General features: G+C 41.3%; 41 protein-coding genes, 1 rRNA gene and 3 pseudogenes (1 of these 45 only partly in view). 43 read left to right on the top strand and 2 right to left on the bottom strand.

Annotated features, from left to right (window positions below):
* The 33 genes and pseudogenes from DXA18_RS04340 to DXA18_RS04180 form a co-directional block, all read left to right on the top strand.
* A 23S ribosomal RNA gene (locus DXA18_RS04340) occupies positions 1 to 91 on the top strand; the annotation flags it as partial.
* Positions 92 to 341: 250 nt separating this feature from the next.
* Positions 342 to 1,208, top strand: coding sequence for a YitT family protein (locus DXA18_RS04335; protein WP_330424399.1), 867 nt, complete (start codon positions 342 to 344; stop codon positions 1,206 to 1,208).
* Between the two features lie 63 nt (positions 1,209 to 1,271).
* A complete protein-coding gene (locus DXA18_RS04330) occupies positions 1,272 to 2,483 on the top strand; it encodes a carboxylate--amine ligase (RefSeq protein WP_118382829.1) in 1,212 nt (403 codons plus the stop codon).
* Between the two features lie 18 nt (positions 2,484 to 2,501).
* A complete protein-coding gene (locus tag DXA18_RS04325) occupies positions 2,502 to 3,221 on the top strand; it encodes an aspartate/glutamate racemase family protein (RefSeq protein WP_118382828.1) in 720 nt (239 codons plus the stop codon).
* A gap of 42 nt (positions 3,222 to 3,263) precedes the next feature.
* A complete protein-coding gene (locus tag DXA18_RS04320) occupies positions 3,264 to 4,787 on the top strand; it encodes a Mur ligase family protein (RefSeq protein ID WP_243007025.1) in 1,524 nt (507 codons plus the stop codon).
* Between the two features lie 78 nt (positions 4,788 to 4,865).
* Positions 4,866 to 5,492: a hypothetical protein gene (locus DXA18_RS04315; protein ID WP_118382827.1), complete on the top strand. Its 627-nt coding sequence runs from the start codon at positions 4,866 to 4,868 to the stop codon at positions 5,490 to 5,492.
* 106 nt (positions 5,493 to 5,598) lie between these two features.
* A complete protein-coding gene (locus DXA18_RS04310; protein WP_118382826.1) occupies positions 5,599 to 5,853 on the top strand; it encodes a Mur ligase domain-containing protein in 255 nt (84 codons plus the stop codon).
* Positions 5,817 to 7,124, top strand: a complete 1,308-nt coding sequence (locus DXA18_RS04305; RefSeq protein WP_118382825.1) for a UDP-N-acetylmuramoyl-L-alanyl-D-glutamate--2,6-diaminopimelate ligase — start codon at positions 5,817 to 5,819, stop codon at positions 7,122 to 7,124. The genes DXA18_RS04310 and DXA18_RS04305 overlap by 37 nt, the downstream gene beginning before the upstream one ends.
* Positions 7,103 to 9,328 (top strand): replication restart helicase PriA, encoded by a 2,226-nt coding sequence (priA, locus tag DXA18_RS04300; RefSeq protein WP_118382824.1) that lies wholly within the window; start codon positions 7,103 to 7,105, stop codon positions 9,326 to 9,328. The genes DXA18_RS04305 and priA overlap by 22 nt, the downstream gene beginning before the upstream one ends.
* A 44-nt stretch (positions 9,329 to 9,372) precedes the next feature.
* Positions 9,373 to 9,843 carry a peptide deformylase gene (gene def / locus DXA18_RS04295; protein WP_118382823.1) on the top strand — a complete coding sequence of 157 codons (471 nt, stop codon included), beginning with the start codon at positions 9,373 to 9,375 and terminating at the stop codon, positions 9,841 to 9,843.
* Between the two features lie 2 nt (positions 9,844 to 9,845).
* Positions 9,846 to 10,772 (top strand): methionyl-tRNA formyltransferase, encoded by a 927-nt coding sequence (gene fmt / locus DXA18_RS04290; protein WP_118382822.1) that lies wholly within the window; start codon positions 9,846 to 9,848, stop codon positions 10,770 to 10,772.
* 75 nt (positions 10,773 to 10,847) lie between these two features.
* Positions 10,848 to 11,549, top strand: a complete 702-nt coding sequence (locus DXA18_RS04285; protein ID WP_118382821.1) for a zinc metallopeptidase — start codon at positions 10,848 to 10,850, stop codon at positions 11,547 to 11,549.
* A gap of 29 nt (positions 11,550 to 11,578) precedes the next feature.
* Positions 11,579 to 12,880, top strand: a complete 1,302-nt coding sequence (gene rsmB, locus DXA18_RS04280; RefSeq protein WP_118382820.1) for a 16S rRNA (cytosine(967)-C(5))-methyltransferase RsmB — start codon at positions 11,579 to 11,581, stop codon at positions 12,878 to 12,880.
* A gap of 34 nt (positions 12,881 to 12,914) precedes the next feature.
* On the top strand, positions 12,915 to 13,973 hold the full coding sequence (gene rlmN / locus DXA18_RS04275) for a 23S rRNA (adenine(2503)-C(2))-methyltransferase RlmN (protein WP_118382819.1): 1,059 nt from the start codon (positions 12,915 to 12,917) through the stop codon (positions 13,971 to 13,973).
* Entirely contained in the window at positions 13,974 to 14,717 is a 744-nt protein-coding gene (locus tag DXA18_RS04270) for a Stp1/IreP family PP2C-type Ser/Thr phosphatase (protein WP_118382818.1), read from the top strand. It abuts the gene before it with no gap.
* Positions 14,711 to 16,716: pseudogene (gene pknB, locus DXA18_RS17595) on the top strand (Stk1 family PASTA domain-containing Ser/Thr kinase). Before DXA18_RS04270 ends, pknB begins: the two are co-directional and overlap by 7 nt.
* A gap of 2 nt (positions 16,717 to 16,718) precedes the next feature.
* Positions 16,719 to 17,595: pseudogene (gene rsgA / locus DXA18_RS04260) on the top strand (ribosome small subunit-dependent GTPase A).
* A 2-nt stretch (positions 17,596 to 17,597) separates the two neighbouring features.
* On the top strand, positions 17,598 to 18,260 hold the full coding sequence (gene rpe, locus DXA18_RS04255; RefSeq protein WP_118382817.1) for a ribulose-phosphate 3-epimerase: 663 nt from the start codon (positions 17,598 to 17,600) through the stop codon (positions 18,258 to 18,260).
* Positions 18,253 to 18,915 (top strand): thiamine diphosphokinase, encoded by a 663-nt coding sequence (locus DXA18_RS04250; protein ID WP_118382816.1) that lies wholly within the window; start codon positions 18,253 to 18,255, stop codon positions 18,913 to 18,915. The genes rpe and DXA18_RS04250 overlap by 8 nt, the downstream gene beginning before the upstream one ends.
* A gap of 245 nt (positions 18,916 to 19,160) precedes the next feature.
* Positions 19,161 to 20,453 (top strand): substrate-binding domain-containing protein, encoded by a 1,293-nt coding sequence (locus tag DXA18_RS04245; protein ID WP_118382815.1) that lies wholly within the window; start codon positions 19,161 to 19,163, stop codon positions 20,451 to 20,453.
* A gap of 85 nt (positions 20,454 to 20,538) precedes the next feature.
* Positions 20,539 to 22,047, top strand: a complete 1,509-nt coding sequence (locus DXA18_RS04240; RefSeq protein ID WP_118382814.1) for a sugar ABC transporter ATP-binding protein — start codon at positions 20,539 to 20,541, stop codon at positions 22,045 to 22,047.
* 18 nt (positions 22,048 to 22,065) lie between these two features.
* Positions 22,066 to 23,718 (top strand): ABC transporter permease subunit, encoded by a 1,653-nt coding sequence (locus tag DXA18_RS04235; RefSeq protein WP_118382813.1) that lies wholly within the window; start codon positions 22,066 to 22,068, stop codon positions 23,716 to 23,718.
* Between the two features lie 143 nt (positions 23,719 to 23,861).
* Complete coding sequence (locus DXA18_RS04230) at positions 23,862 to 25,466, top strand: response regulator (RefSeq protein WP_118382812.1); 1,605 nt, start codon at positions 23,862 to 23,864, stop codon at positions 25,464 to 25,466.
* Positions 25,467 to 25,489: 23 nt separating this feature from the next.
* Positions 25,490 to 27,337 (top strand): cache domain-containing sensor histidine kinase, encoded by a 1,848-nt coding sequence (locus tag DXA18_RS04225; protein ID WP_118382811.1) that lies wholly within the window; start codon positions 25,490 to 25,492, stop codon positions 27,335 to 27,337.
* The gene (locus DXA18_RS04220; protein ID WP_118382810.1) at positions 27,324 to 28,280 is read left to right on the top strand and encodes a substrate-binding domain-containing protein; all 957 of its coding nucleotides are present in this window, start codon (positions 27,324 to 27,326) and stop codon (positions 28,278 to 28,280) included. The genes DXA18_RS04225 and DXA18_RS04220 overlap by 14 nt, the downstream gene beginning before the upstream one ends.
* Positions 28,243 to 29,319, top strand: a complete 1,077-nt coding sequence (locus DXA18_RS04215) for a galactose ABC transporter substrate-binding protein (protein WP_330424398.1) — start codon at positions 28,243 to 28,245, stop codon at positions 29,317 to 29,319. The genes DXA18_RS04220 and DXA18_RS04215 overlap by 38 nt, the downstream gene beginning before the upstream one ends.
* A complete protein-coding gene (locus tag DXA18_RS04210; protein WP_243007022.1) occupies positions 29,316 to 29,903 on the top strand; it encodes a DUF6553 family protein in 588 nt (195 codons plus the stop codon). Before DXA18_RS04215 ends, DXA18_RS04210 begins: the two co-directional genes overlap by 4 nt.
* A 22-nt stretch (positions 29,904 to 29,925) precedes the next feature.
* Positions 29,926 to 31,206 carry a galactokinase gene (locus DXA18_RS04205; protein WP_118382809.1) on the top strand — a complete coding sequence of 427 codons (1,281 nt, stop codon included), beginning with the start codon at positions 29,926 to 29,928 and terminating at the stop codon, positions 31,204 to 31,206.
* 30 nt (positions 31,207 to 31,236) lie between these two features.
* On the top strand, positions 31,237 to 32,733 hold the full coding sequence (galT, locus tag DXA18_RS04200) for a UDP-glucose--hexose-1-phosphate uridylyltransferase (protein WP_118382808.1): 1,497 nt from the start codon (positions 31,237 to 31,239) through the stop codon (positions 32,731 to 32,733).
* Positions 32,734 to 32,957: 224 nt separating this feature from the next.
* A complete protein-coding gene (locus DXA18_RS04195) occupies positions 32,958 to 33,890 on the top strand; it encodes an AEC family transporter (protein WP_118382807.1) in 933 nt (310 codons plus the stop codon).
* Between the two features lie 152 nt (positions 33,891 to 34,042).
* Entirely contained in the window at positions 34,043 to 34,687 is a 645-nt protein-coding gene (locus DXA18_RS04190; protein ID WP_118382806.1) for a vWA domain-containing protein, read from the top strand.
* Positions 34,684 to 35,499 (top strand): ADP-ribosylglycohydrolase family protein, encoded by an 816-nt coding sequence (locus DXA18_RS04185; protein ID WP_118382805.1) that lies wholly within the window; start codon positions 34,684 to 34,686, stop codon positions 35,497 to 35,499. Before DXA18_RS04190 ends, DXA18_RS04185 begins: the two co-directional genes overlap by 4 nt.
* A gap of 232 nt (positions 35,500 to 35,731) precedes the next feature.
* A complete protein-coding gene (locus DXA18_RS04180; protein WP_278337059.1) occupies positions 35,732 to 35,869 on the top strand; it encodes a helix-turn-helix domain-containing protein in 138 nt (45 codons plus the stop codon).
* A 529-nt stretch (positions 35,870 to 36,398) separates the two neighbouring features.
* On the opposite strand, the gene DXA18_RS04170 is transcribed toward DXA18_RS04180, so the two are convergent.
* Positions 36,399 to 36,953, bottom strand: coding sequence for a transposase (locus DXA18_RS04170; protein ID WP_118382803.1), 555 nt, complete (start codon positions 36,951 to 36,953; stop codon positions 36,399 to 36,401).
* Positions 36,954 to 36,963: 10 nt separating this feature from the next.
* The gene (locus tag DXA18_RS04165) at positions 36,964 to 37,398 is read right to left on the bottom strand and encodes an IS1 family transposase (protein WP_118382802.1); all 435 of its coding nucleotides are present in this window, start codon (positions 37,396 to 37,398) and stop codon (positions 36,964 to 36,966) included.
* A gap of 600 nt (positions 37,399 to 37,998) precedes the next feature.
* On the opposite strand from DXA18_RS04165, the gene DXA18_RS04160 reads away from it, so the two are divergent.
* The 10 genes and pseudogenes from DXA18_RS04160 to DXA18_RS04105 form a co-directional block, all read left to right on the top strand.
* The gene (locus DXA18_RS04160; protein WP_040015611.1) at positions 37,999 to 38,754 is read left to right on the top strand and encodes a hypothetical protein; all 756 of its coding nucleotides are present in this window, start codon (positions 37,999 to 38,001) and stop codon (positions 38,752 to 38,754) included.
* Positions 38,755 to 39,167: 413 nt separating this feature from the next.
* The gene (locus DXA18_RS04155; protein ID WP_118377845.1) at positions 39,168 to 40,382 is read left to right on the top strand and encodes an XRE family transcriptional regulator; all 1,215 of its coding nucleotides are present in this window, start codon (positions 39,168 to 39,170) and stop codon (positions 40,380 to 40,382) included.
* A 993-nt stretch (positions 40,383 to 41,375) separates the two neighbouring features.
* On the top strand, positions 41,376 to 41,648 hold the full coding sequence (locus DXA18_RS04145; RefSeq protein ID WP_006441074.1) for a hypothetical protein: 273 nt from the start codon (positions 41,376 to 41,378) through the stop codon (positions 41,646 to 41,648).
* Between the two features lie 111 nt (positions 41,649 to 41,759).
* Positions 41,760 to 43,373: a recombinase family protein gene (locus DXA18_RS04140; protein WP_118377846.1), complete on the top strand. Its 1,614-nt coding sequence runs from the start codon at positions 41,760 to 41,762 to the stop codon at positions 43,371 to 43,373.
* Between the two features lie 106 nt (positions 43,374 to 43,479).
* A complete protein-coding gene (locus DXA18_RS04135) occupies positions 43,480 to 43,920 on the top strand; it encodes a zinc ribbon domain-containing protein (protein WP_278337058.1) in 441 nt (146 codons plus the stop codon).
* A gap of 112 nt (positions 43,921 to 44,032) precedes the next feature.
* Positions 44,033 to 44,626 carry a TetR/AcrR family transcriptional regulator gene (locus DXA18_RS04130; protein ID WP_118382801.1) on the top strand — a complete coding sequence of 198 codons (594 nt, stop codon included), beginning with the start codon at positions 44,033 to 44,035 and terminating at the stop codon, positions 44,624 to 44,626.
* Between the two features lie 95 nt (positions 44,627 to 44,721).
* Positions 44,722 to 44,961: a hypothetical protein gene (locus tag DXA18_RS04125; RefSeq protein WP_330424397.1), complete on the top strand. Its 240-nt coding sequence runs from the start codon at positions 44,722 to 44,724 to the stop codon at positions 44,959 to 44,961.
* Between the two features lie 439 nt (positions 44,962 to 45,400).
* A pseudogene (locus DXA18_RS04115) lies at positions 45,401 to 45,544 on the top strand (TfoX/Sxy family protein); the annotation flags it as partial.
* A 302-nt stretch (positions 45,545 to 45,846) separates the two neighbouring features.
* Positions 45,847 to 46,434 (top strand): type IV toxin-antitoxin system AbiEi family antitoxin domain-containing protein, encoded by a 588-nt coding sequence (locus tag DXA18_RS04110; RefSeq protein ID WP_118382800.1) that lies wholly within the window; start codon positions 45,847 to 45,849, stop codon positions 46,432 to 46,434.
* Positions 46,431 to 46,678: the start of a nucleotidyl transferase AbiEii/AbiGii toxin family protein gene (locus DXA18_RS04105; RefSeq protein WP_118382799.1), read on the top strand. Its footprint extends 649 nt past the window's final position; only the first 248 of its 897 coding nucleotides appear in the window; the start codon lies at positions 46,431 to 46,433; its stop codon lies beyond the right edge, outside the window. Before DXA18_RS04110 ends, DXA18_RS04105 begins: the two co-directional genes overlap by 4 nt.

The following is a 46,678-nucleotide window of genomic DNA, read 5'->3' as shown; positions in this document are numbered from 1 at the left end:
CCCCTTGAAGACGACGAGGTAGATAGGTCAGAGGTGGAAGTGTGGTAACACATGTAGCTGACTGATACTAATCGGTCGAGGGCATAACCAAGACGGAGATAGGTAAGAAGATGTAGAGTTTCTTGTATACGGTTTTGAAGGTATATATGATGAGGCTGTAGACCATAAGGTTTGCAGCTTTTTTTGTTCAGTTCAGAACCAGGCAGAAGTGCCACATCCTTGACAATATGTGAAATTAAGCCTAAAATGAATAACGGAAAGAGCAGTTGCGGATTATAGATTTATGAGTTAGATTTATAGTTTGTGGCTGTTTTTTGTTATTATAGAACAGGAGGTACATGATGGAGAATACAAAGGTAAAAGACTGGGTACTTGATATAGGAGCTGATTTGATCGGCGGTATTCTGATAGCGCTGGGAATTTATAATTTTGCCCTGTATGCGAATTTCCCGGTTGCAGGATTTTCGGGTATTGCGATTATTTTGTATCATATATTTGGACTTCCGATTGGTATAGGGACAATTCTGCTGAATGTTCCGGTATCCATATTCTGTTATAAGTTTTTAGGAAAGGGATTTTTCTTCCGTTCGGTCAAGTCTATGGTGATTTCATCATTGCTGATGGACTATGTGGCACCATTGTTTCCAGTATACGATGGAGAAAGACTGCTCGCTGCAGTGTGTATGGGAGTACTCTGTGGTCTCGGATATGCATTGATCTTTATGCGGGATTCTTCAACAGGAGGTCAGGATTTCATCACAGTGTCCATTCGTAAAATTTGTCCGCATCTGACACTTGGTATACTTACGATGATCTTTGACAGTGCGACAATTTTGTTGGGCACATTGATTGTGTTCCATGAGATTGATGGTTTATTATACGGTATTATTGTAACGTTTTTGATCTCGACGGTTATGGATCATTTCATGTATGGTATTTATAAAGGAAAACTTACTTTTGTAGTGACGGAACATGGTAAGGCAGTTGTAGATGCGATTGATAAAATCAGTGGCAGAGGTGCGACAATCGTCAAGGGAGTAGGTGGATATTCGTTGAAAGAAAAGGATATCGTTTTGTGTGCATCTAATAATAAAGAAATGTATCAGATCAAGCGTCGTGTGCATGAAATCGATCCGGATGCATTTACGATGATTGTAGAGTCTAATGAGGTCGTGGGAGAAGGATTCCAGGAAGGTTCATTCGATTGACACCAGATAGGGTACGGAGTATAATAAACTGACAGTATTTCGACAAAGGGGAATATATAAATTATGGAATTTAAAGAAAGAGAATTTATCCCGGTGTTGCTGGGTGGGGATATTAACACTTACAGTGTTGCACGGGCATTTTATGAACAATATCAGGTGAAATCCTATGTATTCGGTAAGTATCAGACCGGACCGAGTTTCCGAAGTAAGATCACGATTTATGAAGGGAATCAGGCAATCGATACGGACGATTATTTTATGAAGCGGATTAATCGTTTCGCGAATGAACATAAGGATAAGAAGATTCTTCTGATTGGCTGTGGTGATAGCTATGTGGCACTTGCAAGCCGCCATAAGAATGAGCTTCCGGCTAATGTAATCGCACCATATATCGATTTTGACCTGATGGATAGTTTACAGCAGAAGGAACGTTTCTATGAATTGTGTGAGAAACATGGCGTAGCATATCCTAAGACGATTGTATACAAGCGTGAGATGGGATTGGATTTTGCATGTGATTATCCATATCCGGTGATTTTGAAGCCATCGAACAGTATCGCATATTGGGAGCACCCATTTGAGACACAGAAGAAGATATATAAGATCAAAGATCGTGCAGAGCTTGAAAGAGTAATTGAAGAGATTTACGGCGCAGGTTATGATGATGATCTTATTATTCAGGATATGATTCCAGGTAATGATGAATATATGCGTGTGCTGACTTCTTATTCAGACCGTGATGGCAAGGTGAAGATGATGTGTCTGGGTCATGTACTGCTGGAAGAACATACACCACATGGTCTGGGCAATCATGCGGTTATCATTACAGAGCCGAATAAGGAACTGATGGGACGTGTGAAAAATCTGTTGGAAGATCTGCATTATGTGGGATTTTCTAATTTTGATATCAAATATGATCAGAGAGATAACACATATCGTTTCTTTGAAATTAATACTAGACAGGGAAGAAGTAATTACTATGTAACCGGATCTGGCTTTAATGTAGCGAAGTATTTTGTGGAAGATTATATTTATCACAATGAACTTCCGTATGAAGAAGCAACAGAAGAACACCTCTGGATGACTGTTCCTAAGGGAGTCGCTTATAAGCATGTGAAGAATCCGGAATATGTAGCGAAGATGAAGAAGCTGGTATCAGAAGGCAAGATGGTGAATCCTGTATTTAAGAAGGGAGATCTTGGACTGAACCGTTTTCTCAGAATGGTAAAAACACATCTGAAACAGTATAAGTACTTTGACACGTATTATAACTAGAGGTATCTAAAGAATAAAATGGAAGAATTAAAGAACAGAAAGATGCTGGGAATCATAGGCGGCATGGGACCGGAGGCCAGCTGTTATTTCTATGAAAATGTAATTGCACATACGAAAGCGGAAAAGGATCAGGAGCACATCGATATGGTGCTGTTGAGTCATGCGTCCATGCCGGATCGTACAGAAGCGATCCGTACAGGAGATGACACACATTTGATCAATCTGTTGTGTAATGATGCCAGAACACTGGAGACGTTGGGAGCATCGAATATTGCAATCACCTGCAATACATCGCATTATTTTTACAAACATATACAGAATGCAGTTAAGATTCCGGTGATCAATATGATCCAGGAGAGTGTGAACTATGCGGTACATAAGTATGACAATGTGAAGCGTGTGGGAATCATGGCGACAGATGGAACGATCGGATCTAAGATTTATCACAAAGCCTGTAGGAAAGCAGGGGTGACGCCTGTACAGCCGTCAGCAGAACGGCAGGCGGATGTGATGTCACTGATCTACGATGATATCAAGGCAGGGAAGAGCGGAGACCGTGCAAAATTTGATCGTGTGGTCAGTGAATTTATGCGCAAAGGATGCGATGTGATCATCCTGGCATGTACAGAATTATCCGTGTTTAAGGGGAAGCATGAGGTGGCATCTATTTGTCTGGATGCAATGGATGTACTGGTGGAAGAATCCATTCGCAGATCCGGAGCGGAATATGTAGAATAACGTAATAAAACAGAATGATCTGTTTTAATAGGAGGAAAAATAATGGCAGAAATGAAGCATTATACACTTGGGGAATATGTGAAGCTGCTGGAGGAGAAAGGCATGCTTGCAGAATATAATCTGCAGGGAAAAGACGGAGAAGAAATTAAACTTCTTACTTATGATTCCAGAGAAGTTACACAGGGAACGCTCTTTATCTGTAAGGGTGCTGCATTTAAGGCAGAATACCTGAAGAACTCAATGAATCAGGGAGCGGTATGTTACGTCAGTGAAAAGAAATATGAATTAGAAAAAGAAGTACCGTATATTCTGGTGAAGGGTATCCGAGATGCAATGGCGGTACTTGCTAATTTCTTCTATAATAAGCCGTGGGAAGATCTTGCAGTGATCGGATTTGGCGGAACAAAGGGAAAATCTACTTCAACATATTATATGAAAGCGGTTGTGGATGACTATCTGGCGGCACAGGACAAGCCGGAAAGCGCGGTGATCTCAACAATCGATATTTACGATGGTAAATCAAAAGTAGAATCACACATTACTACACCAGAGGCAGTAGAGTTACAGATGCATCTGCGCAATGCGCTGGACTGTAACATTGAATATGCGGAGATGGAGATCTCTTCACAGGCATTGAAGTATGGCCGTGTAGATGAGATGCAGTTTGATGTATCTGTATTTTTGAATATTTCGGAAGATCATATTAGTCCGATTGAGCATCCAGATTTTGAAGATTATTTCCAGTCTAAGATGAAGATGTTTGAGAAGTCCAAGATTGCAGTTGTGAATCTGGACGCAGATTATATTGATCAGATTCTGGAAGCATCAAAAGCAGCCGGAGAGGTTGTGACATTCAGCACAAAGAATCCGGAAGCAGATTATTATGCTTATAATATTCATAAAGAGGGAAAAGATATTCATTTTTCGGTAAAATGTGAAGCATTTGATGAGGAATTTGTACTTACCATGCCAGGCTTCTTTAATGTGGAGAATGCGCTTGGCGTAGTTGCAGCATCTGTGAAACTTGGCATTCCGACAGAATATATTCATTCTGGACTTCGACGTGCAAGATCCAGTGGACGTATGGAGTTTTATCACAGCAAGGACCATGAGGTCATGGCAATTGTAGATTATGCACATAACAAGCTAAGCTTTGAAAAGTTATTTTCGGCTATGAAAGAGGAATTTCCGGATTATGGACTGGTAGCTATCTTTGGATGTCCTGGCAAGAAGTCACTTCTTCGTAGAAAGTATCTGGGAACGATTGCCGGTCAGTATTCTAATATGGTATACTTAGTGGCAGAGGATCCGGGATATGAACCGGTGGAAGATATTTCCAAAGAGATCGCGCAGTATGTAGAAGCCCAGCATTGTCCGTATAAGATGATTGAGGATCGCGGTGAGGCGATCAAGGATGCGATCGAGACGGCAGAAGGTAAGACACTTCTTCTGGTTACAGGTAAAGGAGCTGAGACCAGGCAGAAGTATGGCTGTGAATATCTGGACTGTCCTTCAGACGTAGAGTATGTACAGCGTTATCTGGCCGAGTATGACAGCAGACATTAGAAAGTTACAAAAGAATAAGGATTTAATGCCGATGGCGTAAATCATAAATGCGGAATGAGCGAAAGGAGAACATGTATCATGAAGAAACTGGTAGCAGCGTTATTAGCTGGAGTGATGGTATTTTCACTTGCAGCCTGCGGAGAAGAAGAGGATTTTGACGCAAAAGGTTATGTGGAGGGTGTGCTGGACGCAACCTATCATGGAGAATATGCGGCACATGCGGAGGATGTAGGCGAGAGCGAAGAGGATATTAAGAAAGAGCTGGAAGATAATAATATTCAGGTTGCCAAAGATGCTCTGGCTCAGTCCGGACTGACTGCAACAGACGATGAGATTGCGGCATATGTTGCTATGATTGAAGATGGATATAAGAAGATTACCTGGACAGTAAAAGACGCAGTCAAAGATGACAATGATAATTTTACTGTAGATGTAGAGATTACTCCGGTAGGTCTTCTGGATAATCTGCAGACAATCTTCACGAACAAGCTTCAGGAAGCAGTGGCAAATGGCGTAGATGAAAGTGGTTATATGGCAGTCTTTAATGAGTCTGTACAGGAAAGTATCAATCAGGCACAGACTTATGATCCACAGACAGTGACACTCAATGTTACTTATGAAGAGAATTCAGATGGTGATCATGTATACTCTATCAATGAGAGTGATATGGAGAAATTAGATTCTATCGCAACACATATGAACTAATGTAGATGTGAATACGGACAAAAGAGGCAGAGTAATCTGCCTCTTTTGTTACCATACAAGGCTTTCGGCATAAGATGATAGCAAGGAAGTTGTGGGATGTACGGAAATGAGTATTCGCATAAAGGAATTGATTTCAGGAGTTGAATATCGAGTTATACAGGGAACAACAGAGACGGTTGTGATGGAAATTGCATATGATTCCAGAAAAACAAAGTCCGGCAGTATGTTTGTATGTATCAAAGGATATCGGACAGATGGGCATGATTATATTGAAGAAGCTGTAAGGCGAGGAGCAGTTGCGATAGTTGTACAGCAATCATATGATTGGAAAAAGACCGGCTGCCAGAGCAGATTGCAGTGATAGCAGTCCTGGATACGCGTATTGCACTGGCAGAGATAGCAGCAGCATTTTATCGTTATCCTGCAAAAGAAATGCAGATCATAGGTGTGACCGGGACGAAAGGAAAGACGACCACTACCTATATGATACGGGAAGGTCTTAGACAGGCAGGACATAAAACAGGATTGATAGGGACGATCGAAGTTGATGCTGATGGCGCAGAGACAGGGAGAGTTCAGGCAGAGACTCATACCACGCCGGAATCACCTGAGCTTCATCAGTATCTCCGGATTATGGCAGATGTTGGATGTGATTCAGTGGTGATGGAAGTGTCTTCTCAGGCATTAAAGATGCATCGGGTAGAAGGAATTCATTTTACGGCAACGGTATTTACCAATCTGGGAGAGGACCATATTGGACCGGGAGAACATGCGGATATGCAGGAGTATCTGGAATGTAAGCGTAAATTGTTTTTGCAGACAGAGTTCGCAGCCGGTAACCAGAATGATGTGCTTCTGGAGGAAGTGTGGGCGCAGACCATTTGTAGAAAGGTCCGTTATATGGTAAGAGATGGGGAATGTGATGGACAGAATACACAGACGGCAGATTACGTTGCAGAGCAGATTGAGCATATTAATTTGCAGGAAGAACTTGGAATAACCTGTAATGTGAGTGGGAATGTGTCGGGAAGCCTTACATTATCCATGCCGGGACAGTATAATATATCCAATGGGCTTGCTGCAATGGCAGTGTTGAAAGAAATGGGAGTGTCGGATGCAGTGATCTTTGAGGCCTTGCGGACAGTGCAGGTTCCGGGACGGATGGAGCAGATAAAACTTCCGATATTGACAGGATATAGAATTCTGGTGGATTATGCTCATAATGCTATGAGTCTGAAGAATAGTCTGAAGACATTACGGAATTATCAGCCGAAGAGAATTGTTGTCATCTTTGGATGTGGCGGCAACCGGTCAAAATCCAGAAGGATGGCGATGGGAGAGACAGCTGGGAGATATGCGGATCAGGTGATCGTGACGACAGATAATCCAAGATACGAAGATCCGGAAGCTATTATGAAAGAGATAGAAATAGGTTTGTTAAAAACAAATGTTTATTATACAATGATTGCAGACAGGAAAGAAGCAGTTTATTATGCAATCGAACATGCGCAGTCAGGAGATATGATCCTGATCGCGGGGAAAGGACATGAGAATTATCAGGAGATACGGGGCATCCGTTATCCGATGGATGATAAAGAGCTGGTGAGAGAATGTATGCAGATGTTATTGTAGATATTACACATGAAAAACTAGATAAAGTATTTCAGTATCGGATACCAGATACGCTGAAGGATCGTCTGTGTATTGGTTCGGAAGTGATCGTGTCATTTGGAAAAGGTGATCGAAAGATTCGTGGATATGTAGTTGGATTTTCTGAGAAACCGGACTATGCGCCGGAGAAGATTAAGCCGATTCTTGAGATTGATGAAAAGGGCATGGCAATTGAATCCAGACTGGTACGTCTGGCAGCATGGATGAAGGAAGCTTATGGCGGTACTATGATCCAGGCATTAAAGACGGTACTTCCAATCAAGAAAAAGGAACAGGAGCGGACGAAACGTACCCTGCGTCTGTGTCTTACAGAGCAGGAAGGAAAAGAGAGACTTGAACGGTATCTGGAGAAGAATCAGAAGGCAAGAGCCAGGGTACTTGCGGCACTTTTAGACAGCCCGGAAATGGATTACGGTCTGGCAGTGAAGAAGCTTCATGTGACCGCATCGGTAGTGCGTGCACTGGAAGCTAAGGGTGTGTTGAAAGTGGAGTCTGAACGGGAGTACCGGAACCCAAAGATCCAGAAGCGCGAACAGAACGTGCTGCTCCGGTATACGCGGGAACAGCAACAGGCAATTGAACAATTTCAGAGGGAATATCTGGTTGGAGATTATGGCACTTACTTGATACACGGAGTGACCGGAAGCGGCAAGACGGAAGTATATATGGAAATGATCCGGACGGTGGCAGCAGAGGGCCGACAGGCGATCGTACTCATACCGGAGATTGCATTGACCTGGCAGACGGTGATGCGCTTTTATCAGATATTTGGTGCCCGTGTGTCGGTAATGCATTCCCGGATGTCGGCGGGTGAGCGGTACGATCAGATGCAGCGGGCAGCAAATGGTGAGCTGGATGTGATGATCGGACCGAGATCTGCACTCTTTACCCCATTTCCGAATCTGGGATTGATTGTTATTGACGAGGAACATGAGAACAGTTATAAGAGTGAACAGGTACCGAGATACCATGCAAGAGAGACGGCGATCGCAAGAGCGGAGATGGAACATGCAAGTGTGGTACTGGGTTCGGCCACACCGTCTATGGAAAGCTATTACCGGTGCCAAACGCGGGAATATCGTCTGATAGAACTGAAGGAGCGAGTGGGAAACAGGCCGCTCCCGACAGTACATACGACGGATATGCGGGAGGAACTGGCACACGGTAACCGGTCAATCTTCAGTGATCTGCTCCGAGAGAAGATCAGAGACCGGCTGGAAAAGGGGCAGCAGACGATGTTGTTCATCAACCGGAGAGGCTATGCAGGATTTGTATCCTGTCGTTCCTGTGGATATGTGGTGAAATGTCCACATTGTGATGTGTCATTGTCAGCACATCGGAATGGCAAGCTGCTCTGCCATTACTGCGGTTATGAAGAACCGATGATAAAAGTATGCCCATCCTGTGGATCTCGTCATGTGGGCGGATTCAAGGCAGGAACTCAGCAGATCGAGGATCTGGTGAAACGGGAATTTCCGGAAGCCAGAGTCCTGCGAATGGATATGGATACGACGAAGAATAAAGATGGTCATGAAAGAATATTATCTGCATTTGCGGATGGCGAAGCAGATATTCTGGTTGGTACGCAGATGATCGTGAAGGGACATGATTTTCCGGCAGTGACGCTGGTGGGAGTGCTGGCAGCAGATATGTCGTTATATTCTTCAGATTACAGATCCGGGGAGCGTACATTCCAGCTGCTTGTGCAGGCAGCTGGTCGTGCGGGAAGAGGAAGTGCGCCGGGTGAAGTAGTGATCCAGACTTATGATCCGGAGCACTACAGCGTTAAAACAGCGGCAAAGCAGGATTATCAGGCGTTTTATCGGGAAGAACTGGAATTTCGTGACCGGATGGGATATCCACCGGTGGAGAATATGCTGGCAGTGCTTATGATGGGAGAAGAGGAGAACCTTCTGAATACAGCGGCAGAATATCTGAAGGCTTATGCTGAGCGGATCGGTGGCAATTATCTGGAAGTAATCGGTCCGGCAGTACCGTATGTCGGTAAGGTCAGTGACATTTACCGAAAGATTCTCTATCTAAAATGTCCGAAATATGGTATGCTGATAAGAGTGAAAAATCAGCTGGAACGTTATATTAAGGTTAATTCCGGGTTTCAGACACTGAGAATTCAGTTTGATTTTAATCCGATGAATATATTTTAAGTGGTTCGGTTCTGGTGACCGGATCTGTGAAAGGAGAACAATAAATGGCACTGAGAGACATACGCGTGATGGGAGACGAGGTTCTGAATAAGACCTGCAAGGAAGTGACTAAGATGACACTTCGTACCAAGTTATTGATCCACGACATGCTGGATACAATGTACGATGCAGGAGGAGTTGGACTGGCAGCACCACAGGTGGGCATTCTTAAACGTATTGTTGTAATTGACATAGGCGAAGGACCGATCGTTCTGGTGAATCCGGAGATCGTTGAGGAGTCCGGAGAACAGACAGGAGAAGAGGGATGCTTAAGCGTTCCTGGCAAATCTGGCATTGTAACACGTCCGAATCATGTAAAAGTCAAAGCATTTAATGAAGATATGGAGCCGATCGAACTGGAAGGAGAAGAATTGCTTGCAAGAGCATTCTGTCATGAGATCGATCATCTGGATGGACATCTCTATGTGGAACTCGCAAAAGATGGCATCCATGATGTGGAGTACGAGGAGGACTAAGAATGAGAGTTATTTTCATGGGAACGCCGGATTTTTCGGTGGGAACACTGGAAGCACTTATAGAAGCAGGGCATGAGATTGTACTGGCAGTAACACAGCCGGACAAGCCGAGAGGACGTGGTAAGGAGATGCAGTACTCCCCGGTAAAAGAGGCGGCACTCGCACACGATATTCCGGTATATCAGCCACAGCGGATTCGCGATGCAGAATGTGTGGAAGAATTAAAGAAATATCCGGCAGATGTGATGGTAGTTATCGCATTTGGACAGATTTTACCAAAAGAGATCCTGGATATGACAAAGTATGGCTGTATTAATGTACATGCTTCACTGCTTCCGGATTATCGCGGCGCAGCACCGATCCAGTGGGCGGTGATCAATGGTGAACCGGTCAGTGGCGTGACAACTATGCAGATGGATGAGGGACTGGATACCGGTGATATGATCATGAAGACGGAAATCGTGCTGGATGAGAAAGAAACTGGTGGATCTTTACATGATAAGCTGGCAGAGGCCGGAGCAAAGCTGTGTGTGGAGACGTTAAAGGCGGTGGAAGACGGTACTGCAGTTCGCACGAAACAGGGCGAGACCGGTACGGATTATGCGAAGCAGCTGAATAAGAAGATGGGAGATATCGACTGGACAAGACCTGCGGTAGAGATCGAACGGCTGATTCGTGGATTGAATCCATGGCCAAGCGCATATACTTCATGGAGTGATAAGACTATGAAGATCTGGGAGGCTGAGGTTCTGGATAAAGAGTCAGGACAGGCACCGGGTACAGTTGCAGAAGTGGATAAGAAGACATTTGCAGTGCAGACCGGAAAAGGGATGCTGAAGATACTGAGTCTGCAGCTTCCAGGCAAGAAAAGAATGGATACCGATGCATTTCTGCGGGGTAATCAGATAAAAATAGGCGAAACATTGTAAAAAAAGTGTGAAAAACAGGTTATTGGCCTGTTTTTCGACTATAATAAGGAAAACGCATTACAGGGGGTAAGAACAATGTTTTATTATTATATGGATCCTACGTATATACTGGTGCTGATCGGTGTGGTAATCTGCATGGCAGCATCGTCTAAGATGAACCGTACATTTCAGAAGTATTCCAGAGTGCACAGCCACAATGGAATGACCGGAAGAGAAGCTGCGGAGCGTATTTTACACAGCCAGGGAATCTATGATGTGCGTGTAGAGCATGTATCCGGAAATCTGACAGATCATTATGATCCGAGAAATAAAGTACTGCGTCTGTCAGATGCTACATGGCAGTCTACATCTGTTGCGGCTATTGGAGTTGCAGCGCATGAGTGTGGTCACGCATTACAGCATGCAAGGGGATATGTGCCGCTTTCTATCCGAAGCACACTGGCACCAGTAGCAAGTTTTGGAAGCGGTATTGCATGGCCATTGATCATTCTGGGACTGATCTTTAACAATAATATGTCAGTGACATTACTGAATCTTGGTATTCTTGCGTTTTCACTGGCGGTACTGTTTCAGATTGTGACTCTTCCGGTAGAATTTAATGCATCCAGAAGAGCACTGCATCTGCTTGGCAGTACGGGAATGCTCTATGAACCAGAGGTATCCGATGTGCGTAAGGTACTGACGGCGGCAGCACTGACTTATGTGGCAGGAACAGCATCTGCAATCTTACAGCTGCTCAGAATTCTGATTCTGACTGGCGGAAGACGCAATGATTAAGAGCCTGAACAGTTACAAAAGGAGTATATATGGGAAATACAGTAAATGACCGGGAACTGATACTTGAGATCCTTCTGGCGGTAACCAGAGATGGAGAGTATAGTCATATTGCCCTTCGGAATGTGCTGGAGAATTACCAGTATCTGGATAAATCGGAGCGGGCATTTATTACGAGAGTAACCGAGGGTACATTAGAACGTATGATAGAACTGGATTATATTATTAACCAGTTCTCCAAGACAAAAGTCAATAAAATGAAACCGGTGATCCGGACGATTATCAGGAGCGCAGTCTATCAGCTGAAGTATATGGACAGTGTTCCTGATTCAGCTGTCTGCAATGAGGCAGTGAAGCTGGCTGGTAAGAGAGGATTTTCCGGATTAAAAGGATTTGTCAATGGCGTGCTGCGCAATATCAGCCGTAACCTGGACAATGTGAAGTATCCGGATAAGTCAGATACGGTAAAGTGGCTGTCCGTAATGTACTCAATGCCGGAATGGATCATTACCGAATGGCTGAAGAATTATGATTGTGAGATGGTAGAGAAGATGCTGCAGGCATTTCTGGCTGAACGTCCAACAACGATCCGATGCAATCTGAGCCAGATAAGCAGAGATGAGCTTGCGGAAGAATTGAAGAAGGAAGGCGTGAAAGTACACCTGTGTGATACCATCGACAGTGCACTGTTTATCAGTGGATATGATTATCTGGGAGCATTGGAAAGCTTCAGAGCAGGACATTTCCAAGTTCAGGATATCAGTTCTATGGAAGTGGCAGAATGGGCAGATCCGAAAGAGGACGAGTATATCATCGATGTGTGTGCAGCACCGGGCGGCAAGTCGTTGCATCTGGCAGATAAGCTTACAGGAAAGGGACATGTAGAAGCGAGGGATCTGACGCCGTACAAGGTAGACCTGATCCGTGATAATATTGCGCGTATAGGCATAGATAATATAGAAGCTGTGTGTCAGGATGCAACGGTATACGACGAAGCATCTGAGAAGAAGGCAGACATTCTGATCGCGGATCTGCCGTGTTCGGGACTTGGTGTACTTGGTAAAAAGACGGATCTGAAGTATAAAATGAATCCGGATACACAGGAAGAACTGGTTCATTTGCAGAGAGAGATCCTGTCTGTGGTACACCGCTATGTCAAGTCCGGCGGTAAGCTGTTATACAGCACCTGTACGATCCACAGGGCAGAGAATCAGGAGAACGCAGCGTGGTTTGCAGAGCAGTATCCGGAGTTTGAACTGGTAAGAGAACGACAGTTCCTTCCAGGAGTGGATGACAGTGATGGATTCTATATTGCTGAGTTTGTCAGAAAGTAAATACAGCATAGTCTGAAGAAATGAGAGAATGACGATGGAAAAGACAATCGAGAAAGTAGATATACGTTCCTTGGATTATAAAGAACTGCAGGAAGAAATGACGAGAATTGGAGAAAAAGCCTTTCGAGGGAAACAGATCTATGAATGGCTGCATGTGAAGCTGGCAGACAGCTTTCAGGAAATGACCAATCTTTCCAGGAGCCTGCGGGAAAAGCTGGAAGCACAGTATGTGATCCGCAAGGTGGATATGCTGGAGCATCAGATATCGAAGAAGGATCCTACGGAAAAATTCCTCTTTGAGCTAGAAGACGGCAATGTGGTAGAGAGCGTACTGATGAAATATAATTATGGCAATTCAGTTTGCATTTCATCACAGGTCGGATGTCGGATGGGATGCAGGTTCTGTGCCTCGACGATTGGTGGAAAGGTACGAAACCTGACTACATCAGAGATGCTGGGACAGGTGTACCGAATTCAGAAAATCAGCGGAGAGCGGGTATCCAATATCGTAGTCATGGGAACCGGAGAGCCATTAGATAATTACGATAATTTTCTGAAGTTTATCCATATGGTCAGTGATGAACATGGACTGCATATCAGCCAGCGTAATATCACAGCATCGACCTGTGGGATCGTGCCTAATATTAAGCGGCTTGCAGAAGAAAAGCTGCAGATCACACTGGCTTTGTCACTGCATGGTTCCAGTCAGGAAAAACGACAGGAACTGATGCCAATCGCTTATCAGTATGATCTGTCAGAGGTACTTGCGGCATGTGAGGAGTATTTTGAGAAGACAGGACGGCGCATCACATTTGAATACAGCCTGGTGCAGGGCGTCAATGACACGGCGGAGGATGCGGCAAGACTGATTAAGATGTTGGGACATATGAATTGTCATATGAATCTGATTCCGGTGAATCCAATCAAAGAGCGCGCATTTCAGAAACCTAGCCGCAAAAATGCGGAGGAATTCAAAAATAAACTTGAACATAGTGGAATAAATGTTACAATAAGAAGAGAACGCGGTTCCGATATAGATGGGGCCTGCGGTCAATTGAGACGACGTCATATTACTTCTAAAAAGGAGAATTAGATGAAATATTATGCAATGACTGATGTCGGAAGACGGCGTGAAATGAATCAGGATTATGTATATGCAATGGGGCAGCCGATCGGTCCGTTCCCAAATCTGCTGGTGGTAGCCGATGGAATGGGAGGACACAAAGCGGGCGATTTTGCATCCAAATTCACAGTAGAGGTTGTAAAGCGTGAGATTGCAGGAAGCCGGAGCAGAAAGCCGGAGAAAGTACTGCGTGACGCGATACAGGTTGCCAATCGGGAGCTGATCCGTGTGGCATCGAGGGATGTGAAGCTGGAAGGCATGGGTACGACACTTGTAGTTGCAACGGTGATCGGTGATACGCTGTATTTTGCCAATATCGGTGACAGCCGTCTCTATTTGATAGATGATAATATAAAGCAGTTGTCCAAGGATCATTCCCTGGTAGAAGAGATGGTACGTCTGGGTGGTATCAAGGCGGAAGATGCAAGGAATCATCCGGATAAGAATATTATTACCAGAGCCATGGGGGTGAAGGATGAAGCAGAAGCTGATTTTTATGAATTCAGGATCAAAAGGGGAGATAAGATTCTGATGTGTACCGATGGACTTAGTAACATGGTAGAAGACGAAGATATGTTTGGACTGGTGAAGGGGTCACGGGATGTTGTCGAAGCGGTTCAGATGCTGATAGACAGAGCGAACAGCAACGGAGGAAGAGATAACATCGGAGTGGTACTTGCCGAACCGATTGCAAGTGAGGAGAGTACGTGGTGAGCATTTATTTAGGTAAGCGATATGAAGTGTTAACGAAGATCGGCGCAGGCGGTATGGCGGATGTCTACAAAGGCAAAGACCATATGCTGAATCGTTATGTGGCGATCAAGGTATTGAAGAAGGAATTCAGAGAGGACGAGACATTTGTTAAGAAGTTTCGCTCCGAGGCTCAGGCAGCAGCCGGACTTCTGAATCCGAATATTGTTAATGTATATGATGTAGGGGAAGATCGTGGTCTGTACTACATGGTCATGGAATTGGTAGACGGTATCACGTTAAAAGAATATATTGATAAAAAAGGCAGACTGTCTGCAAAGGAAGTTATCAGCATTGCCATTCAGATGTGTAATGGTATTGAGGCAGCACATGAACGACAGATCGTACATCGGGATATCAAGCCACACAATGTGATGATCTCCAAGGATGGCAAGGTGAAGGTGACAGACTTTGGTATTGCCAAGGCTGCATCGTCAGCGACGGTCAGCACCTCTGCGATGGGATCCGTACATTATACTTCGCCGGAGCAGGCAAGAGGCGGGTATGTAGATACCAAGAGTGATATCTATTCCGTAGGTATTACCTTGTATGAGATGGTGACAGGTCATGTACCGTTTGATGGTGAGACAGCGGTAGAAGTTGCTGTGAAGCATCTGCAGGAAGAGATTACGCCGCCATCGGAAGAAGTGCCGGATATTCCGTACAGTCTGGAACAGATTATTTTAAAATGTACACAGAAGAATTCGGAGAGACGTTATGATAATATGGAAGATCTTATCAAAGATCTAAAACATTCATTAGTAGATCCGGATGGCGACTTTGTACAGATCATCCCACAGAATAATGCAGATACTGTGATCATTACAGAAGATGAGTTGAATGATATCCGTGATTCTTATGATGATGCGGATGATTACGATGATGATAGCTATGATGACGATTATGATGATGAGTATGACGATGATTACGATGACGAAGGCGAGGAGCATGACAGTGATGAAGTGAACCCGCGTATGAATAAGATCATGAAGATTCTTACGATCGTGGTAGCTGTATTGATCCTTGTGGTATTGGGAGTTGTAGTTGGTAAGGCTACAGGTGTCTTGAAGTTTAATAAAGGTATCCTGCACTTGATACAGAGAATAAGATTAAAGTGCCGAATCTTGTAGGCAAGACAGAAGGCGAAGCGAAGCAGATCCTGGAAGAATCCGGATTGAAGTGTAAGGTTACAGCCAGACGTGAGTCTAAAAAATATGACGAAGGATATGTTATCGAACAGAATCCGGAAGAGGGCAAACGCGTAAAGAAAGGCTATGACGTAGAGATTGTGGTAAGCTCTGGAAAGAAGTCAGAAGAAGGTACAATCCCGGATGTATACGGACAGGATGAAGCATCAGCTCAGAAAGCGCTGGAAAATGTAGGATTTACCAATATCAAATCGGAAGCTGTGTACAGTGAAGAAGAGCAGGGGACTGTTATCGGCACGAATCCGACAGCAGGAACTAAAGTTAGCAAAGATACAGAGATTACCATGCAGGTCAGCAAAGGTTCTGAAAAAATTACGGTACCGAATGTGGTCGGTAAGACAGAGTCAGAAGCCAAGAGCGCGATCACAGGAGCAGGCCTGACAGTGTCTACTGTTGAGACAGAGTATAATGAGAATTATTCAGAAGGTCAGGTTATTCGTCAGGATCCGGCAAGTGGCAAGGTGGAAAAAGGAACCAGTGTCAGTCTGGTAGTAAGTCTTGGCAAGAAACCGGAGACGAAGCTGACGGTACCGAATGTGGTCAATGTATCAGAGGCGAGTGCACGACAGATGATCAGCAATGCAGGACTGACTGTATCAGATACAACATATATTTCCAGTGATACGGTGGCAGCAGGATGCGTTATCAGTTGTAGTCCTGGTGTTGGATCGGAAGCATCTAAGGGCACAGGAGTAAGTCTTGTGATCAGTACCGGTTCATCCGCTTCTGGAGGTAATATGGGAAATGAGCAGTAATTATGCAGGGTAAGATAGTGAAGGGTATTGCCGGATTCTACTATGTTCACGTAGTAGAATTCGGTATTTACGAATGTAAGGCAAAAGGTATTTTCGAAAAAAGGCACCAAACCACTGGTTGGTGATAATGTAGAGATTGATATTCTGGATGAAGAGACGAAACTGGGTAATATTCGTGAGATACTGCCCAGAAAGAATGAATTGATCCGTCCGGCAGTTGCCAATGTGGATCAGGCACTTGTGGTATTTGCGATAAAGAAGCCGGCCCCACATTTTAATCTGTTGGATCGTTTTCTGGTTATGATGGAAAGCAAGGACATACCTGTTGTATTGTGCTTTAATAAACAAGATGTGGCTTCATTGGAAGAGATGCAGGAGATCAGAGAGATTTACGAGCCATCTGGATATCGTGTGGCATTTATCAGCGCACGGATGGAAGAGAATATTGACGAGATCAGAGAACTGCTGGAAGGAAAGACAACGACGGTGGCGGGACCATCTGGTGTGGGTAAGTCTTCGCTGATCAATTGTCTGCAGCAGGAGATACAGATGGAGACGGGGGCAATCAGCCAGAAGATTGACCGCGGCAAGCACACTACCAGACATTCCGAGCTGATTACAGTAGATGAGAATACATATATCATGGATACTCCAGGATTCAGTTCGCTGTATACCAATGATTTTGAGAAAGAAGAACTCAAACAGTATTTTCCGGAATTTGAACCATATGAAGGACAGTGCAGATTCAACGGATGCGATCATGTGCATGAACCGGACTGTGCGGTGAAGCATGCACTGGAAGAAGGTAAGATCAGCCAGGTAAGATATCAGAATTATCTGGAATTATATAAAGAACTAAAGGAAAAGAGGAGGTACTAGAATTGAAGTACGTAATTGCTCCTTCCATTCTGTCAGCAGATTTTACACAGCTTGGTAAGGATATCAAAGAAACAGAAGAAGGCGGTGCAGCTTACCTGCACTTTGACGTTATGGATGGTATGTTTGTGCCAAATATATCTTTCGGAATTCCGGTTATGAAATCGATCCGTAAGGCAACACACCAGGTGATGGATGCACATCTTATGGTGCAGGATCCAATTCGTTATGTGAAAGCATTTAAAGAGGCGGGTGCAGATCTGATCACGGTACATCTTGAGGCATGTCCGGATGTACGCAAGACGTTGACGGAGATTAAAGATCTTGGGATTATGGCAGGACTTTCTATCTGTCCTGAGACATCGGTAGAAGAGATTCGTGAATATCTGGAATATGTAGATATGATACTGATCATGTCTGTGCATCCGGGTGCGGGTGGACAGAAGTTCATGGAAGAATCACTGGATCGTATCCGTGAGACCAGAAAAATGATTGAAGAAAGCGGAAAAGAGATCGATATTCAGGTTGATGGCGGTGTGAAGTTTGAGAATGCCCGTAAGATCCTGGATGCAGGAGCTAATATTCTGGTAGCCGGTTCTGCTGTATTCGGTGATAACATTGTTGAAAATACAAGAAAATTTGTGGAGATATTCAGAGACTATGAGTAAGTGTGCGATCATTGTCAGTGGGGGAACTCTTGATGAGGCATTGGCATTTGAAACGCTTAGGGAGTATGAAGAACCATGTGTGATCGGTGTAGATCGGGGCGTAGAATTTCTCTATCACCACAAGATCCGTCCGAATTATATCGTAGGAGATTTTGACAGTCTGCCAGAGGAGATCGTTACCTATTACAAGGAGCGGAACGATGTACCGATCCGAGAGTTTAATCCGGTGAAGGATGCAACGGATACAGAGATTGCAGTGCGTCTTGGTATGACGCTGGGATGTAGTAAGCTGATCATTCTGGGGGCGACAGGTGGAAGACTGGATCATTTCTGGGCAAATGTACAGACTCTTATGATTTCACATAAGGCAGGCATCTATGCGGAGATTCTGGATACACAGAATCGGATCCGTCTGATTGGTGGCGAGACACATATCCGTAGAGAAGATATGTACGGTCCGTATTTCAGTGTATTTCCGCTGGGTGAGATTATCTATGGATTTAATATTACCGGGGCAAAGTATCCGCTCAGGGACCATACGCTGACACCATATGACAGTCTCTGTGTGAGCAATGAGATCGCGGAAGGCGAAGATGAAGCGGTGATTGACTATTCCGGAGGTACCGTGATACTGATGGAGACGAGAGATCGATAAATAATAAAAGTAAAAAGACTATGCAGACGGACGAGATGGCAAAGCGGTCCAAAATGCATAGTCTTTTATTATGTACTGAATGGGGAAATGTTGAAAATATATAAAAATATTAAGAAAAACAATAGAATTTTGATAATTAATCCAAAAATATTCTATTCTTTCCTGGTAGGTTCGTTATTATAATTAAATTAATCAATTAAGCGAAGGGCTTATAGAACAAAACGACCAAATGGGAGGAAAGAAAAATGAAAAGAAAAGTAATTGCAACAATGCTGGCAGCAACGCTTGCATTATCTCTGGCAGGATGTGGAGGATCTTCAGGATCTTCAGGATCTTCAGGTTCATCTGATTCATCAAGTTCTTCAGAGAGCAGCACAGCCAACAAAGACAAACCACTGTGCTGGTTTAACCGTCAGCCATCCAACAGCTCAACCGGAGAACTGGATCAGGAGGCACTGAACTTTAACAAAGATACTTATTATGTAGGATTTGATGCTAACCAGGGTGCTGAACTTCAGGGCCAGATGGTTGTAGATTATATCAAAGCTAATGCGGACAAGATCGACAGAAATGGTGATGGAGTGATCGGTTACGTACTTGCGATCGGAGATATCGGACATAATGATTCAATTGCACGTACACGTGGTGTTCGTTCAGCTCTTGGTACAGGCGTAGAAGCTGATGGCGATGTTGATTCTACTCCGGCAGGAACAAATGTAGACGGATCATCTAAAGTTGTTCAGGATGCAACTCTTGAAATCGATGGAAAGACATTTACGATTCGTGAGTTGGCTTCTCAGGAAATGAAGAACGCAGCAGGAGCAACATGGGATGCAGCTACAGCCGGTAATGCAATCGGAACATGGACAGCATCATTTGGCGATGAGATTGATGTTGTTGTTTCTAACAATGATGGTATGGGAATGTCAATGTTCAATGCATGGGCAAAAGACAGTAAAGTTCCTACATTTGGATATGATGCAAACAGTGATGCGGTAGCAGCTATCGGCGAAGGATACGGCGGAACAATTTCACAGCATGCAGATGTTCAGGCTTATCTGACACTGAGAGTTCTTCGTAACTCACTTGACGGAGTAGATATTGACACAGGTATCGGTACAGCTGATGAGGCTGGTAACTGCCTGACAGAAGGTGAAGATTACAGATACAGCGAAGAAGACAGATCTTACTACGCATTGAATGTTGCAGTAACAGCTGATAACTACAAAGACTTTACAGATTCTACCAAGGTTTATGACAAGGTTTCTAAGCAGCTGGATTCAGAGAAGAGCCCATCTAAGAAAGTATGGCTGAACATTTATAACTCATCTGATAATTTCCTGAGTTCTACATATCAGCCACTGCTTGAGAACTACGATGATCTTCTCAACTTAACTGTAGATTACATCGGTGGAGATGGACAGACAGAGTCTAACATCACAAACCGTCTTGGTAATCCTGGAGAGTATGATGCATTTGCAATTAACATGGTTAAGACCGATAACGCAGCAGCATATACATCAATCCTTTCTAACTAAGAAGTAAGTAAAACAGTAAATGAATGAAATAAAGAAGGGCGTCGAGCTGGATGCCCTTCTTTCTCTAAGAAAAGGAAGCAGAGCTATGGCAGAGGATAAGAATAAGTACATCTTATCGATTAATGGCATGAGCAAATCATTCGGCAGGAATAAGGTTCTGAAACATATCGACCTGAATGTCAAACCCGGATCTATCATGGGACTTATGGGTGAGAATGGTGCCGGAAAATCGACAATGATGAAATGTCTATTTGGAACCTATCAGAAAGATGAGGGGACAATTATATTAGATGGGCGGGAAGTTAATTTCTCGGGTCCGAAGGATGCGCTTGAAAATGGGGTGGCAATGGTTCATCAGGAGTTGAATCAGTGTCTGGAAAGAAGCGTAGTGGATAATATGTTCCTTGGACGATATCCGAAAAATTCATTCGGAATCGTTGACGAGGCAAGAATGAAAAAGGAAACGTCGAAGTTGTTCCGAAAGCTTGGAATTACAGTAAGTCTGACACAGCCGATGAAGAAAATGTCTGTATCGCAGCGTCAGATGTGTGAGATCGCAAAAGCGATTTCCTATAATTCAAAGGTGATTGTACTGGACGAGCCAACATCTTCACTGACAGCACCGGAAGTGGAAAAGCTGTTTAAGATGATGCGGCAATTGAAAGCACAGGGAATTTCGTTGATCTATATTTCTCACAAAATGGACGAGATACTTGAAATTTGTGATGAGATATCAGTATTGCGAGATGGTAATCTGGTTATGACGAAAGATAGCAAGGACACTGATATGAATGAGCTGATCGCAGCCATGGTTGGGCGTTCTCTTGATAACCGTTTTCCACCTGTGGATAATGAACCGGGAGAGACAGTTTTTTCTGTACAGAATCTCTCGACGAAATATGCACCAAAGCTTCAGAACATTTCGTTTGATATTAGAAAAGGTGAGATTTTTGGTTTTTATGGTCTGGTTGGTGCCGGAAGAACCGAACTTCTGGAAACTATATTTGGAATGCGTACCAGAGCGGAAGGTAATGTAATATACAATGGTAAAATCATGAATTTCAATTCTCCAAGGGAGGCAATGGATCATGGATTTGCATTGATCACGGAGGAAAGAAAGGCAAATGGTCTGTTCCTGAAAGGCGACCTTACCTTTAATACGACTATTTCAAATATGAATCATTATAAGAATGGAATTGCATTGTCACATGATCGTATGGTACGTGCGACTGCAGAAAAGATCCGAATCATGCACACAAAATGCATGGGACCGGATGATATGATTTCAAGTCTTTCCGGGGGAAACCAGCAGAAGGTTATCTTTGGAAAGTGGTTGGAACGTTCGCCGAGTATATTTATGATGGATGATCCTACCAGAGGAATCGATGTAGGAGCAAAATATGAGATTTATGAACTGATCATTAATATGGCAAAACAGGGAAAAACAATTATTGTAGTTTCTTCTGAGATGCCGGAGATTCTGGGAATTACGAACCGTATTGGAGTAATGTCTAATGGTCGTCTGGCCGGAATCGTTAACACCAAAGAGACAGATCAGGAAGAATTATTGAGACTCAGTGCAATGTACTTATAATAGAGAGGAGCAGTGAATATGGCAGAGAACAGTGTAATTCTTTCGGTTGAAGAAGAAGCAAAGCTTTTGCAGCCGATTGATGAATACGTTGGTAAAATACAGGATCAGATTGACGCACTGCGCGTTGACGGAACCGATCAGGTTAATAATATCAGCAATTGTATAGCAATTGCGAAAGAAAACAAGAATTTATCAAAAGAAGAACAGGCAAAACTTATTGCTGAGTATAAACAAGAACTGGAAAAAGCAAAATCAGTAGAAAATGCTAATAAGCAGGAAGTTACCAGATTGATTGCAGAAGCAGAAAGTTATCTTGCGAAGCATTACAATAGTGAATATTATGATATTGTCGCAAAGAGCTGTGAGGCAGAAAAGAAAGCAGAAAACAGTAATTATGATAAGCTGAAACAGGAGCTTCAGGCTGAACATAAGCAGAGACTGAATAGTTTGAGAGATGCAGAAGACATCAAAGCAGAAAAATATAATTATAAGAATAAACTGTTTGATGCTCAGATGGCACATGAATCCAGAATCCAGGAGATCAAAGACAGAAGACATGATGCATTTATGCATAAGTTCCATCTGATCGATCTTCTGAGAATGTCTAAATTCACGTTTGCACAGAAACGTATCCAGAGTTGGGAAAACTATAAATATTCGTTTAATGTAGCTCAATTCCTGTACAAAAACGGTCTGTATATTGTTATCATTATGATTTTTATTGCATTGTGTATTATTACACCGATGGTGAAAAATGCTCAGCTGCTTACAGTAACCAATATTCTGAACATTTTACAGCAGGCATCGCCGCGTATGTTCCTGGCTCTTGGTGTTGCAGGACTGATTCTTCTGACAGGTACGGACCTTTCTGTAGGACGTATGGTTGGTATGGGTATGGTTACAGCAACGATCATTATGCATAACGGTATTAATACAGGTAGTGTGTTTGGTCACATTTTTGACTTTTCTGCTATGGCACCTGTGCAGAAAGCATTACTGGCATTAGCTACATGTATTTTCCTTACAACTATGTTTGCGATGATCGCCGGATTTTTTATGGCAAGGTTTAAGATGCATCCGTTCATTTCGACGATGGCAAATATGCTGATCATCTTTGGACTCGTAACTTATGCTACCAAGGGTGTTTCGTTTGGTGCAATTGATGCTGCTATTCCAAATATTTTTATTCCACAGATCGGTAAGTTCCCGACAATTATTCTTTGGGCTGCAGCAGCAGTATTTGTCGTATGGTTTATCTGGAATAAGACAACATTTGGTAAGAACCTGTATGCAGTAGGAGGAAATCCGGAGGCAGCAGCAGTATCTGGTATTTCTGTATTCAAGGTGACAATGGGAGCATTCATTCTGGCTGGTATTTTGTATGGATGTGGATCATGGCTGGAATGCAACCGAATGATCGGTTCAGGAAGTGCAGCTTATGGACAGGGATGGGATATGGATGCCATTGCAGCCTGTGTGGTTGGTGGTGTGTCATTTACCGGTGGTATCGGTAAGATCTCAGGTGTAGTAACTGGTGTGCTGATCTTTACATCACTTACATACTCTTTGACAATTCTTGGAATTGATACCAACCTTCAGTTCATTTTTGAAGGAATTATTATTCTTGCAGCGGTTACGCTTGACTGTCTGAAATATGTACAGAAGAAATAATTAGAAAAACAGTAATAAGCAAGCCGCCTTTGTTCGTCGGATAGAGATGAAAAAGGCGGCTTTTACGATATGATTGTTTAGTATCATATTATTTTCTGATATAATGATAACAGAAGTCCAGAGGGTGACAGAGGGGTATTAGAATGGAACAATACAAAGTGATCCTGGTAGATGATGAAGTGGAAGTGATTGATGCGATGCAGGCATTAATCCATTGGGATGAACTGGGATTTGAAGTGGTAGGCAGTGCGACAAACGGAGTGAAGGCACTGGAACTTGTGGAAAAACTTCAGCCGGATGTGGTGTTGACGGATATTAAGATGCCATATATGGATGGGCTGGAGTTAGCAAGAAGATTGAATAAGGACTATCCGAATATCTATATTCTGCTGTGTACAGGGTTTGATGAATTTGAATATGCGCAGGAAGCAGTACACCTTGAGATTAAGGAATATATGCTGAAACCGATCAATGCATCGGAATTATCCACAGGTCTGACAAAGTTGAAAGATACCCTGGATCGTGAGCGTGAAGAAAAATTAAATGTGCGTAAGCTGGAAGATTATTTTAAGGAAGTATTGCCTGCATTGCGTTCAAATTTATTCGTGTCATTAATAGAAGGTCGGATCAGCGAACAGGAATATCAGAGATTTCTTTCTGCATACCGAGTGGAAATGCAGGGTCCGCTGTATTGCTGTGTGATCTTCCATACATCCAGCACTCATGTGCCGGATGGTGTAGATCCTGTGCTTTTGTCAATGTCAGTTGAACGGGAAATCAAGGAGCGCCTGGCGACAGAATGGAAATGTCAGGAATTTATATATCTGGGGAATACACTCCTGATCGTGGAACTGGAGATGGAAGAGAAAATTGCGGAATTAACAGATGCGTGTGACCGGTTCTGCAGATGGGCATATCGGATTATGGGAGCAGTTGTAACTGCAGGAATAGGAAGAACAAGTGATAGTCTGTTTCATATCCATCTTTCTTATGAAGGTGCACGGGAAGCGGTGTCTTACAGAGTTCTGTATGGAACGAAACGTGCGATCAGTATCGGAGAGATTGTGCCGAAGGAACAGAATTTGACCATACAGGCAGAAGAGACCCGGATGCAGGAATTATTTCGGGCAGTGCATGTAGGTAATCAGGAAAAGATTGAAAAGGCGGTTAAAAAAGAAATTGAGATATTGCATAAAAACGCAGATACGATCGAACAGTATCGTTTGGCAACAATGGAGATCGTGAGTGGCTTTTATAGATTTTGTGTAAATAATTCAATAGATTTTAACAGAATATCCAAAGATATGCAGAGCAACTATGAAAAAGTACCGGAGATGGATGAAAGTACACTTGCGGCATGGCTGATAGAAGTGTCCATGACGATTAGTGATATGTTAAAGAAGGCAAGGAACAGTACATCCAGAAGGCTTGTAACAGAGGCACAGAATCTGGTTAAGAATCGCTATATGGAAGCAGAAATATCACTGGATGAAGTGTGTTCGGTACTTGGGGTATCTAATTCCTATTTTTCCTCGGTGTTTAAAAAGGAGACAGGCAAGCCATTTATTACATATCTGACAGATTACAGAATGGACATTGCGGCAGATCTGATGGTAAATACGAATGATAAGAGTTATACGATTGCGGAGAAAGTCGGATATCCGGATGCTAATTATTTCAGTTATGTGTTTAAAAAGAGATTCGGAGTATCTCCGTCCAAGTACAGAACAAAGTATCTGCAAAAATAAGCTGGCTATGAGGGCAGAACAGAATGAAAGATATAAAGAACGATTCCGGAATAAGGAAAACCTTTGCCAAATTTAATATACAGTCGATTATTCTGTCTGTACTGATGACATTGTCTCTTGTAACAGTTACGGTTATGGGTTTTCTGCTGTATCATCGTTTTAAACTGGCATCGGATAAGAGCGCAGTGGCGAATACAGAAATGACGGTAGAAAGTACAATAGACAGATTGAATTCATCACTTCTGGATCTTCGACAGATTTCGGATGCAGCAAATTATAATATTGTGCAGGAATATGATATTTCCAGTCAGGAATTTACCAGGCAGTTTAGTATGCTGTATGAAACGAATGTAGATAAGATTCAGAGCCTTGCCCTGTATGGATATGATGGGATGCTGATTGAGTCAGAACCAGTGGCGACAGTTAAGGACAATGTTAAAGTTGCCGACCAGAAATGGTACCAGAACGCCAGATCCGAGATAGAAAATATTCACTTTTCCACACCGCATGTGCAGAATCTGTATGATGACGGAACATTTCGCTATCATCGGGTGGTGTCCTTGAGTCGTTCGGTGGATATTAATGATGGCAGTACATCAGGCAGCGGTGTGTTGCTTGTGGATATGAAATATTCGGTACTTGAAGATATGCTGGAGCGGATCAATGAGACATCGAGTGGAATCTATTATTATCTGTGCAGCAGAGATGGAGAGATTATTTATCATCCCCGGTGGACGGAGATTAACAGGGGACTTTTTAAGGAAAAGAATAATAAAGCGGCATCTTATGAGGATGGAATCTATGAGATGAAGACGGACGGACAGAAAGAGAATATAGTAGTGGGAAGTGTTGCGTATACGGGCTGGAAGCTGATCGGTGTGGTGCCGGAGAGTGTGCAGGAAACCAGTATTAATAAATTCCGATATTACATTATTACAACAATTCTCATTCTGGTGATGATGTTGCTTCAGGTTAACCGTTTTATTTCCAGAAAGATATCCAGACCGATCAGAGAGTTAGATGAATCTGTTAAGGCATATGAAGCCGGAGCAATGCCAGATATTTATATCGGTGGATCGGCAGAAATTCGTCATCTGGGATATTCGGTACAGAAATCATATGAACAAATTGAAGCGCTGATGAAAGAGATTATTCAACAGCAAACAGAAAGACGAAAAAGTGAGCTGGATGCACTTCAGAGTCAGATTAACCCACATTTTCTCTATAACACATTGGAATCAATCACCTGGATGATCGAGGCGCAGAGAAATAAAGAAGCGGTTGTGATGATCTCAGAGCTTGCAAAACTTCTTCGTGTAAGTTTGTCCAGGGGAAAGACGATTATCTCTATTGGAGACGAATTGCAGCACAGCAGAAGTTATATGAATATTCAGCGTGTACGCTATAAAGAACGATTTAAGGTAGAGTTTCTGATAGATGAAGAGATTAAAAATTACTGTATTGTAAAACTGGTGATTCAACCGCTTCTGGAAAATGCAATATATTATGGAGTAGGTAATATGGATGAGGATGATGATGGTCAGATCCTTATACGTGGAGAGAAGAAAGGTGAAGATATTTACATCAGCATAGAGGATAATGGAATGGGTATGCCGGAAGACATAAGGAGTAATATTCTGACAGATAACAGTAAAGTTCCAAAACATGGTTCCGGGGTAGGGGTGATCAATGTTCATTCCAGAATCAGTCTTATGTTTGGTCCGGAATATGGACTGGAAGTATACAGTGAGTTGGATGAAGGGACGAAAGTTGTGATTCATATTCCGGCTATTCCTTATACAAAAGAAAATGCGGAACAATTAGAAAAGCAAACATATGGACAGAGGAGGATGCCGGATGAAGAAGAGTAAATTCAGATTTATGGCAGCAGAGGTGATTCTTTTTGTTTTAACGCTGTTTTTTGTATATAAGATATTTAATCAGAATGTCGAAGAACCAAGGGTGGCAATCATTCTCCCGGAGTCAGGAGATCAACGTTGGGATGCATTGATTGAAGGAATGAAACAGTCAGCAAGTCTGAATAAGATTCATCTTATTATTTGTAATACAGATGAGATTGAGGATGCTGATGTTGAGCGGGAAGCAATCAGAGAACAGTTGGATAATCAGGTAGATGCATTTATTATATGTCCGTCGCCCGGAAGTGAGACAAAGGAAATGCTGGAGAATGAGTGTGCAGACATACCGATATTGCTGATCACAGAAGATATCTATGATGAAGAACAGAAAGCATCTGGTCTGCCGGTGATTAAGCCGGATTATTATGAAATTGGTCAGACATTGGCGGCGCACTTGCAGGAAGATGGACAACGGCGAATTGGCGTAGTGGCTGGATGGAGAAAAAGTGATATCAGTGACAACGGTGTCAGAGGACTGAATGATGCACTGGAAGGCACAGATTGTGAGATTGCCTGGTACTATTACAATCAAAAGGAAAAGAAGGCATCTGAAATGGTGAGTGTGAAGGAGAAGGTAGATGCGATGGTTGTACTGGATCCCGATGCGTTGGTTGAACTTGGGGAACAGGCGGAAAACGGCACTTATTACGGAGCAGAAATATACGGTATTGGCAGCAGTGTTAAATCTATCGCATTGTTGGATTATGGATATATTACAGATATTGTACTTCTTGATGGATATGAGATTGGTTATAAGAGCGTAGAGGAAATTGCTGAAAAATTGAATCACAGATTCTACCAGTTGGAAAGCTGTAACACAGGAGTCAGAGAGCTTGATGGGGAAGAGCTGTTTTCAGATGATGATATGGAAAGGTTGTTGTATTCTTATGAGTAAAAAAGGCAGGATGGCACAAAGTATACTGGTTCTTGTGAGCACAATGTCATTTGCTGTTACAGGGTGTCAGCAGAACCAGAGAATACAGACAGACAGGGAAGTGCTTCGGGTTGGTGTGGTGACATATACGCAGGATGATCCATTTATTAATGCACTGACGGATAAGCTAAAAGAAGATCTGAAAGCTATGAGTACCAAAGATGTGAAAGTTATAGTTTCTGTTAAGAATGGAGACAATGATCAGAAAAATCAGGACGAAACGATAGAAGAAATGATTGATGCCGGATGCGATGTGCTGTGTGTGAATCTGGTAGACAGAACGGCTCCGGCAAAGATTATTCGACTGGCAAAGCATGATGATATCCCAATCGTTTTCTTTAATCGGGAACCGGTTAAAGAAGACCTGATGCAATGGGAATATCTGTATTATGTGGGATGCAAGGCTGAACAGTCAGGTGTCATGCAGGGGGAGACAGCAGCAGAGTATATTAAGAATCATCCGGAAGTAGATAAGAATCAGGATGGAAAGATACAATATGTGCTTCTGGAAGGAGAGGCAGGGCATCAGGATGCGATCAGCAGAACGGACTATTCTGTCAGAACAGTGCTGGATGCGGGCATATCTCTTGAAAAGCTCAGTTATCAGTTTGCTGACTGGAACAGAGGGCAGGCAGAAAACAGAATGAACCGTCTGATCAGTCAATATGGAGAAGGGATTGAATTGATCCTTTCTAATAATGATGAAATGGCATTGGGAGCCGTAGAAGCTTACCGAAAGGCAGGATATGAACCTTCTCAGAGACCGGTTATTTTCGGTATCGATGGGTTGGATGATGCACTGGAAGCAATTAAAGACGGGGAAATGCAGGGAACCGTGTATAACGACAAAGAGGATCAGGCATTGCAGATTGCGAAGCTTGCATATGAAGTGTTCAAGGGTGAACAGCAGGTGAGAAAGGAACTGAAGGAAGGCAGATATTATGTATCGCAGTATCAGCAGGTGGACAGCAGCAATGTGGAGGAGTTTTTAGACAGATGATCGGAGTAAAGCGAATGGATAAAACGTGGACAGATGAATTTTATCGGGAGATGGATGCAGATAAACGTCTGGTATTACTGAAAGAGAATATTGAGAGTAATCCAACAGAAGAGGATGCATTTCGAAAAAAGCTGTGGATTGCCAGATATGGCAGAAAAAAACCGAAGAAAGATGCGTATGTTGGATGTCTTATGGAGTTAAAATATCTGGCTGAGGGCGGTACGCTTGATATTGGCGGGAAAAAGAAACGACAGGCTGCCAGGATCGCAGCAGATATGTATCTGAATAGTCCGGAAGTACAGGAGGACAGATACCGGGAAATCTTACAGGAAGAACTGAAACATGTGTTTTTAAAATTCATGGAAGTAAGCAGTCAAGGAAGAGGGTTTACTTCACTGGTTTTTGGTATGGGACAGTTGTCGGATGAAGGAGTGATTAAAAAAATTGCAGAGCAGATCAGCACGATCGCATTTCAGACTCCGCACATGTTTCATATGGACAGGGAATTTTACATTTTACAACGAGCAGCACTTTCAGCGTTCCGGGAGGAATATCCAAACCGAGAGCATTTTCTGAAAAAATAAAAGAAAGAGGAGAACGAAAGCTATGAGAACTTGGAATGATCTATATAAAATGTTGAAGAATGGGGAGATGGATCGGTCATTGATGCAGACCGGATGTGAAGATATAAACGCATACAGGACACGTGCGACAGAAGTCATGAATGGATTTGAAAAAACATTTGGCGTAAAAGAGGATACTTTGGCAGCATTGTGTTCTGCTCCGGGACGTACAGAAATCTGTGGGAATCATACAGATCATCAGCATGGACATGTTCTGGCGGCAGCAGTGAATCTGGATTTCCTTGCATGTGTGTCACCGAATGGGACTCAGACTGTGCACTTCCAGTCAGAGGGCTGGCCGATGACGACGGTAGATCTGTCAGATTTAAAGCAGCAGGAAGCGGAAAAAGAGACAACGGCATCTCTGGTGCGGGGAGTAATGGCAGAACTCGCGAAAGCAGGATATACAATAGGCGGATTTGATATGTATGCTGTTTCTAATGTCCTGCCAGGTTCGGGACTGTCTTCCTCAGCAGCTTGTGAGATATTGTTGGGAGTGGCTGGCAATCATTTGTTTTGTCAGGATGAACTGGATGCGGTAACTCTTGCAAAGATTGGACAGAAGGCAGAAAACCAGTATTTTGGAAAACCGAGTGGGCTGATGGATCAGACAGCTTCTTCTGTGGGAGATGCAGTGGCTATTGATTTTTCAGATCCTTCTGCACCGATTGTGCGTTCAGTTACAGCGAACCTGGAAGAACTGGGTCTTGCGTTGTGTATTGTTGACTGTGGCGCAGATCATGCGGCATTGACCGGAGAGTATGCATCTATTCCTCGGGAAATGGAACAGGTGGCTGCATTCTTTGGGAAAAAAGTGCTTCGTGAAGTGCAGGAAGAAGAGGTATTGAAAGCAATGCCGCAACTTCGAAGAGCGGTTGGAGACAGGGCAGTTCTCAGAGCCTTACATTTTTATGCAGATGACAGAAGAGCGGTGGAAGAGGCAGATGCGCTGGAGCAAAGAGACAGGGATGCATTCCTGCAGCTGGTAAAAGAATCCGGACGTTCATCCTGGGAATTGTTGCAGAATATTACACCTGCCGGAGCTGTAGAAGCCCAGGATATGGCAATTGCACTGGAAGCGGCAGAAATTGCATTGAATGGAAAGGGAGCCTGTCGTGTACATGGAGGCGGATTTGCCGGTACAATCCAGGCATTTGTTCCGACGGAAAGTGTATCTGAATTCTGTGAAAGAATGGAATTGATGTTGAGCAAAGGTTGTTGCCACGTGTTGAATATACGACCGGTCGGCGGAATTGTACTTTAAAATATGTGGTGAAAACAGAGGAGGCGTGTCATGAATAGAAATGAGGCTATTACCGGTCTGGCAGAGTATGCGTTGGATAAGGAATTGATTCGACCGGAAGAAAAAATATGGGCAGTGAACAGCCTGTTGGATGTATTGGAAATAGATACCTATTCACTAGAAGAACTGCAGGAAAATGAGACAATAAATCTGACAGAGCTTCTGGATGTATTGTTAGATGATGCATATGAGCGAGGAGTACTGACAGAGAATTCGGTTGTATATCGGGATCTGCTGGATACGAAGCTGATGGGGTGCCTAACCCCACGTCCGTCGCAGGTGATAGACCGATTTGCGATGCTTCGGAAAGAATCTTCACAGAAAGCGACAGACTGGTATTATCAGTTCAGTCAGGACACAAATTATATTCGAAAAGACCGTGTGGCAAAAGACATCCGGTGGAAGACAGCTACAGAGTATGGTGATCTGGATATATCGATTAATTTGTCTAAGCCGGAGAAGGATCCAAAAGCTATAGCAGCTGCGAGGATGCAGCCTGCATCAGATTATCCGAAATGTATGCTTTGTGTTGAGAATGTAGGATATCCGGGAAGGCTGAATTTTCCGGCACGTCAGAATCATCGTATCGTTCCGATAGAGATTAATGGGACAGCCTGGTATCTGCAGTATTCTCCATATGTATATTATAACGAACATTGCATTTGCTTTAATGAGAAACACACGCCGATGAAGATTGACCGCGCTTGTTTCGCGAAACTTTTAGATTTCGTAAGACAGTTTCCACATTATTTTGTGGGATCAAATGCGGATCTCCCTATTGTAGGTGGCTCTATTCTGGCACATGATCACTTCCAGGGAGGACATTATACATTTGCCATGGAGAGGGCGCCGATTGAGACAGATATAATTTTTGATGGGTATAAGGATGTCAGGGCAGGAATTGTGAAATGGCCAATGTCCGTTATAAGACTTACAGCGAAAGCTCCGGAGCGCCTGGTAGAACTGGCAGACAGAATCCTTCTCAGCTGGCGCGGATATACAGATGAGAAGGCTATGATCCTGGCAGAGACAGACGGTGAGCCACACAATACGATTACTCCAATCGCAAGACGTCGTGGTGAAGACTTTGAACTTGACCTGGTATTGAGGAACAATCTGACTACACCGGAGCATCCATTAGGAGTGTATCATCCACATGCAGAGCTTCATCATATCAAAAAAGAGAATATTGGTCTGATTGAGGTGATGGGGCTGGCAATCCTTCCTGGCAGGCTTAAGGCAGAATTGGCAGCAGTAGCGGATAAGCTTATATCGGGCGAAGATATGACGAAAGACCCGCTGACAGCTGCACATGCGGAATGGGCGAATGATATTGCTGCTCGCTATGATATTACAGAAGATAATGCATGGACGATTGTTCAGGAAGAGACTGGACTGATATTTGCAAAAGTACTTGAACAGGCTGGCGTATACAGCAGAGATGAAGAGGGAAAAGAAGCTTTTCTGCGATTTGTTCATCAGGTATAACCTGGATTGTGGCTCTGCGAAAATTAGTATATGCAGAAGAAATCAAGGGAATCTTTCCGTAAGAAAAATAATGGATGGGTAGATTGTACATCAGATGTTGCACATTAATCGGCATCTGATGTATTTTTTTGTATTTTTCGTCAATTGTATTCGTTCAGAAAGGCATCTATAATGAATCGGGTTAAATACAAAAGAGTAAAAGAAAGTCAAGAAAAGAGGCAAACATGCAGATAAGCATATTATTGATGAAACAGATCCTGGAACTTTTTCTGATGATCTTCATGGGATATGTCATTGTGAAGACAGGACTCTTGAAAGATGAAGACAGTAAGGTAATCTCTAAGATTGTATTGTATCTGATCATCCCATGTGTGATTATCAATGCATTTCAGGTGGAGTATACAGATGATAAAGTAAAAGGGCTGTTTCTGGCACTTGTGGCATCCGTGTTGTTACAGGTATTGCTGCTTTTGATTGTCTGGGGAATTGGAAGAGTATTCCATATGAATGAAGTAGAGACAACATCCATTTACTATTCGAATACGGGAAATTTGATCGTGCCGATTGTAACTTATGTGCTGGGCGAAAAATGGGTGTTATATGGATGTGTGGCTATGTGTGTTCAGCTTGTGTTTATCTGGACACACTGTAAAAGCGTGCTTGGGAAAGAAGAAAAAACAGACTGGAAAAAGATTGTGTTAAATATCAACATGATCTCAGTATTTCTGGGAGTAGTGCTTTTCGTTACCAGAATACGTCTTCCGGAACTGGTCAACCATACGCTTAGTTCTGTAGGTTCCATGATCGGACCAGCCAGCATGATTGTTACAGGTATGCTGATCGCAGGAATGAATTTGAAAGAGATATTTTCACGTGGAAGAGTCTATGGGATTGCATTTATGAGACTGATCATAATTCCGCTGATTGCGCTTCTGATACTGAAAATAAGTGGACTGGCGACCTGGGGACAGGATAGTACAAAGATTCTTCTGATTGTATTTCTTTCTGTTATTACACCGTCTGCTTCAACTGTCACGCAGATGTGTCAGGTATACGGAAATGATTCGCAGTATGCGAGTGCGATTAATGTAATTACTACAATATTTGCAATCATTACAATGCCGTTGATGGTACTTGTGTTTCAGATGGTGATATAGGAGAAGTGCTTGTATGAGCGCTTCTTTTTTTGAATAACTGCAGATGTATTGTTCTGTTATACAGGCTTCTGAAAAATGTCGCATACCATGCGACCATTCATTCTCCTGTTTTTCTTATAATGAAATCACAATAAAAAAAGGAGGATTTCAAAATGACAGAACTTGTATTTATCTTAGATCGTAGCGGTTCCATGTCGGGATTGGAAAAGGATACTATCGGAGGTTTTAATTCTATGTTGGAAAAGCAGCGTAAGGAGCCAGGTGATGCCGTGGTATCCACCGTGCTGTTTGACAACGAAACAGAGGTTATTCATGACCGTGTTGTTATTGCTGATGTACCAAATCTTACAGACAAGGAATATTTCGTGCGTGGCTGCACTGCACTTCTCGATGCGGTTGGAGGTGCAATCCACCATATTGGAAATGTTCATAAGTATGCCCGCAAAGAAGATGTGCCGGAAAAGACCCTCTTTATCATCACAACTGATGGTATGGAAAATGCCAGCCGTCATTACACCTACGATAAGGTGCGCAATATGATTGAACGTCAGAAGGAACGTTATGGTTGGGAGTTCCTTTTCCTCGGTGCAAACATTGATGCGGCAGCTGAAGCCAAAAGATTTGGTATCGATGAATCTATGGCCGCAAACTATCACTGTGATGAGGTTGGAACAGTACTCAACTATGAAGTCATCAGCGAGGCAATTACCAGCGTAAGAACAAGCGCAGCACCATTGTCTGCTGATTGGAAAAAGAAGATTGATGCGGATTACAAGAAGAGAGGTGGAAAGAGATGATTGGAGCAATCTTAGGTGATATCATTGGTAGTCCTTATGAATTTGACCGTGGTAACAAGAGTAAAGAGTTCCCTTTATTCTCTCGCGAATCCACCTATACGGATGATACCGTAATGACTTTGGCTGTCGGTCTGACTTTTCTTGATGCACAGCCGAGTGCTTCAGATGATTGGATTTTGCAAAATTTGGCTAATCGTATGCGTCAATTTGGAAAGATGTATCCGAATGCCGGGTACGGAGGAATGTTCCGACAATGGCTTCGTAATCCAGAGTGCAAGGCTTACAATAGTTTTGGTAATGGCTCTGCAATGCGTGTTTCTTCAGTTGCGTGGTTATATAACAATATCGATGCTGTCAGACACGCAGCAAGGCTTTCAGCTGAAGTTACCCACAATCATCCGGAAGGAATCAAGGGTGCTGAAGCAACTGCCAGTGCTATTTTTCTGGCAAGGACAGGACATAGCAAAACAGAAATTAAGGAATATATGGAATATGAATTTGGTTATGAATTGAATCGTACTTGCGACGAAATCAGACCCGGATATTTTCATACAGAAACCTGCATGGAAACTGTGCCGGAGGCCATCACGGCTTTCCTGGAGGGAGATAGTTTTGAGGATGTTATTCGCACTGCGGTATCCCTTGGTGGTGATTGTGATACACTGACGGCTATTGCTGGCGGCATCGCAGAAGGCTTCTATGGTGTTCCTGTCGAGCTGAAGGAAGAGTGCTATAAGCATTTGCCGGAGCCGTTGCTTAAGGTGTTGAAAGCGTTTATGGAGTATCTCGAGCGAAATGCTGCTGTGAATTAGGCCTTTCTTCCATCTTGTAAGTGATGTTGCCGGGACAAGCAGCACGGCAGATCTTATTTGTGTAGTGACTTAAGCGGAAACGAAAGATGCGAAAAAGTAAGACAAATTCCTAGTGTAAAAGAGTCATGACCAAAGAGAGATAACTAAATCATATAGATAGCTTATGGCAACAGCAGGTTGCTTTTCAGACTTCGGATTTATCGATATGATAAAGATAACGGAGGTGACGACTATGGAAACGAAAAATATTATTTTGAAACTTCGTACTGAAAGAGGAATGTCACAGGACGAGCTGGCAGATAAAATCATGGTAACAAGGCAGGCAGTATCACGTTGGGAAAATGGAGTTTCCCAAACAAAAGGATATTAAGGAATAACCTGTGTTTACCTGCTTGCAAAAGTTTAAAATAAATAGGAGAAGATTATACTATGACTGAAAGTATTAGAGAGATTGTATGAGAATTCATCTATATTATTGAATTCGCTAGAAAAGACAAAATATTTAAAGCAATGGTTAAAAGAAATAAAACAACAAATTTTTATAGATGTTTTAACAGTACCGATATTGATATCTTTGCTGATAATTATTTTTCAGATTAAAAAAACAATCTATTTGAAAATATAATTAAAATAATATCCATCATAGTTTTAGTGTATTCTATATGTAGAGGATTATGGTTGCTTTGTTATGAAATTGAAGGATATATGCAAGGGAAAAGATGCTGCTGGTATAAATCAATGGTATATATCGAAAAATGCAAGGGAGGAAAAACTAAAGGGGCATATGTAATTGAAAATGAATTTTTTGAAGGTGAACTTGTTAGTGATTATAGAAGAAACAAAATTAATTGGCTTAACTAGCAATTTGGTGACATTGCTATAATTCTACTTTTTATCACTTATGCGAATAACCATTCATTCTTCAAATCCTTTAAGCGAGTGATCTTATAGATGTTTTTCAATCTAAGTAGTACGTACTGTAGCTTTTCTGTATTATCCATTCCTTGTGTTTCTCTTTGCATGACAAAAAGAGCATTGTACCGATTTATATATTTTGATGCTACCCCTTTATATTTTTGCAACTTTTCTTCAATCAATTTGTGGAAACTGTTCACTGTATTTAAATGATTGAATTTATCATACGACTCATGACTGATTAACACTTTCTTAGTACAGTTCTTACTTTCTAAAAGTTCGTTGTAACTGTTAGAACCATCTAGCATTACAAAAGATTTTGATTCAAGACATTCACCAAATCTTAATAGATCTATGGATGATGGCTTGCCATAATTTAATGTTCTAGCAATTGTATGACCGAATCTCTGAATTGCAGTGATGATACACACCTGCTGATTAGATAATCCTCTTTTTGTAGCAGGTGTTCCACGATGTTTAGGTTCTACTCCATTAATCTTAGTTCCTTTATGATTGTATGGAGTATACTTTTCATCCATCTCAACTTCATTACCTACTGTGTATGGGACGTTCCTCAGTGCCTAGACTAACCAATAGTTTATGACGCATATTAAAAACATTGCGTTCATTTACATTGATTTTAGCAGCCGTTTCTTTAAGAGATACACCATTCAATGTATCCATGATAAGTTCATTCCATTTGGATTGGTCTTGGTGAGAATAAAAAGTAAGCTGACCGCGGTCTACAACAAAACGTTTTCCGCATGATTTACAACGAAGCATTTGTTTACCAGAGTTGGCAAAACCACTCTTAATTAAATGAGGATGATAACATCCACATTTAGGACAGTATTCAAAATGATACGTATTCATTTTATTGTTTGTATCTAAATAATCCGTGATTTCACGATCAATCTTTTCGATTTGAAAAGATTGTAAAGCAGCGATAGTATCTTGGTTTAAATATTTTGAAGTTCTTGTCATAAGTGTAGTCTCTCTTTCGTTTACACCTATACAATAAATCTTAAATAGACATTATTAATGTCGAATATATTAACATGTCACCAATGTATCTGTTAAGCCAATTAATTATGGAGAAGATAAATTTGCTGTATTGTTGTATTTTGGACATCATAAAAAAGTGATATTGTTGCAAGAATAAAGTAGTATTTTAATATAAAAAAGAGTAAAAATCGAATTATCCGCATAAACACAGGGATTTTAAGCAATATGAAACAAAAAATAAAAGAATTTTACCACTAATTTACTACGAATGAAAGAACCTTGATACGACAGAGAAAACAGCATAAATAAAGGCAAAATTGGCATTTCATACAGAATATGAGATGTCTTTTTTGTTGCTGTAATACAGTATAACTATTCTTTTTCTGCTTGATTATTAATCATTTTTTAGGACATGAATTGTCAAGAGCTTGTTGCGTAGCAATGTTTACACTCTTGATAATTTATGGAATAAAAAATATTCTGACAGATACTAGAAAAGTGATGACTACTCAATTTTCTAATGATATAATATGATAAATAATAATAGATAAACTTGAAGTGATTAAGGAAGTGTATGCCATGAAAAAATTTTTGAAAATAATGTTAATCATAATTGGAGCGATTTCTTTGATTTTTGTAGCTCTGATAGGGATTGGGTTATTTGTTGATGTTGAATATGATGACCATATTGAAAATGGTCGTTATACTTATGTTCCGGAAGAAGAAAATAAAGATAATGAATACGTGGAATTTACGATAAATGATTATGATAAAAATAATGCCAAGCTTGTATATTATGACACGATTGAAGAAGCTATTCAACTTTCCACTTTGAATGCTGAAAATGAGGAACTTTCGGTTCCTGCTGATTTTCTTAATCATGTTGATGAAACCTTGCATATATGGCAAGGCAAAAAATATGATACGATTTTCTATCGGGCTGGAAATGATAACGATGATATTCAAGGCTTAGTAATGGCTCGTTGTAAAAAGCAGATACAGAATGGGCATACACAATACGCATTTATAAATGCTACACCGGTTACAACGAAACGAGATAGAATTTTGTTAGATGATATTACAGAGCTTATTCACTCTTCTTTGAAATTAAGTGATTTCCAACAAGACTTAAACCCCGATTATCCAAGCAAGCGTTTTGTTTACGGCTATGCACATGATAAAGAAATCTATTCATTGGAAGTAGAAGGACAAAAACCGGACGGTGTAATTGAAATCAATGTATATGACAGAGTCATGTATCTATGGTATTACAATGACTTACAAAGTAACAAAAGAGGTGACTGTTTAAGCTATTCGGTAGATGTACCTAAATAAAATGACATTTTTACATAATACTATATTATTAGTTAGGCAGACGGAGTGATCCAGACACGGTGGCAGGAAAATCTTTCAGATTTTTCTGCCATGTCTTGCAAGTGGCTGGTTTACTTCGTCTGTGAGCGAGCCTGTGGCGAGCGAAGATTAAGCCCCCGTTATCTAACAAGGGGGGCACAAAAAACAAGAGACAATATACATTAACAAGCGGAAAACGCTGTATTTACAAGGCGAAACCGCATTTTACATAGTGTGATATAAATTATTCCATTATCACTTGGGAAAATTGAATAAGACATAGGAAAGACAGTTGATTTCAAACGAGAAATTGATTGTCTTTTTCTTTTGCAGAAATTTAAGTATAGGCAATTATCAAATACGGTAGTTGCTTTTTTGATTGGAGGAATTTTAGAATGAATGATAAAAACTTTATTGAAGAATTAAGACAAAAGCGTGAGGAATACGGAGTAACACAAACAAGGCTTGCTGTTGCTTGTGGTATCAGCCGTGAATATTACAACCGCATTGAAAAAGGGAAACAGTCATTGAATGACGAATTAAAAGAAGTCATAGAAAAACAGATTGAGCGTTTCAATCCGCAAGAACCACTATTTCTGTTGATTGATTACTTCCGTGTCCGTTTTCCTACTACGGACGCATTGGCAATTATCCGTGATGTATTACAACTAAAAGCCGATTATATGCTTTATGAAGATTATGGAAAATACGGATATGAAAGTAAATATATTTTAGGCGACATCAATATCATGTGTTCCATGCAAGAGCATTTAGGTGTTTTGTTAGAACTAAAAGGCAGAGGGTGTCGGCAAATGGAAAGTTATCTATTGGCACAGGAACGCTCGTGGTATGACTTCATACTTGATTGTATGACGGCAGGCGGTGTGATGAAACGTCTTGATTTAGCAATCAATGATAAAGCAGGAATATTGGATATTCCCAAATTAAAAGAAAAATACAAGGCAGGTGAATGTATCTCCTACTTCCGTAAGCAGAAAGATTACAGCGGTACGGAAAAATGCGGTAGCGATTTGCCAAAGAATACAGGAGAAACATTATATCTCGGTTCAACCAGTAGTGAGTTATATATGTGTGCTTATCAGAAGAATTATGAGCAGTATGTCAAGAATGGCACAGAAGTTGAAGATACAGAAATCAAGAACCGTTTTGAAATACGCATGAAGAATGAACGAGCCTATTATGCGGTTGCAGATTTACTGACCTATCGGGACGCTGAACGCACCGCTTTTTCTATCATCAATCATTATGTCCGCTTTGTAGATAGAGAAGATGATAAACCCAAAAGTCAATGGAAAACAAATGATGATTGGGCATGGTTTGTAGGGGAAAACAGAGAGCCGATACGATTAACTACAAAGCCAGAACCTTATACTTTACAAAAGGCTTTGCATTGGTTACAAAGACAGGTTGCACCAACCATAAAAATGGTACAAGCATTAGACAGAGAAAATCATACAACGATACTGAAAGATATGATTGAGCAGACAGAACTCAAAGATAAGCATAAACACTTATTACAATTAGAAAAATCAACCATAGAAGAACGCATAGATACCGCTGTCCCACAAGAGAATGACGGTATTTTTTAATTTCTTCAAAATATCTGCAACAAAACATCAACTTTCGTACAGATATGGTGCGAGAACAGGAAATCTAACTTGAGAGCATGAAAATTTTATTTGATGTGCAGATATGAAAATTAAAAAGAAATTGAAATTATTTTGAAAAATCTGCAACAAAACAAGGTTTCTATTCCTTATATGGTGTGAAGTTGAGGAAATCTAAACTTTTTTTGAAAATAGGTCATTAAATTTTGGCTTGCTGTCCCTATATGAAGTGAAAGACGAAAAAAGTTTTGAAAAAAATGTCGGAAAATCGAGTTAAGCGGACAGTATTATGCAGAAAGAGGAAATCACACTTTATTTCTTGATTTGTATTCAAACAGGCATTAGCTGTTGAGTGTTGATGTGGAAAGAGAAAATTATTTTATCCTCAACTTAACAATTTAAGGTTTCCGTTCCCTATATGGCGTAGAAAGAAAAAAGTTTAAGAAATGTGATACAAATAACGCTTTTCTGTCCTGATATGGAGTGAAGAAAATAGTTCATTCTATTGTTGGCAGTAACAGTATCTTTTGGGTAGTTAGGGTGTGAAAAGGAAAATATTCTTTTTTCATCATCAACTTAGCAAAATGACATTTTCTATCCCTATATGGTGCATGAAAAGAAGTTAAAATTTTTCTATTTCAACTTAGCAAATGGACGTTTGCTGTACAGATAGTAGTGAAAAAGGGAAAAAGTTTTGAATTTTAGTTACATTTCTCCTCTTTTCCAACGCGGTATATAGGAAAGATGATTTTCTTCTTTCAATCGCTCTTTGACAACTGAATAAAGCAATTCAATACGTTTGACAGACAGCGAGCCATTGAAACAGATACGCCATGACCTTTCTCCTGCAAAAGTGAGCGATAACCTATCTGTGTTCTTGTAAAAGACTTGTCCTCTTTTATCGCCATGACCTGTTCTGTCTGATAATGATACTCCCGTACAGCCTCAGCTTGAGCGTTAAGAGCGTCGCACGCAATGGGTACGGCTACATTGGATAATGCAGAGGTGGAAGTCCTGTGGGCTATGACAAAAGCCGTTGAATTGCTTAGAAACTATTTTTACAGAAAGGGGGTATGTGTTATTGATAATGCTGTAAAAACAATTCAAAAGAAAAATAACAAGTGTGGCATTGGAAACAGAGGAAAGACAAAGATTGTTGTAAAAGAGCATTTTTCTGAAAAGGGAAAGACAATGGAAGAACTTCTGACTGATGTTATGCTTGAGAAAGCAAAGCAGACAATCGCATAAATTCGGTGCAGTTGTAAGAAATAGATTGAATGTGAAAAATAACCCATGTTATACTTTACTTGCAAGCAGGTATTGTAAACATGGGTTAGTTATAAAGGAGGATAACTGACAATGAAACAACAGATTTACAATACTGCACTTTATCTTAGGTTGAGCCGAGATGATGAATTACAAGGCGAAAGTTCCAGCATTACCACACAAAGAAGTATGTTGCGTCTATATGCAAAAGAACATCATTTGAATGTGATTGATGAATATATTGATGACGGCTGGTCGGGAACAAATTTTGAAAGACCGAGCTTTCAAAGAATGATTGAGGATATAGAGGCAGGAAAAATCAACTGTGTTGTAACAAAAGACTTATCACGACTTGGTAGAAACTATATTATGACAGGACAATATACAGAATTGTATTTTCCTAGCCATAATGTCCGTTACATAGCGATTGACGACGGTGTGGACAGCGAAAAAGGCGAAAGTGAGATTGCACCATTTAAGAACATCATCAATGAATGGGTAGCAAGAGATACGAGCCGTAAAGTGAAATCAGCGTTTAAGACAAAATTTGCAGAGGGTGCGTATTATGGGGCTTATGCTCCGTTAGGATATAAGAAACACCCCGACATCAAAGGGAAACTGTTGGTTGATGAGGAAACAAAATGGATTGTTGAAAAAATCTTCTCTCTAGCCTATCAAGGTTACGGTAGTGCAAAAATCACAAAAATACTGCGAGAAGAAAAAGTCCCGACCGCGTCTTGGTTGAATTTTACAAGGTACGGTACTTTTGCTCATATCTTTGAGGGAAAGCCCGAAAGTAAGCGTTATGAGTGGACGATTGCTCATGTTAAAGCAATATTAAAAAGTGAAGTCTATATAGGAAACAGCGTTCATAATCGACAATCAACAGTTTCATTCAAGAGCAAGAAAAAAGTGCGTAAGCCCGAAAGTGAATGGTTTCGAGTAGAAAATACCCACGAACCGATTATTGACAAAGAAGTGTTCTATCGTGTGCAGGAACAGATAAAACTAAGGCGTAGACAGACAAAGGAAAAAGCAACGCCGATATTTGCAGGGCTTGTCAAGTGTGCGGATTGTGGCTGGTCTATGCGGTTTGCGACAAATAAGGCAAATAAAACGCCATACAGTTATTATGCTTGCAGTTACTACGGACAGTTTGGCAAAGGTACTTGTTCTATGCACTATATCCGTTATGATGTGTTGTATCAAGCCGTATTGGAACGATTGCAGTATTGGGCTAAGGCAGTACAGCAAGACGAAGAAAAGGTGTTGAATAAGATACAAAAGGCTGGGAATGCAGAGCGAATACGGGAAAAGAAGAAAAAGGCAAGTGCCTTGAAGAAAGCCGAGAACCGACAAAATGAGATTGACCGCTTGTTTACGAAAATGTATGAAGATAGAGCCTGTGAGAAGATAACGGAACGAAACTTCATCATGCTGTCGGGGAAATATCAAAAAGAACAGATAGAACTGGAACAGCAGATAACCAACCTAAGAGAAGAATTAAGTAAAATGGAACAGGATATGATAGGTGCTGAAAAGTGGATTGAGTTAATCAAGGAGTATTCCGTACCAAAGGAACTGACAGCACCGTTATTAAATGCAATGATAGAAAAAATACTCATTCACGAAGCAACAACGAATGAGGAGAACGAAAGAATACAGGAAATAGAGATATACTACCGATTTATTGGAAAAGTAGACTGATAAATAGGGTTCATATCTTTAACTAAGGGAAAGCGGAGATACCATTCCGAATACTGATACATTGAAGCTCTTATCGAAAGAATTTGATGTCTCGATCAATACGCTTTTGGGAGAACCAAGAAAGCTGATCTGCCAGTGCTGCGGGATGCCAATTGATGATGATTCCATATTGGGACGTGATAAAGATGGCACATTAAATGAGGAGTATTGTAAATGGTGCTATGCAGATGGAACATACACATATAATGATATGGATGAATTGATTGATGTGTGTGTAAAGAACATGGTAAATGAAAACTTTACCGAAGAACAGGCACGCTCTTATTTGAAAGAAATGCTTCCAAAGTTAGATTACTGGAAAAGGTATGGGGAACTTAGTGACAATGGGCAGTTTGAAGAGTTTAAAATGCAATTGATAAATGAAATTAATGATCTGCATATAGACGGACTTCCAAGGGTAGACAAACTAAATGCACTTGTGGGAAAATATGTGAATCTGGAATATACTCTGCCGAATGGACAAAAGGTGAAAATCCAGAGTTGTTGATTTATAAAAAGAGATAATGTAAGTAAAAAAGAAAAGTCTTGACAAATAAACGACCGTTTACTATTATAAAGATGTAAACGGTCGTTTATTTTTTGGGTTGGAGGTTATCAGCTTGAGTAATAGAAAAGAAGAGATATTGATTGTGGCACTGCATCTATTTGCCAGAGATGGTTATGAGGCTGTCTCAGTCAGCCAGATAGCAGGAGAGCTTGATATGACAAAAGGGGCATTGTATCGTCATTACAAAAGCAAAAGAGATATTTTTGACTGTATTGTGCAGCGTATGGAGCAGCAGGACGGTGAGCAGGCCAGAGAGAATGAAGTGCCAGAAGAGAGTATTGAAAAGACACCGGAAGAATACCAGAACGTATCATTGGATGATTTTGTGGAATACAGCAAGTCTATGTTTGAATACTGGACAGTGGATGATTTTGCATCATCATTTCGGAAAATGCTGACAATAGAGCAGTTTCGCAGTGAAGAAATGCAGAATTTATATCAGCAATATCTGGTATCCGGACCGACAGAATACGTGAAAGATCTGTTCGAAAATATGGAAATAAAAAATCCAGAGGAGAATGCAGTTAAATTTTATGCAAATATGTTTTTCTATTATAGCATGTATGATGGATCAGCAGATAAGGCGAAAGTAAAATGTCAGTTTGAACATATGTTAGATAAAATTGTAGAAGAAATGAAACAGTAATATAAGAGCCAGACGCTTAAGACGCAGAGCCGTTAATTCTGATAATGAAAAATCAGGATTATCGGTTTTTATTTTTAAGAGAGGACATAAAAGAAATGGAAAAAAGTAATATTATGATTCGTTTAGAGAAAAAGGAAGAACAACAGAAAGTAGAAAATTTGGTAAGAGAAAGTTTTTGGAATGAGTATCGTCCAGGATGCCTTGAACATTATGTATTGCATCAGCTCCGAAATGATCCGGCATTTGTTCCAGAATTGGATTTTGTGCTGCTTCTTAATGAAAATGGCAAAGATGAGAAAACGAGTATCTTTACAGAATTTGAAGGCAGTTACTGAGTGGTATAAAAGTGTGTATTAACAGGAGAAAAAACAGATGAAACTTTATTTTGGAAATATGGTAACAACAGTTACTACACTTATGATTTTATCGCTGGTCGGGTTTGTTGTATATTCAATCAGTAGCAGAAGCAACATTAATTACTTGGGCAGAAGGAGTCTGTTTGTTTTGGTATATGGTCTTGTTATATGCTGCTTTGCAGCCGCAAGAGACGGACTGGATAAAACAATTCAGTATACGATAGACGGAAGCTGTAATCCTGGAATATTTTCACTTGTGAGCGTTCCAAACATCGTCGGATGTATCGGAGCTGCAATCATAATTATTGCAGCAATAGCAACACCAATTGCAAAGTCACAGCATATGCGTGAGATATGGTTTTATGTGATGTCCGGCGGAGTGATGCTAAAGATTGTAGTTATGGAGATCGCAAGAACTTCTGCAGTTTCTTATATGGCAACTGCGATTTATGAATTACCGTATGAAGGGGCAAAAGAGATGCTGTTAGTAGAAGACGTTGACAGTAAAGAATATCTGGCTGGACTCTTTAATGCAACGTACGATGAATTGCCGGTTCATAAATCAAACAACAATTCAAAGTTTTTGCTAAAGTTGCAAATTTCTCAAAATGCAAAATTTCTTTATATGATTTTGTATGCCCCGGCACGGATATTGAGAAAGAATAGCTGGATAGATGAGTAATGTAATGCGCTGTTGTGTTCCTGCGAACATAAAACCGCTATAGAGGTAGCTCACTGAAAATCTATTGACAGGACGTGAAATGATTATTATAATTTAAATGAAATTCGGCGAAAGAATAAAATGCCGAAAAATATTTGAATTATTTCTATGGATTTGGATATACTGGAATTGAGGTGAGCAATATGACAAATATAGTACAGATTCCAAATGACCAAATGATTTTTTCAGTTCAAGAGCTGAAAGATAAAGGTTTTTCATATTATAAAATTAATCAGATGGTAGATAAGGGAATCCTAATAAAACTAAATAAAAAATATTATGAAAATGTAAATTTTGAAGGTGAGGAATCGGATTTCTACTATGCCTATGCATTTGTACCAGGCGGAGTGGTTTGTCTTCTAAGTGCAGCTGTGTATTATAATCTGTCTACTTATCGTCCAGATGCCATTGATGTAGCGATACCGAGAAAAGCAAAGGTATCAACACTACCAGATTGGCCGGAACTGAATGTATGCTATTTTACAGATAACAGATTTGATGTTGGTATCGTGACCGTAGAGGATGGAAATAATAGATTTCGTATATATGATATTGAAAAAACTGTTGTCGATATTGTTTTCTACAGGGAAAAAATTGGAATTGAGGAAACCAAAGAAGTTCTTACAACCTATTTGAATCGGAGTGACCGTAATCTAAACAGGCTAATCAGATATGCGGAACTACTTAAATGTGGAGATGTAATGAAAAAGTATCTGGAGGTGCTGGTATGACAAATGCTATATCGGTAAAGGAGAGATTAAAGAAAAAGGCGATAGAAGATGGAAAGACTATGCAGGATAATCTAGTCACATATGGTTTGGAGAGGACGATATATAGATTATCTGTTTCGAAATATGCAGAAAAATTTACACTAAAGGGTGGAATATTCTTATATGCACTTTTTGATGGAGAGTATGCCCGTGCAACGATGGATATTGATCTTTTGGCACAGCGTATTCCGAATAATGACGAAGA

The sequence above is a fragment of the Dorea sp. AM58-8 genome, from assembly GCF_003464045.1.
Classification (GTDB): Bacteria; Bacillota; Clostridia; order Lachnospirales; family Lachnospiraceae; genus Claveliimonas; species Claveliimonas ammoniilytica.
This window is presented reverse-complemented; position numbering and strand designations above follow the sequence as displayed.

Bases quoted from the DNA above. Each gene is read 5' to 3' on its own strand.
- priA (WP_118382824.1), top strand. From the start codon at position 7,103: ATGTATGCAGATGTTATTGTAGATATTACACATGAAAAACTAGATAAA.
- DXA18_RS04240 (WP_118382814.1), top strand. From the start codon at position 20,539: ATGGCAGAGGATAAGAATAAGTACATCTTATCGATTAATGGCATGAGC.
- def (WP_118382823.1), top strand. From the start codon at position 9,373: ATGGCACTGAGAGACATACGCGTGATGGGAGACGAGGTTCTGAATAAG.
- fmt (WP_118382822.1), top strand. From the start codon at position 9,846: ATGAGAGTTATTTTCATGGGAACGCCGGATTTTTCGGTGGGAACACTG.
- DXA18_RS04185 (WP_118382805.1), top strand. From the start codon at position 34,684: ATGATTGGAGCAATCTTAGGTGATATCATTGGTAGTCCTTATGAATTT.
- DXA18_RS04235 (WP_118382813.1), top strand. From the start codon at position 22,066: ATGGCAGAGAACAGTGTAATTCTTTCGGTTGAAGAAGAAGCAAAGCTT.
- DXA18_RS04160 (WP_040015611.1), top strand. From the start codon at position 37,999: ATGAAAAAATTTTTGAAAATAATGTTAATCATAATTGGAGCGATTTCT.
- rsmB (WP_118382820.1), top strand. From the start codon at position 11,579: ATGGGAAATACAGTAAATGACCGGGAACTGATACTTGAGATCCTTCTG.
- DXA18_RS04205 (WP_118382809.1), top strand. From the start codon at position 29,926: ATGAGAACTTGGAATGATCTATATAAAATGTTGAAGAATGGGGAGATG.
- DXA18_RS04145 (WP_006441074.1), top strand. From the start codon at position 41,376: ATGGGTACGGCTACATTGGATAATGCAGAGGTGGAAGTCCTGTGGGCT.
- DXA18_RS04125 (WP_330424397.1), top strand. From the start codon at position 44,722: ATGGAAAAAAGTAATATTATGATTCGTTTAGAGAAAAAGGAAGAACAA.
- DXA18_RS04230 (WP_118382812.1), top strand. From the start codon at position 23,862: ATGGAACAATACAAAGTGATCCTGGTAGATGATGAAGTGGAAGTGATT.
- DXA18_RS04140 (WP_118377846.1), top strand. From the start codon at position 41,760: ATGAAACAACAGATTTACAATACTGCACTTTATCTTAGGTTGAGCCGA.
- DXA18_RS04170 (WP_118382803.1), bottom strand. From the start codon at position 36,953: ATGGATGAAAAGTATACTCCATACAATCATAAAGGAACTAAGATTAAT.
- DXA18_RS04335 (WP_330424399.1), top strand. From the start codon at position 342: ATGGAGAATACAAAGGTAAAAGACTGGGTACTTGATATAGGAGCTGAT.
- DXA18_RS04220 (WP_118382810.1), top strand. From the start codon at position 27,324: ATGAAGAAGAGTAAATTCAGATTTATGGCAGCAGAGGTGATTCTTTTT.
- DXA18_RS04195 (WP_118382807.1), top strand. From the start codon at position 32,958: ATGCAGATAAGCATATTATTGATGAAACAGATCCTGGAACTTTTTCTG.
- DXA18_RS04155 (WP_118377845.1), top strand. From the start codon at position 39,168: ATGAATGATAAAAACTTTATTGAAGAATTAAGACAAAAGCGTGAGGAA.
- DXA18_RS04245 (WP_118382815.1), top strand. From the start codon at position 19,161: ATGAAAAGAAAAGTAATTGCAACAATGCTGGCAGCAACGCTTGCATTA.
- DXA18_RS04325 (WP_118382828.1), top strand. From the start codon at position 2,502: ATGGAAGAATTAAAGAACAGAAAGATGCTGGGAATCATAGGCGGCATG.
- DXA18_RS04180 (WP_278337059.1), top strand. From the start codon at position 35,732: ATGGAAACGAAAAATATTATTTTGAAACTTCGTACTGAAAGAGGAATG.
- DXA18_RS04165 (WP_118382802.1), bottom strand. From the start codon at position 37,398: ATGACAAGAACTTCAAAATATTTAAACCAAGATACTATCGCTGCTTTA.
- DXA18_RS04215 (WP_330424398.1), top strand. From the start codon at position 28,243: ATGATGATATGGAAAGGTTGTTGTATTCTTATGAGTAAAAAAGGCAGG.
- DXA18_RS04330 (WP_118382829.1), top strand. From the start codon at position 1,272: ATGGAATTTAAAGAAAGAGAATTTATCCCGGTGTTGCTGGGTGGGGAT.
- DXA18_RS04190 (WP_118382806.1), top strand. From the start codon at position 34,043: ATGACAGAACTTGTATTTATCTTAGATCGTAGCGGTTCCATGTCGGGA.
- galT (WP_118382808.1), top strand. From the start codon at position 31,237: ATGAATAGAAATGAGGCTATTACCGGTCTGGCAGAGTATGCGTTGGAT.
- DXA18_RS04110 (WP_118382800.1), top strand. From the start codon at position 45,847: ATGACAAATATAGTACAGATTCCAAATGACCAAATGATTTTTTCAGTT.
- DXA18_RS04270 (WP_118382818.1), top strand. From the start codon at position 13,974: ATGAAATATTATGCAATGACTGATGTCGGAAGACGGCGTGAAATGAAT.
- rlmN (WP_118382819.1), top strand. From the start codon at position 12,915: ATGGAAAAGACAATCGAGAAAGTAGATATACGTTCCTTGGATTATAAA.
- DXA18_RS04320 (WP_243007025.1), top strand. From the start codon at position 3,264: ATGGCAGAAATGAAGCATTATACACTTGGGGAATATGTGAAGCTGCTG.
- DXA18_RS04250 (WP_118382816.1), top strand. From the start codon at position 18,253: ATGAGTAAGTGTGCGATCATTGTCAGTGGGGGAACTCTTGATGAGGCA.
- DXA18_RS04225 (WP_118382811.1), top strand. From the start codon at position 25,490: ATGAAAGATATAAAGAACGATTCCGGAATAAGGAAAACCTTTGCCAAA.
- DXA18_RS04310 (WP_118382826.1), top strand. From the start codon at position 5,599: ATGAGTATTCGCATAAAGGAATTGATTTCAGGAGTTGAATATCGAGTT.
- DXA18_RS04285 (WP_118382821.1), top strand. From the start codon at position 10,848: ATGTTTTATTATTATATGGATCCTACGTATATACTGGTGCTGATCGGT.
- DXA18_RS04315 (WP_118382827.1), top strand. From the start codon at position 4,866: ATGAAGAAACTGGTAGCAGCGTTATTAGCTGGAGTGATGGTATTTTCA.
- DXA18_RS04210 (WP_243007022.1), top strand. From the start codon at position 29,316: ATGATCGGAGTAAAGCGAATGGATAAAACGTGGACAGATGAATTTTAT.